The organism is Citrobacter sp. Colony219 (assembly GCF_019382635.1).
In the GTDB taxonomy this organism is placed as follows: Bacteria; Pseudomonadota; Gammaproteobacteria; order Enterobacterales; family Enterobacteriaceae; genus Citrobacter; species Citrobacter youngae.
Genome location: NZ_CP080033.1, coordinates 222,416 through 279,329, shown reverse-complemented (window position 1 = coordinate 279,329; position 56,914 = coordinate 222,416). Strand labels below are relative to the sequence as shown.

The window sequence follows — 56,914 nt, the reverse complement described above, 5'->3', positions numbered from 1 at the left end:
GGGCGGTGGCTATCAATGCGTGATCGGGCTGCGCGGCCATAAACAGCGACTGCTCAAAGCCTGGCAGACACAATGCGATGTTACGCGCACGCCCCATCTCCTGAAGCACATCGTCCAGCGCCCAGGTGTCGCTCTGCTCCCAGCTAATGCTGATATGGGGATAGCGTAGGAATGTTTCCAGATTCCACTCTTCCTGCAATGCCGGGTGGTCTTCACGCAACCAGACGCAGGGGAGATCGGAAAACAGGACCTCGTGGTCGATCGATAACGGTAGCAGACTCAGCAATTCACGCGAGCGCGGGTGACTTTCACGTCCGGTAAAGCCGATATCCACCTCGCCACGGATAATGGCATCCAGCGAATCGTAATCCCAGTTGCGCACTTTGATCGTTGCCTGTGGATAACGTTGGTAGATCTGTTGGGAGAGCGCGTTAAACATGATCATCACCAGCGGCGTCTCAGCCACTAAATCAAACTTCAGCCCACGTGGTGCTTCATGGTGTGGCTTATCGAGCAATTGATTGCCCATCTGCATCCACTCCGCCAGGCTCTGTTCCATGTTGAGCATCAGCGGCGTTGGCGTTAGCCCCAGCGGGGTGTTAACAAACAAGGGATCGTCAAACCAGGCTCTCAGCTTCGACAGCGATTTGCTGACCGCCGACGGCGTGACGTTCATCCGTTTGGCGGTTTTAGTGACGCTGCGTTCCTGCATCAGGAGTTGCAGGCAGAGCAGTAAATTAAGATCGAGACTGCTGAGGGATTTCTTCATGAGTTGGTGTGGGCCGGTTTGGTGCAACAGTGATAATCAGCATGATACTCACTATGCTACAGCCAATCAGAATCCCGATCAGCATATTCAGTGCGTCGAGACCGAGGATGGCAGCCAACCAAATCCATAGAGATGAACCGCAAACCTGGGCAATGCCTAATGCCGAGCTGGCGACGCCTGCGCGCAGCGAGAACGGCCCCAGCGCCTGGCTCATGGCAACGCCGAAACCGACCGAGAATCCGGCGCAGATTAAGGTTAACCCGAACAACGTTACCGCGTGCGTACTGGCAAGGATTAACACGATGCCCGCAGCCAGGAACAAGACCTGTGAAGTCAGCATCAGGATGCGGGGTTTAAAAATACTCAGTGCGAATGGCGTAGAGAAAGAGACCGCCATACTGATGCCTGCGGTCATGGCCATGGTAGTGGCGTACTCGCCGCGGTCGAAGCCCATCACTTCCATCAGCAGCACCGGAGACGTATTCACGAAGGTCAGGATCACCGACACGCTGAGGGTGGTAATGGCCAGACGGCTTAAGAAAAAACGGTTTACCAGCGACTCTGCGCGATGATCGCTCTGCGTAGAGGTCGAGAGCGTCGCTGGGCGCGATTCTCGCAGGATAAACACCGACAGCAGGCAAACGACCACGCCCATGCCCATCATCGTGTAGAACAGGCTCTGCCACGGGTATTTGAGCATGATCAGATGCCCCATCACCGGAGCCAGCACCGGCACGATACAGGTAATACCGTTCAACAACGACAGTACCTTCGCCCGGCGACGATCGTCGAGCGTATCGCGCAGAATAGCGAAAGCCACCACATAACAGCAGCCGGCGCCCACACCCTGAATAAAGCGGCCTGCGAGAAACGGGGTACCGCTCTCGGCAAATGAACACAGCGAGGAGGCGACAATAAAAATGAGGGCACCGACAATGGCGACCGGTTTACGACCCGACTGGTCAGCAATTTTTCCGGCGAACAACATCGCCGTCGCCATTCCCGCCAGATAAACCGAAAACGCGATATGCAACTGCGCCTCGCTGGCCTGTAAATCGGCAGCAATACGGGGCAATCCCACCAGATACATATCAATACCGGCGGGATAGAGGAGAACCAGGGCAAAACTGCAGATTAGAAAGCGTGTCATAGCGACCTCATGAGGAAAGTGGCGCTAAGAATACGGGGAGAGGGTTGCCTGTGCGAGTTGCCATTTGGACAACAGTGATTTCCGCATGGGAAATTGTTGTTGCCGGATGGCGGTGTAAACGCCTTATCCGGCCTACGGGGCCTGTGGGCCCGGTAAGCATCGCGCCACCGGGCAATACAACATTACTTACCAATACAGAAGCTGGAGAAAATCCGTCCCAGCAGATCGTCGGAGGTAAATTCCCCGGTGATCTCACTGAGGTTTTGCTGCGCCAGACGCAACTCCTCTGCCAGCAATTCTCCGGCCCATGCGCCAAGCAGTTGAGCTTTACCCTGCTCGAGATGCTCCGCCGCTTCTGCCAGCGCCTGCAGGTGACGACGACGCGCCAGGAAGCCACCTTCCATATTGGTTTCAAAGCCCATGCTCTGTTTGAGATGGTTACGCAGTACGTCAACACCTTCACCGGTACGTGCGGAGAGACGAACCAGTGAGTGGCCATTTACTTCGCTAAGGCCCAGCGTCTCACCGGTAATATCCGCTTTGTTACGTACCACGGTAATTGGCAGTTTGGCTGGCAGACGGGCAATAAAGTCTGGCCAGATGTCAGCCGGGTCCACGGCGTCGGTGGTGGTGCCATCCACCATAAACAGCACACGGTCGGCTTGTTCGATTTCCTGCCAGGCACGTTCGATACCAATGCGTTCAACTTCATCGCTGGCATCGCGCAGACCAGCAGTGTCGATGATGTGCAGCGGCATACCGTCGATATGAATATGCTCACGCAGCACGTCGCGAGTCGTCCCCGCAATATCGGTCACAATAGCCGCCTCACGGCCAGCCAGCGCGTTCAGCAGGCTCGATTTCCCGGCGTTAGGGCGACCGGCAATGACTACCTTCATCCCTTCGCGCAGCAGGCTGCCCTGACGCGCTTCGGCACGAACGGCATCAAGATCGCTGATAACGCTATTGAGCTGGGCTTCAATCTTGCCGTCAGACAGGAAGTCGATTTCTTCATCCGGGAAGTCGATCGCCGCTTCGACATAGATGCGCAGGTGAGTGAGTGCTTCCACAAGATGATTTACCCGTGCGGAAAATGCACCCTGCAACGAATTCAGCGCCGAGCGAGCGGCTTGCTCCGAGCTGGCATCGATCAGGTCAGCAATTGCCTCGGCCTGGGCTAAATCGAGCTTATCATTGAGAAAAGCTCGCTCGGAGAATTCACCCGGTCTGGCAATGCGCAGCCCGGGAATGGTCAGAATACGTTTGAGCAGCAGGTCAAGAATCACCGGACCTCCGTGGCCCTGAAGCTCTAAAACGTCTTCGCCGGTAAAGGAGTTCGGGCCGGGGAACCACAGGGCAATCCCCTGATCCAGCGTGCTGCCATCCGCGTCTTTAAACGGCAGATAATCGGCGTAACGCGGTTTGGGTAGTTTCCCCAGTACGGTTTCTGCGACCTCACGCGCCTTCAGGCCGGAGATACGCAGGATACCCACGCCACCACGTCCCGGTGGGGTGGCCTGAGCGACGATGGTGTCGTTATGGCTCATGGTTTGTCTCTTCTTAATGCAATAAAAAAGGCGGTCTAATGACCGCCCTTTACTTTATGTTCCGTTTGCCGGATGGCGGCTTCGCCTAATCCGGCCTACACCGAATCAGGAGTTTTTCTTCTCGCGGCTATGCAGGCCACGCTTCTCCAGACCACGGTAAATCAGCTGTTGCTGAATAATGGTTACCAGGTTGCTGACGATATAGTACAGCACCAGACCTGACGGGAACCACAGGAAGAACACGGTGAAGATGACCGGCATAAAGGTCATGATCTTCTGCTGCATCGGGTCGGTCACGGTGGTCGGAGACATCTTCTGAATGAAGAACATCGTCACGCCCATCAGGATCGGCAGAATGTAGTACGGGTCCTGTGCGGACAGGTCATGGATCCACAGCGCGAACGGCGCATGACGCAGCTCAATGGAGCCCATCAGCATGTAGTACAACGCCAGGAAGATTGGCATCTGGATGATCAGCGGGAAGCAGCCGCCCAGCGGGTTAACCTTCTCAGCTTTGTACAGGGCCATCATTTCCTGGCTCTGACGCTGTTTGTCATCGCCCAGACGCTCACGCATTGCCTGAATCTTCGGCTGCAGCATACGCATCTTCGCCATGGAGGTGTACTGCGCTTTGGTCAGCGGGTACATGATGCCACGAACGATAAAGGTGATAACGATGATGGAGAAGCCCCAGTTACCCAGGAAGCTATGGATCCACTTCAGCAGTTTAAACAGCGGCTGAGAAATGAACCACAACCAGCCGTAATCCACGGTCAGATCCAGGTGCGGTGCAACGGCCGCCATTTTATCCTGAATTTCCGGGCCGACCCACAGGGTGCTGGTCATCGCGCCAGTCTGACCAGGCTGTACCAATACCGGCTGTGATTTATAGCCGATAGCGGCAATGCCGTTACCCAGGTTAGCGGTATAGAAGTTGTTGGTGCCGTCGTTACGCGGAACCCATGCCGTGGCGAAATACTGTTGCAGCATTGCAACCCAACCGTCTTTAGCATTGACGTTCAGGTTTTCGTTTTCAGCAATGGTGTCGAATTTGTATTTCTCATACTTCTCATCCGGCGTGGAGTACGCCGCGCCGCGGAAGGTGTGCAGCGCAAAGTTGCTGCTTCCGGTGTCACGATGAGATGGCAGATTGATGGATTGCTTCAGCTGACCAAAGGTGGAGACTTCCAGCGGTTTTTCGCCGGCGTTCTGCACACTGTAGTTAACGTTGACAGCATATTCACCACGCTTGAGTACAAACGTTTTAGTGAATGTGTTACCCGCTGCGTCAGTATAGGTCATCGGGATCTGCAGTTCGTTCTGACCGTCAGCCAGTACAAATGCGTCTTTTTCGACGTTGTACAGCGGACGCGGGCCGTTAGCCGGGTTATCCGGGCCGTCACGACCTGTCAGGCCACTCTGTGCCTGGTAGATGAACTGTGGCGTGGTTTCCAGTAACTGGAACGGTTCGGTAGAACCCAGTTCTTTCGGGTAAGCTGGCAGTGAAGCCTGTTCCACATCACCACCACGGGTGTTGATGGTCAGATCAAGCACGTCAGTTTTAACCGTAATCAGTTTCCCCTGGCCACTGGCCGGTACGCCCTGGTCGGCGGCGCTACCCGCTGCGGTGGTCGTTGTCTGCGTGGTCTGTTGGGCCTGAGGTTGCGGATTTTTATCCTGCTCCCAGGCTTGCCAGATCATGAAAGACACGAACAGCAAAGCGATGACTAAAAGATTGCGTTGCGAATCCATCGTTAGTGTTCTCTGGTATCAAATGGTCCGGGCGGGACGGGATCGTCACCACCAGGGTGTAAAGGGTGGCATTTTAATACGCGTTTCACCGTCAACCAACTGCCTTTTATCACTCCAAACCTGCGCAATGCCTCAATTCCGTAGCTCGAACAGGTTGGAGTGAAACGGCAATGCGGCCCAAGCAGCGGACTGATCAGGCGTTGATAGACCCGAATGAGGGCTATCAGGACCCGCGAGCCAGGCGACAATGGCGACGCCATAATTTTTCCAACGCTTCCGAGAGAGCACGGTTATCGAGGTCAGCAACCCCTTTTTTCGCCACCACCACGAAATCCATTGCTGGAAGCTCGTGCTGACGTAAACGGAAGCTTTCACGCGTCAGACGTTTAATCCGATTACGTTCATGCGCACGTTTAACATTTTTCTTGGCGACGGTAAGACCGATACGGGGATGCCCCAGCGAATTCAGGCGGCCGAGGATGGTGATTTGCGGCGTGCCAGCCCGTTGTGGCTGCTGGAAGACGAATGTGAAATGAGTGGGAGTTAACAAACGTAACTCCCTGGGAAATGCGAGCTTAACCACTCAGGGGCTAGCTTTTATTACTTAGAAACGGTCAGACGAGAACGGCCTTTAGCACGACGACGTGCCAGAACCTGACGACCATTTTTATTTGCCATACGAGCACGGAAGCCGTGAGAACGGTTGCGCTTCAGTACAGACGGTTGAAAAGTGCGTTTCATGGCGATTTCTACCTAAACTTGAATAAATTCACTGACTTTTGCGTATACCCGAACGAATTTCGAACGACTTACGCCACAGTGTGGGTGATTAAAGAGGCCGGATTGTAATAATTGTACACTCCGGAGTCAATTCTCTTTCCTTATATCCCGTTTTTTTTCACGTGGTTTTGTGTAAAAAACAGGCAGCGTTGACGCCGTAAGGCGACCGTTACTCGCTGGGGGTAAGAATTATACGGGCTGGTGGATAAAGCGCAAGGATCGCACGGGATCTTTATTAGATCGTTTAAGCAGTAAAGCATCTTTACTCATTAATTTTTTCAATATGCGCGCGAAAACCTGCAGCACTTCTCCAGGATCGTTTACACTTAGCCGATTCTGGATCATCCTGTGGATAAATCGGGAAGAATCTGTGAGAAACAGAAGATCTCTTTCTCAGTTTACGCTATGATCCGCGGTCCCGATCGTTTCAATGGATCCTGATCGGGTAAAAATTGCAGATAGCAATTCGCACGTCACCCTTTGCATAGGGTCTTGTCGATGTGCGTCAACAATCATGAATGTTTCAGCCTTTGTCATTTATCGACTTTTGTTCGAGTGGAGTCCGCCGTGTCACTTTCGCTTTGGCAGCAGTGTCTTGCCCGATTGCAGGATGAGTTACCAGCCACAGAATTCAGTATGTGGATACGCCCGTTGCAGGCGGAACTGAGCGATAACACGCTGGCTTTGTATGCGCCAAACCGTTTCGTGCTCGATTGGGTAAGGGATAAATACCTTAATAATATTAATGGATTACTCAATAATTTTTGCGGAGCGGATGCCCCACAGCTGCGTTTTGAGGTTGGCACTAAACCCGTTACGCAAACGCTGAAAACGCCGGTCAACAACGTTGTGGCGCCCGCCCACGTGGCTCAGCAAGTGCAACCGCAACGTACCGTACCGGCAGCGCGCCCTGGCTGGGATAACGTCCCGGCTCCGGCTGAACCTACCTATCGCTCTAACGTCAACGTCAAACATACGTTTGATAACTTCGTTGAAGGTAAATCTAACCAACTGGCGCGCGCGGCGGCACGTCAGGTGGCGGACAATCCAGGCGGCGCCTACAATCCGTTATTCCTTTATGGCGGTACGGGTCTGGGTAAAACCCACCTGCTGCACGCTGTCGGTAACGGCATTATGGCGCGTAAGCCGAACGCAAAAGTGGTGTATATGCACTCCGAGCGTTTTGTGCAGGACATGGTTAAAGCCCTGCAAAACAATGCGATCGAAGAGTTTAAACGCTATTACCGTTCCGTTGATGCGCTGCTGATTGACGATATTCAATTCTTTGCTAATAAAGAACGTTCACAGGAAGAATTTTTCCACACCTTTAATGCCCTGCTGGAAGGTAATCAGCAGATCATCCTGACCTCGGATCGCTATCCGAAGGAGATCAACGGCGTTGAAGATCGTCTGAAATCTCGCTTCGGCTGGGGACTGACTGTCGCGATCGAGCCGCCTGAGCTGGAAACACGCGTCGCGATCCTGATGAAAAAGGCTGACGAAAACGACATTCGTCTGCCGGGTGAAGTGGCGTTCTTTATCGCCAAGCGTCTACGCTCTAACGTGCGTGAACTGGAAGGCGCACTGAACCGCGTGATCGCTAACGCCAATTTTACCGGCCGGGCAATTACTATCGATTTCGTGCGTGAAGCGCTGCGCGATTTGCTGGCTTTGCAGGAAAAGCTGGTCACCATCGACAATATTCAAAAGACGGTGGCAGAGTATTACAAAATCAAAATTGCGGATCTGCTTTCTAAGCGTCGATCTCGTTCGGTAGCACGTCCGCGTCAGATGGCGATGGCGCTGGCAAAAGAGCTCACTAACCACAGTCTGCCGGAAATTGGCGATGCGTTTGGTGGGCGCGACCATACTACCGTGCTTCATGCCTGCCGTAAGATTGAGCAGTTGCGTGAAGAAAGCCATGATATTAAAGAAGATTTCTCCAATTTAATCAGAACATTATCTTCGTGACGCTATGAAATTTACCGTTGAACGTGAACATTTATTAAAACCGCTTCAGCAGGTCAGCGGCCCGCTGGGTGGACGTCCTACACTGCCGATCCTCGGAAACTTGCTGCTGCAGGTTGCTGACGGTGCGCTTTCTCTGACCGGTACCGATCTCGAAATGGAGATGGTGGCGCGCGTGGCGCTGATCCAGCCGCATGAACCTGGTGCGACCACCGTTCCGGCGCGTAAATTCTTCGATATTTGCCGCGGGTTGCCGGAAGGCGCAGAAATTGCCGTTCAACTGGAAGGCGACCGTATGCTGGTGCGTTCTGGCCGCAGCCGTTTCTCGCTGTCCACGCTGCCTGCCGCCGACTTCCCGAATCTGGACGACTGGCAGAGCGAAGTCGAATTCACGCTACCGCAGGCGACGATGAAGCGTCTGATTGAAGCCACGCAGTTTTCAATGGCGCATCAGGACGTGCGTTACTATTTAAACGGCATGCTGTTTGAAACCGAAGGGGAAGAGCTGCGTACCGTGGCGACCGACGGTCACCGCCTGGCGGTCTGTTCAATGCCTGTCGGTCAGCCGTTGCCCAGCCATTCGGTGATCGTACCGCGTAAAGGCGTGATTGAACTGATGCGTATGCTCGACGGCGGCGATAACCCGCTGCGCGTGCAGATTGGCAGCAACAACATTCGTGCGCACGTGGGTGATTTCATCTTTACCTCCAAGCTGGTTGACGGTCGTTTCCCGGATTATCGCCGCGTACTGCCGAAGAATCCGGACAAACATCTTGAAGCAGGTTGCGATATCCTCAAACAGGCGTTTGCTCGTGCGGCGATCCTCTCTAACGAGAAATTCCGCGGCGTGCGTCTGTATGTCAGTGAAAACCAGCTGAAAATCACCGCTAATAACCCGGAGCAGGAAGAAGCCGAAGAAATTCTGGATGTCTCCTACCCTGGTACAGAACTGGAAATCGGCTTTAACGTTAGCTACGTACTGGACGTTCTGAACGCGCTGAAGTGCGAAAACGTGCGTATTCTGCTGACCGATTCCGTCTCCAGCGTACAAATTGAAGATGCAGCCAGCCAGAGCGCGGCTTACGTTGTTATGCCAATGAGACTGTAATGTCGCTGACCCGCCTGTTGATCCGCGATTTTCGTAATATCGAAAACGCGGATCTCGCTTTATCTCCCGGCTTTAACTTCCTGGTAGGCGCTAACGGCAGCGGCAAAACCAGCGTGCTGGAAGCTATCTATACGCTCGGCCACGGCCGGGCGTTTCGCAGTTTGCAAATTGGCCGCGTGATTCGCCACGAGCAGGAGTCGTTTGTTTTACACGGGCGTTTGCAGGGTGAAGAACGTGAGACGTCGATTGGCCTGACGAAAGACAAACTGGGTGACAGCAAAGTGCGCATTGACGGCACTGACGGGCACAAGGTCGCGGAACTGGCTCACCTGATGCCGATGCAGCTGATCACGCCCGAGGGGTTTACTTTACTCAATGGCGGCCCCAAATACAGAAGAGCATTCCTTGACTGGGGATGCTTTCACAATGAAGCCGGATTTTTCACCGCCTGGAGCAACCTGAAGCGCCTGCTCAAGCAGCGCAATGCAGCACTGCGCCAGGTAAGTCGTTATGAGCAACTCCGCCCGTGGGATAAAGAACTGATCCCGTTGGCGGAACAAATCAGCACCTGGCGCGCGGAGTACAGCGCCGGTATCGCGCAGGATATGGCGGATACCTGCCAGCAGTTTCTTCCCGAGTTTTCTCTCTCCTTCTCTTTCCAGCGTGGCTGGGAGAAAGAGACAGATTACGCCGAAGTGCTGGAACGCAGTTTTGAACGCGATCGCATGTTGACCTACACCGCGCACGGCCCGCATAAGGCGGATTTCCGCATTCGCGCCGACGGTGCGCCGGTGGAAGATACGTTGTCGCGTGGGCAGCTCAAGCTGCTGATGTGCGCCTTACGTCTGGCGCAAGGGGAGTTCCTGACCCGTGAAAGCGGGCGGCGCTGCCTGTACCTGATAGATGATTTTGCCTCTGAACTGGATGACGCGCGTCGCGGACTGCTGGCCAGCCGCTTAAAAGCCACGCAATCTCAGGTCTTTGTCAGCGCAATCAGCGCTGAACACGTTATAGACATGTCCGATGAAAATTCGAAGATGTTTACCGTGGAAAAGGGTAAAATAACGGATTAACCCAAGATAAAATGAGCGAGAAACGTTGATGTCGAATTCTTATGACTCCTCCAGTATCAAAGTCCTGAAAGGACTGGATGCGGTGCGTAAGCGCCCGGGTATGTATATCGGCGACACGGATGACGGCACCGGTCTGCACCACATGGTATTCGAGGTGGTAGATAACGCTATCGACGAAGCGCTCGCGGGTCACTGTAAAGATATCGTGGTAACGATTCACGCTGACAACTCCGTGTCCGTTACCGATGATGGCCGTGGTATCCCAACCGGTATTCACCCGGAAGAGGGCGTTTCGGCAGCGGAAGTTATCATGACCGTTTTGCACGCGGGCGGTAAATTCGATGATAACTCCTATAAAGTTTCCGGCGGTCTGCACGGCGTAGGTGTTTCCGTCGTTAACGCCCTGTCACAGAAGCTGGAACTGGTGATTCGTCGTGAAGGCAAAGTGCATCAGCAAACTTACGTGCACGGTGTGCCGCAGGCGCCGCTGGCAGTAACTGGCGAAACAGAAATGACGGGGACTCAGGTCCGTTTCTGGCCAAGCCACGAAACCTTTACCAACGTCGTTGAGTTCGAATACGACATTCTGGCGAAGCGTCTGCGCGAGCTGTCATTCCTGAACTCCGGCGTGTCTATTCGTCTGCGCGATAAGCGCGATGGCAAAGAAGATCATTTCCACTACGAAGGCGGCATCAAGGCGTTTGTTGAATATCTCAACAAAAACAAAACGCCGATCCACCCGAATATCTTCTACTTCTCCACTGAAAAAGACGGTATCGGCGTTGAAGTTGCGCTGCAGTGGAACGATGGTTTCCAGGAAAACATCTACTGCTTCACCAACAACATTCCGCAGCGTGACGGCGGTACTCACCTTGCAGGCTTCCGTGCGGCGATGACCCGTACCCTGAACGCCTACATGGACAAAGAAGGCTACAGCAAAAAAGCGAAAGTCAGCGCCACCGGTGACGATGCCCGTGAAGGCCTGATTGCCGTTGTTTCCGTGAAGGTACCGGATCCGAAATTCTCCTCCCAGACCAAAGACAAGCTGGTCTCTTCTGAGGTGAAATCGGCGGTAGAACAGCAGATGAACGAACTGCTGAGCGAATACCTGCTGGAAAACCCGTCTGACGCGAAAATCGTCGTCGGCAAAATTATTGATGCGGCGCGTGCTCGTGAAGCGGCACGTCGTGCGCGTGAAATGACCCGCCGTAAAGGTGCGCTGGACTTAGCGGGTCTGCCGGGCAAACTGGCGGACTGTCAGGAACGCGACCCGGCTCACTCTGAACTGTACCTGGTGGAAGGGGACTCAGCGGGCGGCTCTGCGAAGCAGGGACGTAACCGTAAAAACCAGGCGATTCTGCCGCTGAAGGGTAAAATTCTTAACGTTGAGAAGGCGCGCTTCGACAAGATGCTCTCTTCTCAGGAAGTGGCGACGCTGATCACCGCGCTGGGCTGCGGCATCGGTCGCGACGAGTACAACCCGGACAAACTGCGTTATCACAGCATCATCATCATGACCGATGCGGACGTCGATGGCTCGCACATCCGTACGTTGCTGTTGACCTTCTTCTATCGTCAGATGCCGGAAATCGTTGAGCGCGGCCACGTCTACATTGCGCAGCCGCCGCTGTACAAAGTGAAGAAAGGCAAGCAGGAACAGTACATCAAAGACGATGAAGCGATGGATCAGTACCAGATCTCTATCGCCCTTGATGGTGCCACGCTGCACACCAATGCCCACGCGCCGGCGCTGGCGGGTGATGCGCTGGAAAAACTGGTTTCTGAATACAACGCCACGCAGAAAATGATTGGCCGTATGGAACGCCGTTTCCCGAAAGCGCTGTTGAAAGAACTGGTTTATCAACCGACGCTGGCTGAAGCCGATCTCTCTGATGAAGCGAAAGTCACTGCCTGGGTTTCCCAGCTGGTTAACGTGCTGAATGAAAACGAAATGCACGGCAGCACCTGGAACAGCTTTGTGCGTAAAGACGCTGAACTGAGCCTGTTCGAGCCGGTGATCCGCGTGCGTACCCACGGTGTTGATACCGACTATCCGCTGGATCACGAGTTTGTGACCGGCGGCGAATACCGTCGTATCTGCACGCTGGGTGAGAAACTACGTGGCCTGATCGAAGACGATGCGTTTATCGAACGTGGCGAGCGTCGTCAGCCGGTTGCCAGCTTCGAGCAGGCGCTGGACTGGCTGGTGAAAGAGTCCCGTCGTGGCCTCGCGATTCAGCGCTATAAAGGTCTGGGCGAGATGAACCCGGAACAGCTGTGGGAAACTACCATGGATCCGGAAAGCCGCCGTATGCTGCGCGTTACCGTGAAGGATGCGATTGCTGCTGACCAGTTGTTCACCACGCTGATGGGGGATGCTGTTGAACCGCGTCGTGCATTTATCGAAGAAAACGCCCTGAAAGCGGCGAATATCGATATCTAACATGTACCTCAGGCCTGCTCCTGTAGGCCTGATAAGCGAAGCGCCATCAGGCAGTTCGTCTGCGTTTGCCGGATGGCGGCTCAGGCCCTATCCGCCCTACCATCGATTGTCAAAAGGGGAATCCCGATTCCCCTTTCCATCCCCCTTTTCGTAGCTGTTTTTTGAGCGGAATCGCGTTAGCATGAGGATGGACTCATTTAATCCGGGGAACTCATGGCTATCAAACTTATTGCTATCGACATGGATGGCACACTTCTGCTGCCCGATCACACCATTTCACCAGCGGTCAAAACGGCGATTGCCGCGGCACGCGCGCGAGGTGTGAATGTGGTGCTGACCACGGGGCGCCCGTATGCTGGCGTCCACAGCTATCTGAAAGAACTGCATATGGAACAACCCGGTGACTACTGTATTACCTACAACGGCGCGCTGGTGCAGAAAGCCGGAGATGGAAGCACCGTCGCGCAAACCGCGCTGAGCTATGATGATTACCGCTTCCTGGAACAACTCTCCAGGACGGTCGGCTCGCATTTCCACGCACTCGATCGCAATACTCTGTATACCGCCAACCGTGATATCAGTTACTACACGGTGCATGAGTCTTTTGTCGCGACCATCCCGCTGGTGTTCTGTGAAGCAGAGAAAATGGACCCGGCGACCCAGTTCCTGAAAGTGATGATGATTGATGAACCAGAAATCCTCGATCAAGCCATCTTGCGTATTCCAGCAGAGGTAAAAGAGAAGTACACCGTGCTGAAAAGTGCGCCGTATTTCCTCGAAATTCTGGATAAACGCGTTAATAAAGGCACTGGCGTGAAATCGCTGGCCGATGCGTTAGGAATTAAAGCCGAAGAGGTGATGGCGATTGGCGATCAGGAAAATGATATCGCGATGATCGAATACGCAGGCGTAGGCGTTGCAATGGATAATGCTATTTCGTCGGTGAAAGAAGTGGCTAACTTCGTGACGAAATCCAATCTTGAAGACGGCGTAGCCTGGGCGATTGAGAAATACGTTCTCTCCTGATACACGTATGCCTGGCTTCGGCCAGGCATAAAACATTAAGAATGTTATAAAAATCATGTTTGTATTATCAGATGTGAAATCGCACATTAATCCCCCCACTTAGCACGTAACTTCTATACTCTCCCCCCTTCTTTTATATTCGGGCGATTCCTGCCTGCAACTATGTTTCCTTATGACTAACACACGCATCCGCCTGGTGTTGATGACGTCTTCCTGTTTGGCTTTTCAGGCCTGGGCTGCGACGGATTCTGGCTCAACATTGACACCGCTGTATGACTATCAGGACGATGGTCAGGCTACTTCTTTGCCGACAAAACCCGCGGCTAAACCAACCACAAGCCACTCTGTTTTGCCGTTTTTAGGAGAGGAGGCACGTAAACGAGGCTACGACCTGCCTGAGCCTTTTGGCGTGAATATTAACTACATGAATATCAGGCAAAACATTAATGTAGACAGCATCAATTTCAACGGTCTTTCCCTGCGCGGTCACTCGTTGGATAACGCGTTTAAAATCAACGTCGGCAACACCCGGGAGAGAAGTAAAACCGAAACCTTAAAACTGGATGCCTGGCTGCTGCCCTTTATGAACGTCTATGGTCTGATTGGCTATACCGACGGACACTCTGTTTCGCAGATAGGTGTAGGAATCAAAGGACCACGTAAATACCGTACACCAGCCAATTTGCAGAATCTGGCATTTCAGCTCGACTTTAAAGGCACAACCTACGGTGTAGGAACGACTCTGGTTGGTGGAGTGGGCAACTGGTTTACGGCTTTTGATGCCAACTATACGCAAACACAGTTCGATATCCTTGATGGCAGTATTAATGCCTTTACCATCTCTCCGCGTGTAGGTTATCGCTTTACCACTCCCGGCATGGAGACCCTGCACATGCCATCCGGTAAGTTAAATCTGTGGGTGGGCAGCATGTATCAGGATGTGCAGCAAGAATTTAGCGGCAGCCTGAACGATCTCACGATGCCTTCTGCGGCGCTGCAAAAAATGGTGGATATTGCGAACAAGGATAGCAATGGTCGCTTCGATGTTAAACAACACCTGCAATCCCCCTGGAACGTGCTGGTAGGCGCGCAATATGAGTTGACCCGCAACGTTAATATCACCACCGAAATTGGCTTCGCCGACCGTAATAGCTTCTTTGCTGCGGGAGAGTATCGTTTTTGACGCGCATCGGCCTGCTTCTGTTTTTCTGCCTGTTTGCCGGATACGTTCAGTCGGCGCTGCCGACCCGCAATGAGATTGACGGCTGGCTGAATAAACTGGGCGCCAGCGATAACTTTAACGCCACTAAAGGTATCGACTGGGGAGTGATGCCTGGGCCGTTTTATACCCCAGAACTGGGGCTGGGGATCGGGACGGCGGTAGTGGGGATGTATCGACCCGATCCGAACGATACGGTGAGTCAAAACTCGACGCTGACGTTGAGCGGCTACTTTAGCTCAACGGGGGCCTTTGGCATCACGATGCAAAATTATGCTTTTTTCGCCGACGATCGCTGGCGTTTCTTTCTTAATGGCGCATTAACAGATACCCCAACCTACTACTGGGGGCAGGGTTTTAGCGCCGGAGATAAAGATAGCCAAAAACAGCAATATACCGCTCAGGTCCTGGATTTGCGTCCAACGCTATACCGGCGGTTAGCGCCTAACATCTATCTGGGGGTCGGCTGGTCGCTGAATACCCAGCATGCTGCGCAAATGGACGACAACGATCCGCCGAAAATTGAAACTACGCCGCAGGGGGCATCGGTTCTCAGTTCCGGGAGTAGCGTGGAACTGAGCTGGGACGATCGTGATTTCGTACCCAATCCGCGTAAAGGGCAGTATGCCGATGTGCGCTACACCCGCTTTACTCCTGAGGTGGGGAGCGATACCCGGTTTGATGAATACCAGTTGCATTACAGTCGTTACCACTCGCTGGACGATAAAAACGTGCTGGCATGGGAGGCGGATGGCACGTTTACCCAGGGAGCTGTGCCGTGGAGCATGATGCCGCTGCTCGGTAGCAATCAACGCATGCGCGGTTATTACGAAGGGCGCTATCGGGACAAGAATGTCGTCAGCGGGCAACTTGAGTATCGCCGCAAGCTCGATTGGCGGCACGGCGTGGTCGGTTGGCTGGGTGCAGGGACTATGGGGTCATCATTTAGTGCGCTGGACGACGGACGACTCCTGCCCTCGGCAGGAGTCGGTTATCGCTTTGAATTCAAGCCGCGCGTCAACGTACGCCTGGATTACGGCATCGGCAAAGGCAGCAGCGGTTTCTATTTTCAGGTCGGAGAGGCATTTTGAGCAGGTTGCTGAAAACTATGTCATTACTGGCATCACTTCTCGCAGGCAGCGCTGGGGCGGCACTACCAGTGGCATTAGATCTGGCCCCGCAGGTAACAACGAGAGCGACCACCGCGTGGCCTGCTATGCCGCCACAGCCACTGCCTAAAGGGTTACGTCCTTGCTGTGCATTTGGCTACAACTTGCATGCGGAATTGCTGGGCATGCCGGTACCGTTTTATCAACTGGATAACGTGGTCCCGGCGGGCCACCTTGGATTGCATCAGTACAACGATAGCATGCTGGCCGGGCTGGAAAACCTGACCGGCTTAAGCCGTGAAAATAACGGCATTCTCTACACCGCGCACGGTGGCTTTATTGATACCGCCCACGTGCGTGATACCGCTGATATGACGGTCTATATCTTTAGTCAGCTCCTGCCGAAACTGGGGCAGGCTTTTACGCTCGATCTGGATAGCGAACTGGCCCTGCGTCGGTTAGTGTTTAATGCCTTTACACCACCAACCGATCCTGTCGCGCGTTACACGCTGGCAGCCTGGCTGGCCGCTCATCTGGCGTTTCAGGTCGCGGAGTGGCATGAAATTGCGCAATGGTACGGTTTTGAGTCTGTTCCCGGATTTTCTGAAGGTGTTTCTGCATTTTCGCCAGAGGATCTTTACTCCAATCTGCTTGGTGCCCGCCTGGCGGTGTCGCTGATTCTGGAGGGGCAAACAGTTTCTCAGGGGGTTTACGAGGTGGCGATGGGGACGGCACTTCGCCAGGCACTTGTCCATCTTGGCGCTCAGTCGCCGGAACTCACCCGTTTCCATTTCGATATGCTGGACGGCCGCTGGTGGAACAGTCGGCGTCGGGTGCCGGAAAAGTATCTGGTGCTGCGGCGTAACTATCAGATGGGGGATAATCGTTTGCCGACACGCGTGCCTGGCGAGCGGGCTGTTCTGCAGCGACTGGCGCTGCCGCACCGCTGGCAGGGCGTTGATCTCAATGCTGTCGGAGAGTTGCAACTGTGGCCGGGTACAGCAATGGAGCAGTTACCGCCACCCATTCGTTACTATACGTTCGAGGACTTCCCCGCTTTGGCTGTGAACGCTCAGCAAGCTGATGCGCTTGCGGCCCGCTAAAGGCTTATGGGATACGCGCTGTGCGTGGTAAAAAGGAGCGGTATTTTTCGTCCGGGACACCACCATGAAACAAATCACCTTTGCAGCGCGTAATCATCAGCTTACCAATATCAACACCTGGACACCGGACAGCCAGTGGCTGGTCTTTGATGTGCGTCCTTCCGGTGCATCGTTTACCGGAGAGACGATTGAACGCGTCAATATTCACACCGGTGAGGTGGCGGTGATTTACCGTGCTACGCAAGGCGCACACGTCGGCGTGGTGACCGTTAATCCAAAAGCTGAAAAATATGTGTTCATTCATGGACCAGAAAACCCTGATGAAACATGGTATTACGATTTTCATCATCGACGTGGTGTGATTGCTACGCAGGCAGAGGTGGGGAATCTGGATGCGATGGATATTACTGCGCCGTATACCCCAGGCGCGCTGCGCGGTGGTAGTCATGTGCATGTTTTTAGCCCAAACGGCGAGTTTGTCAGTTTCACCTATAACGATCACGTGCTACATGAGCGCTCACCGGCGCTGGATTTACGCAATGTCGGCGTTGCTGCGCCGTATGGGCCGGTGAATGTATCTGCGCAGCATCCCCGTGAATACAGCGGGAACTCTTGGTGCGTGCTGGTGAGCCAGACGACACCAACGCCAAAACCGGGGAGCGATGAGATTAACCGCGCTTATGAAGAAGGCTGGGTGGGGGATCATACGCTGGCCTTTATCGGCGACACGTTGTCTGTCAGTGGCGAAAAAGTACCGGAACTGTTTATCGTTGATTTGCCACGCCATGAAAGTGGCTGGAAACAGCCTGGCGAGGCACCTCTGGAAGGAACGGAAGCAACAATGCCTGCGCCACCAGCCGGCATCGTTCAGCGCCGTCTGACGTTTACTCATGATCACGCCTTCCCGGGGCTGGTGAATCAACCGCGGCATTGGGTGCGCAGTAATCCAACGGCAGCCGAAATTGCGTTTCTGATGCGTGATGACAACGGTATCGTGCAGTTATGGTTGATTTCCCCACAGGGAGGAGAACCGCGTCAGCTTACCCGCTGTGACACGGATATTCAGTCAGCATTCAACTGGCATCCGTCGGGAAAATGGTTGGGATTTGTACTGCAGAACAGAATCGCTTGTTGTGATGCGCAGACGGGAGAGATTGAATTTTTAACGACCAGCCATGGCAACCCACCTTCAGCAGATGCGATCGTCTTCTCTCCTGATGGCCGACAGGTTGCATGGATGGAAGACGTCGACGGTTTCCGCCAGCTATGGGTGACAGAAACCAGACGTTAACTTAAGGCGCAGGCATTTGAGCTGGGGGGATAACGGCGTTGGTGGCTTGCGTTCTCTCCTCGCTCTTTTCTACGCGAGATCGAACCGAGTTATCTTTGCGAAAGAGATCCCACGGAAGCAGTACCGTATCCAGAACCGCGGTAAAAGGCATATCCAGAATCGCCAGCGACTTTGTTCCCCAGTTTGTATCACTTTCGCTAATCATTGTGGCGCTGGCGCGCGTGCCAGGATATATCCCTTCTTTCCCTCCGGTATGTGACATCACGCTGGAACAGCCGCTGATAAAAACCATCCCGCTGCACATCATCAGTGTTAACACTATTTTTTTTATCATCATTATTTCATCTGCTAATCATCGTGTTTGCAGGGTGAGTTAAAGCGATCCGTTGCGAAAATAACATCACCATCTTGTCGCACTGTGGCGGCAATCGCGATTTAACGATAACGACTGCTCCCCCCAGTGTATGCAATAGACAACAAACTGCAAAAAAAGTCAGAGGAGTACGCTTGAAAAGTTTGTATTAAGACCCATTTTTAGGGTGTAGACAAATGAAGGGCATGCCTGATGGGTGTCCTGGCTACCTGACCTGTCCAAGATGGAAGGTCCAACATTCTCGCTGATTTCAGGAGCTATTGATTATGCGTAACTTTGATTTATCCCCGCTATACCGTTCTGCTATTGGATTTGATCGTCTGTTTAACCTGCTGGAAAACAACCAGGGCCAAAGCAATGGTGGCTACCCTCCGTACAACGTTGAGCTGGTAGACGAAAACCACTACCGCATTGCAATTGCCGTTGCGGGCTTTGCTGAAAGCGAGCTGGAAATTACCGCCCAGGATAATTTGCTGGTAGTGAAAGGCGCGCATGCGGACGAGCAAAAAGAACGTACTTACCTGTACCAGGGTATTGCCGAACGCAACTTCGAACGCAAGTTCCAGTTAGCGGAGAACATCCACGTTCGCGGCGCAAACCTGGTAAACGGTCTGCTGTATATCGAGCTTGAGCGCGTGATTCCTGAAGCGAACAAACCGCGCCGCATCGAAATCAACTAATTTATCTGTCGGGCCGCTTGCGCGGCCCTGCTAAGCACAGGCTTGCCGTCAGGGAGCCGAAAGGTACTTACTCGCTTCTTAGAAGGAGAATATTATGCGTAACTACGATTTATCCCCACTGCTGCGTCAATGGATCGGTTTTGACAAACTGGCCAATGCATTACAAAACGCTGGTGAAAGCCAAAGCTTCCCACCCTATAACATCGAAAAGAGCGATGATAACCACTACCGCATTACCCTTGCGTTAGCCGGTTTCCGTCAGGAAGATTTGGATATTCAACTGGAAGGCACGCGTCTGACCGTAAAAGGTACGCCGCAGCAGCCGGAAAAAGAGACCAAATGGTTGCATCAGGGGCTGGTCACTCAATCATTCAGTCTGAGCTTTACGTTGGCTGAAAATATGGAAGTCTCCGGCGCAAGCTTCACCAATGGCTTACTGCATATTGATTTGACCCGTAATGAACCTGAAACCATTGCTCCACAACGTATCGCCATCAGCGAACGTCCCGCATTAAATAGCTAAATAGCTCCAGGCCTTTGCCCCGCCAGAAATGACGGGGCTTTTTTGTGCTTTACCCCCCATACATTGCGCTTGTACTCTGCGAGAATCCATTTACTTAATGATGTTATTCACAGGGAACAGAAGAATGAGTGATATAGCATTGACGGTCAGCGTTCTGGCATTGGTGGCGGTTGTCGGGTTATGGATCGGCAACATTAAAGTACGGGGCGTTGGTTTTGGCATCGGAGGCGTACTGTTCGGCGGTATCATCGTCGGACACTTTGTCGATCAGGCAGGGATGACCCTGAGCGGCGATATGTTGCATTTTATTCAGGAATTTGGCCTGATACTCTTCGTCTATACCATCGGCATCCAGGTAGGGCCGGGTTTCTTTGCCTCACTGCGTGTTTCGGGACTGCGTCTGAACCTGTTTGCAGTGCTGATCGTGATTATCGGGGGGCTGGTTACCGCGCTTCTGCATAAGATCTTCGCTATTCCGCTGCCTGTGGTGCTGGGGATCTTCTCCGGCGCGGTCACCAATACGCCCGCACTGGGTGCCGGGCAGCAAATTCTGCGCGATCTGGGTACGCCGGGGGATGTGGTCGATCAGATGGGGATGAGCTATGCCATGGCTTATCCTTTCGGTATTTGCGGCATTTTGCTCACAATGTGGCTGATGCGCCTCATTTTCCGCGTGAACGTTGAGTCCGAAGCTCAGCAGCATGAATCAACGCTGACCAACGGTCATACGCTGATTCAGACGATGAACATTCGTGTTGAAAACCCGAACCTCAATAATATGGCGATTCAGGATGTCCCCATTCTGAACAGCGACAAAATCATCTGTTCACGCCTGAAGCGAGATGAAACGTTAATGGTGCCGTCGCCGGGTACGATTATCCAGATGGGCGATCTGCTTCACCTGGTCGGACAGCCTGGCGATCTGCATAATGCGAAGGTGGTGATTGGGCAGGAAGTGGACACTTCGCTGTCAACGCGGGGTACGGATTTGCGTGTTGAACGTGTCGTTGTGACCAACGAACAGGTGCTTGGCAAGCGGATCCGTGACCTGCACTTTAAAGAACGTTACGACGTGGTGATTTCCCGTCTGAACCGCGCGGGCGTTGAGCTGGTCGCCAGCAGCGATGCCAGCCTGCAATTTGGCGATATCCTCAATCTGGTGGGGCGTCCTTCGTCGATTGATGCCGTTGCCAATGTTGTGGGTAACGCACAGCAAAAACTGCAGCAGGTGCAGATGTTGCCGGTGTTTATTGGGATCGGGCTGGGGGTGTTGTTGGGTTCAATCCCGCTGTTTATCCCCGGTTTCCCGGTGGCATTAAAACTGGGGCTGGCCGGTGGACCACTGATTATGGCGCTGATTTTGGGGCGTATTGGCAGTATCGGTAAGCTGTACTGGTTTATGCCTCCCAGCGCGAACCTGGCGTTGCGAGAGTTGGGTATCGTACTGTTTCTCGCGGTGGTTGGTCTGAAGTCAGGCGGTGATTTTGTTCATACCCTGACGCAGGGCGACGGTCTGAGCTGGGTGGGCTACGGTATTTTTATCACCGCAATCCCGCTGATTACCGTCGGTCTGCTGGCGCGCCTTCTCACCAAAATGAACTACCTGACGCTGTGTGGCATGTTGGCCGGCTCAATGACCGATCCTCCTGCGCTGGCGTTTGCGAACAACCTGCATGCCACCAGCGGGGCGGCAGCGCTCTCCTACGCCACCGTTTATCCGCTGGTCATGTTCCTGAGGATTATCACCCCACAACTGCTGGCGGTGCTCTTCTGGGGATTAGGTTAAAACTGACCTATCCAGTCAGCATATCCAGGAATGCCTGATGCGCTGCGCTTATCCGACCTACATCGTTCACTGTAGGCCGGATAAGGCGCCAGTCGCCATCCGGCATTTCAAAGCACATCTCTCTTTTCCATTGTCTCATCACATTACACTCCCTTTCGTTTGCGAATCAGGTTCATACTCTTTCACTGTTCCGGTATAACGACCAGACTACAATATTGAAGGAGTCGCCATGAAGATTTCCCGCCTTGGAGAAGCGCCGGATTACCGCTTCTCACTGGCAAATGAGCGTACGTTTCTGGCGTGGATCCGCACTGCGCTGGGTTTTCTGGCGGCGGGCGTTGGTCTTGATCAACTGGCCCCGGACTTTGCTACGCCAGTCATCCGTGAGGCACTTGCCTTGCTGCTGTGTCTGTTTGCGGGTGGTCTGGCGATCTACGGTTATCTGCGCTGGTTGCGAAATGAAAAGGCGATGCGTCTGAAAGAGGACATGCCGTACACCAACAGCCTGCTGATTATCAGCGTCATGCTGACGCTTGTGGCGGTGATTGTTATGGCGCTGGTGCTGTATGCCGGGTAGTCGTAAGGCCCGTCGCCAGTCCGATCCTGGTCTACAACCGGAACGGACATCGCTGGCCTGGTTTCGCACGTTGCTAGGCTATGGCGCACTGATGGCGCTGGCGATTAAGCATAACTGGCATCAGGCGGGAGCGTTATTCTGGGTTTCAATAGCGGTGCTGGCAATTGTGGCGATTATTCTCTGGCGCTACACCCGCAGCCGTAACCTGATGGATGTTACGCATAGCGATTTTTCTGAATCTCGTGCGGTGCGTGACAAATTTATGATCTCCCTCGCGGTGTTATCCCTTGCAATACTGTTTGCTGTAACACACGTTCGCCAACTTATCGTATATATCGGGAATTTTGCATGACAGTATGTGAGGACATGGATGTTAGTGAGGGTATTTTAAAGGTGGTGATTGATCACCAGAAGAGTTTGCAACCTATTGAACTGTACCGTGATTTACGACAAGGCGATGTTCGTCTCGTACAGTTTATCCCTCTGATTAAGCGCGATGAAGCAGGCAACCTGACGGCTGAATCTGTCACACCAGAAGGGTGGGGGCAGTTTTTAAATACGATATTTGATATCTGGGTTCGTGAAGATATTAATCGGGTATCTATTCAGCTTTTTGATAAAACTCTGCGTCGATGGTGTGGTCTGGCGGTTCAAATTGAACGGCAATCGACCTCACAGCAGAGCGTGCGTTGTCGGTCATGTTCCTTATCGCAATTTTACCGTGGTGATTGCCCGGTGCATGGGGATACTCACGGGGAAAATGTGCTGTGTGCGGGATATCAGGCCTTCTTTGAACACTCATCACCCCATATGCGCGTCATGCGCGATCTGATTAAACAGCATCGCTCACCGATGGAGCTGATGGCGATGCTGCGTTGAGATCAGAGGGGGTTAGCGCCCTTTCGCCAGGTATTGCGCCATCTCGGTTTCCGGCACCATGCCGCCGCCGGTCGCCCACACCAGGTGCGTGGCGTTATTGAGCTGATCCGCGCTCAATCCTTGCATCTGCTGGTAATCCGTGGAGGCGCAAACGTGCTGAGGACCAGCCATGCCCGCCAGCGCCGATGGCTCAAGGCGAATACCTTCTTCCTGCGCCAACCAGCCCAGCATGTCGTACATCGTTTGATCGTCCAGCGTATACAGTCCGTCGAGCAGGCGTTCCATCGCCCGGCCAACAAAGCCCGAGGCGCGACCGACTGCCAGCCCATCTGCCGCTGTCAGATTATCGATGCCGATATCCTGCACGGAAATGGTATCGTGCAGCCCGGTGTAAATCCCCAGCAGCATGCACGGGGAGTGGGTTGGTTCTGCGAAAAAGCAGTGTACGTTATCGCCAAACGCCAGCTTCAGACCAAATGCCACCCCGCCAGGGCCGCCGCCGACGCCGCACGGCAGGTAGACAAACAGCGGATGATCGGCATCCACCACGCGCCCCTGCTGCGCAAACTGCGCCTTCAGACGCTGTCCGGCCACCGCATAGCCTAGGAACAGCGTGCGGGAATTTTCATCATCGATAAAGAAACAGTTTGGATCGGACTGCGCCGCCTTACGACCTTGTTCAACCGCCACGCCGTAATCTTCTTCGTACTCCACCACCGTCACGCCGTGGCTGCGCAGCCTGGATTTTTTCCACGCGCGGGCATCGGCAGACATATGGACCGTAACGTTAAAGCCGATCCGGGCGCTCATGATGCCAATCGACATGCCCAGGTTGCCGGTGGAACCGACTGCGATGCTGTACTGGCTGAAAAATTGTTTAAATTCAGGCGAAAGCAGAATGCTGTAATCATCTTCTGTCGTCAGCAGACCGGCTTCCAGCGCCAGTTTTTCAGCGTGGGTCAGGACTTCATAAATGCCGCCACGCGCTTTGATTGAGCCAGAAATTGGCAGGTGGCTGTCTTTTTTCAGCAGCAGTTCGCCGTGGATAGGCTGCCCGAACTCTTTTTCCAGCCGTTTTTGCATGGCCGGGATGGTGGCCAGCTCAGATTCGATAATGCCCCCGGTGGCGGCAGTTTCCGGGAAGGCCTGCGCCAGATACGGTGCGAAGCGCGTCAGACGCGCGTGGGCATCCTCAACGTCGTGTGCTGTCAGGCCAACATAGGGTAAACCTTCTGCAAGAGAGGTGGTGCCAGGGTTAAACCAGGTTGTCTCTTTCAGAGCCACCAGATCTTCCACTAAAGGATGCTGGGCGATAAGTGTTTGAATGTTTTCCATAGTCAGTCTCTTCGCGCTTAGATAATAAAGGAAAGCAGGAATGTGCAAGCCAGTGCAATAACGGACGCGATAAATGTCGCGGTCGTATAGTATTTGAACGTTTCATTCAGGGTGGCGCCGCAATACTGCTTCACCAGCCAGAACAGGGAATCAGTGACGATCGTGCAGCCAATAGCGCCGGAACCGATGGCAATGGCGATGATCTCCGGGCTAACGTTGGGGTACAGCGGTAGCATCGGGGCAACGATTGCCGTCGCGCCCATCATCGCAACGGTAGCTGAGCCTACCGCCGCATGCAGAATCAGTGCGACCAGCCATGCCAGCAGAATCGGGTGCATGTGCATATTCGAGAGGATCAGCGCGAGGGTATCCGCCAGCCCACTGCTCTTGAGGATAGCGTTGAATGCGCCGCCTGCACCGATAATCAGCAGAATGTTAGCAATCGAGCCAAAACCGTTTTCGGTGTGGGTCAGCAATGCCCCCATACCAATGTGCTGACGCAGACCGAGAATGTAATAGGCCACGAAAACGGCAATAAACATCGCGGTGATCGGGTTACCGATAAACTCCAGCAGCGTATACAGCGTACCGCCTTTCGCCATGTTCAGTTCCGCGACGGTTTTGACCAGCATCAGGCCAATTGGCAGCAGCACGGTAAACAGCGTGGCGCTCAGCGACGGCAACGTACTTTCATCGCGTACCTTGAGATCGGAAAACTCAGCCGGTACCGGTTTAAATGGCAGACGGTTGCCGAGGAATTTCAGATACAACGGCCCGCCGATTAGCGATGCCATCAAGCCCACCAGTAAGCCGTAGACAATCACGGTGCCAATATCCGCGCCCAGCTTGTTCGACACGAACAGGGCGGCCGGATGCGGAGGTACGACGCAGTGTACCGCCATCAGCGCCGTACACAGCGGAATCGCCAGCTTCAGTAATGAGGTATTGGTTTTTTTAGCAATCGAAAAGGCCAGTGGAATCAACAGCACCACGCCCACTTCAACGAACAGTGTGATCCCGCAAATCAGCCCGACCAGCACCATAATGACGTCGGCGGAAAGCCAGCGGCAGCGCTGCAGCGTCAGACCGATGCGTTCGGCTGCGCCGGACACTTCCATCATTTTGCCCAAAATGGTCCCAAGGCCAATAACCGCCGCGAGGAAGCCCAGCGTACCGCCGATGCCGCTCTCAATGGCATTGACCATATCCAGCGGCCCCATCCCCATCATCGTACCCACGAAGAAACTGGCTAACAGCAGCGCCAGAAACGGGTGGAATTTGAACTTCACGATGGTCAAAACGATTAACACGATGCTTATCAGCAGCGTGCTCACAACCCAGATTTGAGAGTGCATAGCTCACCTTGCCCTGTGATTAATATAGGGTTATTGGACAAAAATAAGGCACCGTCTGACAAACGATATAAATCTCCTTTCACATGAGCCAGATTGCATCAAATGAGTGATTTACGTCTAATTACGCTGCATTTATGCGATATGATTCACCTTGATTCATCTTTGTGCTGATTTTTACAGCGAACTTTTTTACACTCCGGCGCATGAATCAGGAGGACTGGAGGTGAGTTTGGATCCCTTACGCGAGGGCAGAAACCGGCTGCTCAATGGCTGGCAGCTGTCAAAGCTGTATACCTTTGAAGTGGCGGCCCGGCATCAGTCGTTTGCGCTGGCGGCAGATGAGCTGTCGTTAAGCCCCAGCGCCGTCAGCCATCGCATTAATCAGCTGGAAGATGAGCTGGGCATTCAGCTGTTTGTCCGTTCACACCGTAAAGTGGAACTCACCCACGAGGGTAAGCGGGTGTTCTGGGCGCTGAAATCGTCGCTGGATACGCTGAATCAGGAAATCCTCGATATTAAAAACCAGGAGCTGTCCGGGACGCTTACCGTCTACTCACGGCCTTCTATCGCCCAGTGCTGGCTGGTTCCGGCGCTCGGTGACTTTACCCGTCGCTACCCGTCAATTTCACTGACCATCCTGACCGGCAACGACAACGTCAATTTACAGCGTGCCGGGGTCGATTTGGCTATCTATTTTGACGATGCGCCCTCCGCGCAGCTTACGCACCACTTCCTGATGGATGAAGAGATCCTGCCGGTATGCAGCCCGGACTACGCTCGCCGCCATGACCTTACCGGTTCGCTGGTGAATTTGCCGCACTGCACCTTGCTGCATGACAGACAGGCATGGAGTAACGACTCAGGAACCGATGAATGGCACAGTTGGGCGCAGCATTTTGCCGTGAATTTGCCGACATCATCGGGTATCGGCTTTGATCGTTCTGATTTAGCGGTAATTGCCGCCATGAACCATATCGGCGTGGCGATGGGCCGAAAGCGGCTGGTGCAGAAACGTCTCGACAGCGGGGAACTGGTCGCGCCTTTCGGTGATATGGCGCTGAAATGCCATCAACACTATTACATCACCACGCTGCCCGGCAGGCAGTGGCCAAAAATCGAGGCATTTATTGGCTGGCTGCAGGAGCAGGTTAAATAAGCGGGCCGCGAATATTTTTTACGCTTTCTCTCTACACGGAAAGTGAAAAAGCATGCTAAATACGTGATATCACTCCTGATGATTTGCGTAAGGACGACCGTGTTAAAGCCGATAGTTTCCCTTTTACTGTTAGCCAGCGCCACCGTGTATGCCGCGCCCCCTGTGCTGACGGCGGCGCTGTATGCGCAGCAGCTTGGCGTTGGGATGGACGTAGACTGGGCTCGCACCGATCGCGGTATCCGCGAGTTCGATCCGCTGGTGGTACGGGATTTCAAGGCGAAGGGGATCTCTCATGTGCGTATTCGTGTGGCTGGTGAGCCAACAGAAGCCAGGCTCATCCATTTGCGCAAGCTGGTAGAGGCTTGCGAGCAATACGGCGTGATCCCGATCATTGCCTATCAGGCTGACGAATATAAAAAAGACCCCAGCGCCGGTAACGAAAAAGAGGTGGTTAACTGGTGGGTGGCAGTGGCGCATTACTTTGGTCAAGGCTCGCCGTTGCTGGGTTTCGACCTGATATATGAGCCTGCCGATAAGCTTAATCACAATCAGACTTCGCTCAATCGGGTGTACGACAAAACGATTCGCACAATCCACGCCATTTCGCCGCAGCGGATGATTTTCATTGCTCCGCGACTGCGCGCGGCACCGGAAGATTTGCCTAATCTGAAATTACCGCCGCAAAGTCAGAATACCGTTCTGGCTGAATGGCATATCTTCCCGTGGGGGCCGCTAAAAAATAACGGTAAGTATCCCTGGACGTCGGGGACTGCGGCAGAAAAAGCCGCCATTCGCGCCCGTATTAATACGGCCATTCACTGGCAACAGAAAACGGGTCATCTCAGTTGGGTGGGGGGCTGGTCGCCGGGAGAGACCATCAAAAACGCGCCTTCTGCCGCGCAAACTGCATTTGCACGGTTTATGGCATGTGAACTGCGCAAGGCGAAAATCCCCTATGCTATCAATGCGGATATGCAGTTCTATGATGGCGAAGAAGGGGCCTGGCGTCCGGCGCTGGAGCCGTTGCTGACGACGATGATCGCGCCAGAATGCGAAAAGCCCGGCGATAAGCCGGGCCATCATACGCTTAAACCGCCTGTCCCTGATGCGACACGCGTGATGCCAGCGGAAGCCAGCAAACAAAAATCAACAGCCCCATAAGGGTCATCAGCAGGCCCAGACTGGCTTGCCCGGTCTGCGGCAGCATGGCAGAAAACCATGCCAGCACGCCGGAACCAATGTTCTGTAATCCCCCAACCAGCGCGCCAGCCGTGCCTGCCAGGAACGGGAAAGGCTCCATTGCACCGCTGGTTGCCAGCGGAAACAACATTCCGGCACCGAAGAAAAACAGCGCGGCAGGAACCAGCAGTGTCCAGACGTTCATCACGTCAAACAGCCCCGGGATCCACATCATTAAACCCGCTACCAGACAGCAGGTCACCGACTGCCACATTAGCGTCGAGAAACGCTTATTCGGGCGACCGGCGAACCATGCGCCGAAAAACGCCGCCGGAATAGGCAGGATAAACAGGATACTGACCACCATGCTGCTTAGACCGAGCCGTGCGCCCAATAATACTCCGGAGCAGGCCTCAAAGACCGCAACGCCCGCCAGACCGCCGATCAACATCAGCACGTAACAGGTGAAAGCGCTATTACCAAACAGGGTTTTGTAGCTGGCAATAAGTCGTGAACGCGGCGCACCCGCAGGCCGTGTTTCCGGCATCCAGCGCGCCATGCTAAACGTCACACCCGCACACAGAATCAGCAGGAAAATATAGCAGGCGCGCCAGTTCCACACTGTATCCAGCATGCCGCCAATCAGCGGAGCTAACAGCGGACTGACCAGAATCCCCATGTTTAACAGGCTATTGGCGTGGCGCAGTTGTGTGCCTTCGTACAAATCGCGCGGTAAGGTTCGCGCCATCACACCGCCGACGCCCGTTCCCATCCCCTGGATTGCGCTGGCGATAATCAGTACCGTCAGGCTATGGGTGGTAATGGCGACCAGCGTGGCCAGCATAAAAATAGACATCCCGGCGAGGATCACCGGGCGGCGCCCTACGCGGTCTGAAAGGGGACCGTAAACCAGTTGCGACACGCCGTAGGTCAGCAGGTAGGCAGCCATTACGCTTTGCACCGCGCCTTCGCGAACGTTCAGTTCACGCGCCATATCAGCAATCGCGGGGATATAAATGGTTTGCGCCATCTGACCTACCGCCACCAGTAATACCAACATCAACAACAAATTGACGCTTCTATGCCTTTTCATTTCGCTGATTACTTTTAAAAAAGAGAAAAAAGAAGAATAAGGTGCTGCACTTTCCCGTAAATGCGCGTGGAATCTACCACAACAGAAAAAGAAGGCCAGATAGTGGGCTGGAATGTTTATGTGCTGGACGGCAGGAAATGTAAACAAAATCCGGCAACAAATGTTGCCGGATTGCATCGGGTTTACAACGACATCATGATAAGCGGAGTAAAACTGCGCCGGCGGCAATACCTCCGGCTGCGATAAGACGTATTCCGGCAACCTTTTCTTTCAGCAGCAGCCACGCGAGCAGTGCGCCAAACAGAATGGATGTTTCACGCAGCGCCGCGACCACCGCCAGCGGGGCCTGAGTCATCGCCCACAGTGCCAGGCCGTAAGACCCCATCGTACCAATCCCGCCAAGAATACCTTTTTTCCACTGCTGTACCAGATAACGTGACGCTTCCCGGCGTCGGGCGATCATCGCCCAACCCAGAAGGCAGGAGCCGTTCAGAAAGAAGGTCCACAGCGTGTAGCCCAGCGCGGTTTCTGAAAGCCGAACACCGGTGCCATCAACCAGCGTATAACTGGCGATAAAACAGGCATTAATGAGTGCCAGGATAATCCCACGTTGCGAGCCGCAGCGTCCGTTAAATGCCATCCCGAGAATAGCCAGACAGATGGTGGCAATCCCCACCCAGGCGAGTAGCGAGAGGCTATCGCCAAGAAACAGGACGCTGATAATCGCGACCAGCAGCGGCGCTGTGCCGCGCATCAGAGGATAGGTCTGGCTCATATCCGAAACCTGATAGGTTTTAGCGACCAGGACGGTATAGACCACCTGTAATGCGGTTGAGACAGCTAAAAACGGCAGGCTGGCGGCAGAGGGTTGCGGCGCAAAGGGTAAACAAATCAGCGCCATAATCGCAGCGGTTCCGCTGACGCTTATAGCCGAGTACAACTTGTCGTTTCCCGCTTTTACGATGGCATTCCAGCTGGCATGCAGCAGTGCGGCGAACAGCAAAATGCAGAAAACAGAAAGCGTCATGGCGGAATTCTTCCCTGAGGATGTCATAAAAACGTAACACATTGGCACGACACAAGCACCAGGGAGAAGGTGAAAGGGGAGCGGAGTGTTACCCGCCCCCCTTAGGTGCGACTTGAATCTGAATTACTTAACGTATTTCAGAACGGCATCAAGGAGTTGCAGTGCTGCAACAATGAGTTTGAGGATAAGAATAGCGATATCCACGAGGCTCATACGCTCTCCTTTTGGTACAAGGAGCACGGTGCTGGCGTACCTCGCCGCTGCCTGTTGCCAGCACCTTTGTTGACGTAACACAGTGTGCTCACTTAGGGGGTTAAGGCGCTGACGGCACCACCCGTTTCAGCCAGGACTTTGATGCGCCGGTAAAACAGCGGCCCCCTCGCGCACTGCGAACATTTACAGTATAGATAAATACTGTATGTATGAACAGTATTTTATGGACAAAATCCGCAAAGCGATCCATACTCAGAAACGTCAAAATCCGTGCCTTAAATTGCGCGTTCGTTCCCGATCGCGTATACTTCTTGCGTTGACGTAACACAGTGTGTTCTGCGGTTACCAGCCGCAAACCCTGAAAAAAACCTCGCCCCGGCGGGGTTTTTTGTTTTTACATTGCGTACAGATAAACGTGATCTTTGGCGCATTTTTGCGCAGATGAAAAATTTTCCATTGTCACGCTGAAAAACCTGTGTTTGTATAAATCCTGTTAACCAACAAACAGACAAGGCCCCTAATGAACCCTTCCATGCTGACTGCGACCCTACTAAAAACTGCGCCATCTCGCGCAGCGGTCGTCGTGCGTGTGGTGGTGGTCGTCGGCAATGCGCCGTAGGGTCCGGAACAACACACGATTCCAAAACCCCGCCGGCGCAAACCGGGCGGGGTTTTTCGTTTCAGAGACCTGCCCGGAGCAAAGGCCCAGAATAAAAGGACTGGAGCATGGCAAGTTCGGGCATAACATCCAAGCGTACGCGTTTTACGGGCGCAGAATTCATCGTTCATTTCCTGGAACGTCAGGGAATTAAAGTGGTCACCGGTATTCCTGGCGGCTCAATTCTCCCCGTCTACGACGCCTTGAGCCAAAGCACGAAAATCCGTCATATCCTGGCGCGCCACGAGCAGGGTGCGGGGTTTATCGCCCAGGGGATGGCACGAACCGAGGGTAAACCCGCCGTCTGTATGGCCTGTAGCGGACCGGGCGCAACCAACCTGGTGACCGCTATTGCCGATGCGCGCCTGGATTCCATCCCGTTGGTGTGTATCACTGGTCAGGTTCCGGCCTCGATGATCGGCACCGACGCTTTCCAGGAAGTTGACACCTACGGCATCTCTATCCCCATCACCAAACACAATTATCTGGTTCGCCATATCAATGAATTACCGCAGGTCATGAGCGATGCCTTCCGCATTGCGCAGTCAGGACGCCCAGGCCCGGTGTGGATAGACATACCTAAGGACATTCAAACAGCCGTATTTGAAATTGAAGAGATGCCGGAGCCTGCAGAAAAAGCCCCTGCGCCAACCTTTAGCGCGGACAGCGTTCGCGATGCTGCCGCCATGATTAATGCGGCACAACGCCCGGTGTTGTACCTCGGCGGCGGCGTGATTAACGCGCCGGAGCGCGTTCGTGAGCTGGCCGAAAAAGCAAAACTGCCTACCACCATGACGTTGATGGCGCTGGGCATGCTGCCAAAAGCGCATCCGCTGTCGTTAGGCATGTTGGGTATGCATGGCGCGCGCAGCACCAACTTTATTCTGCAAGAGGCTGATTTACTGATTGTTCTTGGCGCACGTTTTGATGACCGGGCGATTGGTAAAACCGAACAGTTCTGCCCGAATGCCAAAATCATCCACGTGGATATTGACCGCGCGGAGCTGGGTAAAATCAAACAGCCGCACGTGGCCATTCAGGCAGATGTCGATGAGGTGCTGGAACAGCTGATCCCATTGATTGAGGCACAACCGCGGGACGCGTGGCATCAGATGGTGGCCGATTTACAACGCGAATTCCCTTGTACTATTCCACAGGAAAGCGATCCGCTCAGCCATTATGGGCTGATTAACGCCGTTGCCGCCTGCGTGGACGACAGCGCCATTATCACCACCGACGTCGGCCAGCACCAGATGTGGGCGGCACAGGCTTACCCGCTGAACCGTCCGCGCCAGTGGCTGACCTCCGGCGGTCTGGGAACCATGGGCTTTGGCCTGCCTGCGGCGATTGGTGCGGCGCTGGCGAACCCGGACAAGAAAGTGTTGTGCTTCTCCGGCGACGGCAGCCTGATGATGAATATTCAGGAAATGGCGACTGCCAGCGAAAATCAGCTGGATATTAAAATTATCCTGATGAATAACGAAGCACTGGGTCTGGTGTATCAGCAGCAGAGCCTGTTCTATAAGCAAGGCGTGTTTGCTGCGACCTATCCGGGGATGATTAACTTTATGCAGATTGCCGCTGGTTTTGGTCTCGAAACCTGTGATCTGAATAACGAAGCGGACCCACAGGCGGCGCTGCAGGAGATAATCAATCGTCCAGGACCCGCGCTGATCCACGTACGTATTGATGCAGAAGAAAAAGTGTATCCGATGGTACCGCCGGGTGCGGCAAACACTGAAATGGTGGGGGAATAAGCCATGCAACAGCAGACTCATGACAACGTAATCCTGGAACTCACCGTACGCAACCACCCGGGTGTAATGACCCACGTTTGTGGGCTGTTTGCCCGCCGTGCGTTCAACGTGGAAGGTATCCTCTGTCTACCGATTCAGGACAGTGATAAGAGCCGTATCTGGCTATTGGTGAATGATGACCAGCGTCTGGAGCAGATGATAAGCCAGATCGACAAACTGGAAGATGTGGTGAAAGTGGCCCGCAATCAGTCCGATCCGTCGATGTTTAACAAAATCACCGTGTTCTTTGAGTGATTCGCTCAAGGCTTGAACACCAAAGCACTTATCGTTAAGGTAAGCGCTTTTGCAGGATGGCGGTATTAATGCCTTATCCGGCCTACAACGGCACCTGCCCGTAGGCCTGATAAGCGCAGCGCCATCAGGCATGTCTTAGCGCCAGGATGAACCCATGATTACCGTTGCCCTTATTGACGACCACCTTATCGTCCGCTCCGGCTTTGCCCAACTGCTGGGGCTGGAACCTGATTTGCAGGTGGTGGCTGAGTTTGGCTCAGGCAGTGAGGCGCTGGCGGGATTACCGGGGCGCGGCGTGCAGGTCTGTATCTGTGATATCTCGATGCCAGATATCTCCGGTCTTGAACTGTTAAGCCAGTTGCCAAAAGGAATGGCGATTATCATGCTCTCCGTCCACGACAGCCCGGCGCTGGTGGAGCAGGCGCTCAACGCGGGCGCGCGTGGTTTCCTTTCTAAACGCTGTAGCCCGGATGAGCTGATCGCAGCGGTGCATACCGTGGCGACCGGCGGCTGTTACCTGACGCCGGACATCGCCGTCAAACTGGCGGCCGGGCGTCAGGACCCGCTCACCAAACGTGAACGTCAGGTGGCAGAAAAACTGGCGCAAGGGATGGCAGTCAAAGAGATTGCGGCTGAACTGGGCTTGTCACCAAAAACGGTACACGTGCACCGCGCCAACCTGATGGAAAAGTTGGGCGTAAGCAACGATGTTGAACTGGCTCGGCGGATGTTTGACGGCTGGCAATGAACACGTTCTTTTCCCGGTTAGTCACCATTGTTGCCTGCTTTTTTATCTTCTCTGCCGCATGGTTTTGCCTGTGGAGCATCAGCCTGCATCTGGTTGAACGCCCGGAGCTGGCAGTGCTGCTGTTTCCATTCGGCCTGCGCCTGGGCTTAATGCTGCAATGTCCGCGCGGCTACTGGCCGGTACTGTTGGGTGCGGAATGGCTGCTTCTGTTCTGGCTGGCGCAGGAAGTGGCGCTGTCCCATCTGCCGCTTTTGGTGATCGGTAGCTTTCTCACCTTACTTCCCGTCGCACTGACCTCACGTTTCCGCCATCAGCGTGACTGGCGCACATTGTTATTACAGGGGGCAGCGCTGACCGCAGCGGCACTGTTGCAATCGCTACCATGGCTTGGGCAAGGTGAAGAGGCGTGGACCGTGCTGCTGCTGACGCTCACCGGTGGGCTGACGCTGGCGCCGATCTGCCTGGTATTCTGGCACTATCTGACCAGCACCACCTGGCTGCCGCTGGGACCGGCGGTGGTTTCTCAACCTGTGAACTGGCGCGGACGACATCTGGTCTGGTACCTGCTGTTGTTCAGTGTCAGCCTGTGGTTGCAGTTGGGTCTGCCGAATGAATTGTCGCGCTTTACGCCGTTTTGCCTCGCGCTACCGATTATTGCACTTGCCTGGCACTATGGCTGGCAGGGGGCGCTGATCGCAACGCTAATGAATGCCATCGCGCTGATTGCCAGCCAGACCTGGCACGACCATCCCGTCGACTTGCTGCTCTCCTTGCTGGCGCAGAGCCTGACCGGGTTGCTGCTCGGCGCGGGTATTCAGCGCCTGCGTGAACTCAACCAGTCGCTGCAAAACGAGCTGGCACGTAATCATCGGCTGGCCGAGCGTTTGTTGGAAACCGAAGAAAGCGTGCGCCGCGACGTGGCGCGTGAACTGCACGATGATATCGGCCAGACCATCACCGCCATTCGTACCCAGGCGGGTATTGTCCAGCGCCTGGCGCCGGAAAACGCAGGGGTGAAGCGTAGCGGGGCACACATCGAACAACTTTCTCTCGGCGTGTACGATTCGGTGCGTCGCCTGTTAGGCCGCCTGCGACCGCGCCAGTTAGATGATTTAACGCTGGAGCAGGCTATCCGTTCGTTGATGCGGGAAATGGAGCTGGAAAGTCGCGGTATCGTCAGCCATCTCGACTGGCGAATTGACGAATCTGCACTCAGTGAAAGCCAGCGGGTGACGCTGTTTCGCGTCTGCCAGGAGGGACTGAACAATATTGTTAAGCATGCTAATGCCAGCGCGGTGACGCTCCAGGGCTGGTTACAGGATGAGCGGTTGATGCTGGTGATTGAGGACGATGGCAGCGGCCTGCCGCCGGGTTCGAATAAGCAGGGATTTGGCCTCACCGGGATGCGTGAGCGCATTACGGCCCTCGGCGGTAAGCTTTCGATATCCTGTACGCACGGTACGCGGGTCAGCGTCTCTTTGCCTCAGCGTTATGTGTAAGGAATGGCAATGTTTCAGTTTCTAAAAGCCCCGGCTAATGCGCCACTCATTACCAATAAAAGTGAGGTAGATGCCCGTTATCGCTACTGGCGGCGGCATATTCTGACCACCATCTGGCTTGGCTACGCGCTGTTCTATTTCACGCGCAAAAGCTTCAACGCTGCGGTGCCGGATATCCTCACCAGCGGTGTGCTGACCCGCAGCGACATTGGCCTGTTGGCAACGCTGTTTTACATCACTTACGGCCTGTCGAAGTTTGTCTCTGGTATCGTCAGCGATCGTTCCAACGCCCGCTATTTTATGGGCATTGGTTTGATTGCCACCGGCGTGGTAAACATCCTGTTCGGTTTCTCGACCTCGCTTTGGGCCTTTGCGCTACTGTGGGCACTGAATGCGTTTTTCCAGGGCTGGGGTTCGCCGGTCTGCGCGCGTTTATTGACCGCGTGGTATTCGCGTACCGAGCGCGGCGGCTGGTGGGCGCTGTGGAATACCGCGCACAACGTCGGCGGGGCGCTGATACCTATCGTGATGGCGGCGACGGCGCTGCATTATGGCTGGCGTGCAGGAATGATGATTGCCGGAATACTGGCGATTGTGGTCGGATTTTTCCTGTGCTGGCGGTTGCGCGACAGGCCGCAGGCGATTGGCTTACCTCCGGTTGGCGACTGGCGACATGATGAGTTAGAAATTGCCCAGCAGCAGGAGGGCGCAGGCTTAACCCGCAAAGAAATTCTCACTCGCTATGTGTTGCTGAATCCCTACATCTGGCTGCTGTCGTTGTGTTATGTGCTGGTGTACGTGGTACGTGCGGCGATCAATGACTGGGGTAATCTGTACATGTCAGAAACGCTGGGGGTCGATCTGGTGACCGCCAACACCGCGGTGACCATGTTTGAACTGGGCGGGTTTATTGGGGCTCTGGTGGCGGGTTGGGGGTCAGATAAGCTGTTCAACGGCAATCGTGGGCCAATGAACCTGATTTTTGCCGCCGGGATTTTGCTTTCCGTCGGTTCGCTGTGGCTGATGCCGTTCGCCAGCTACGTGATGCAGGCAGCGTGCTTCTTCACCACCGGATTTTTCGTCTTTGGCCCGCAAATGCTGATTGGTATGGCGGCGGCGGAGTGCTCGCACAAAGAGGCGGCTGGGGCGGCGACCGGGTTTGTCGGGCTGTTCGCTTACCTGGGCGCTTCGCTCTCCGGTTGGCCGCTGGCGAAGGTAATGGAAGTCTGGCACTGGACCGGATTCTTTGTGGTTATCGCCATCGCGGCGGGGATCTCCGCGCTGTTGCTGTTGCCGTTTTTGAATGCCCAGGCGCCGCGTGAGCCTGGTGAAGCGTGATGTACCTCACCTTTTTGCCCCGAGTGGGGTAAAACTAAGAAATTTTCCCGGTTTCACCTGGACGCTGTCTCAGGCGTGATCCCCGGCTGATTTTTACAATGCCTGCTATTCGCAGGTATAAAAATTAGCTCGGAGAGTCCTATGCTGGCCTTCTTAAACCAGGTGCGCAAGCCAACCCTGGATCTGCCGCTCGATGTGCGGCGCAAAATGTGGTTCAAACCGTTCATGCAGTCTTATCTGGTAGTTTTCATCGGCTACCTGACCATGTACCTGATCCGCAAAAACTTCAACATCGCGCAGAATGACATGATCTCCACCTACGGGCTGAGCATGACGCAGCTGGGGATGATTGGCCTGGGCTTTTCCATCACCTACGGCGTGGGTAAAACGCTGGTTTCTTATTACGCGGATGGCAAAAACACCAAGCAGTTCCTGCCGTTTATGTTGATCCTCTCTGCTATCTGTATGCTCGGTTTTAGCGCCAGCATGGGGGCGGGTTCGACCAGCCTGTTTCTGATGATCGCCTTTTACGCGCTGAGCGGCTTCTTCCAGAGTACCGGCGGCTCGTGTAGTTATTCCACCATCACCAAATGGACGCCGCGTCGTAAGCGTGGATCGTATCTCGGTATGTGGAACATCTCCCACAACCTCGGCGGTGCCGGTGCGGCGGGTGTGGCGTTGTTTGGCGCCAACTACCTGTTCGACGGTCACGTCATCGGTATGTTTATCTTCCCGTCGATTATCGCCCTGATTGTTGGCTTTATCGGCCTGCGCTATGGCAGCGACTCCCCGGAATCGTATGGCCTCGGTAAAGCCGAAGAGTTGTTCGGTGAGGAGATCAGCGAAGAAGACAAAGAGACCGAAGAAAACGAGATGACCAAATGGCAGATCTTTGTTGAGTACGTGCTGAAAAACAAAGTGATCTGGCTGCTGTGTTTCTCCAACATCTTCCTGTACGTGGTGCGTATCGGTATTGACCAGTGGTCCACCGTCTACGCTTTCCAGGAGCTGAAGCTCTCCAAAGAAGTGGCGATTCAGGGCTTTACTCTCTTTGAAGTGGGCGCGCTGGTCGGCACGCTGCTGTGGGGCTGGCTCTCTGACCTGGCGAATGGTCGCCGGGCGCTGGTGGCCTGCGTGGCGCTGGCATTAATCATTGCGACACTGGGCGTTTATCAGCACGCCAGCAACCAGTATGTTTATCTGGCGTCGCTGTTTGCGCTGGGCTTCCTGGTGTTTGGTCCGCAGCTGTTGATTGGTGTGGCGGCAGTCGGATTTGTGCCGAAAAAAGCGATCGGCGCAGCCGATGGGATTAAAGGGACATTCGCCTATCTGATTGGTGACAGTTTCGCCAAGCTTGGCCTGGGGATGATTGCCGATGGTACGCCGGTCTTCGGCCTCACCGGCTGGGCAGGAACCTTCGCCGCGCTGGACACCGCCGCCATCGGTTGTATCTGCCTGATGGCCATCGTGGCCGTGTTTGAAGAACGTAAAATTCGTCGCGAGAAAAAGATTCAACAATTGAAAGTCGCTTAAGTTAAGTGTGCATTGGTAACTTTTGCCCGCCTTAATGGCGGGCTTTTTTATGCCTCATTATGCTGACAGTAGCTGTTATAAGCCTCAACAAATAGCTTCGCATTTGTTGCAGTTTGGTGGACGGATTGCCCAATGCGATAAAGATCGCTGCCTAATCCGGCACTGTAACAACCTGCATTCAGGTAATGAGACAGCTTGTCAGGGCGAATTCCGCCTACGGCATATAAAGGTGTTTGAGGAGGTAAAACCGCTTTTAATGCCCGGATGTAATTCGGTCCCAGTTCTCCCGCAGGGAAAATTTTCAGTCCATCTGCGCCGTGCCTGAGTGCAAGAAATGCTTCGCTGGCTGTGTGGCAACCGATGCAGGTTTTCATTTGGGCCGCTTTGGCGGCATCAATTAATTCCGGATCGGTGTTGGGTGTAAGGATAAATGCGCATCCAAGTGAAGAGAGAGTGCTGATATCCGCGACATTAGTAACCGTCCCTGCACCGATTTTTATCGTCTGGCCATAATGCTCCACGGCCAAAGCAATACTGCTTTTCCAGTCTGGAGAATTCAGCGGTATTTCTATTGTGCTGAAGCCAGCTGTGATCAGCGCGTCAATATGAGCCAGCACCTCATCAGGCTTCACTCCGCGCAGAATGGCGACCAAAGGGTTACGGCTATTCATGTAAAAGTCTCCTGATACCATTAATAAATGCTTTTTCACCATTGCACAGACGACAGCGATAACCGAAATGATGAAACAAACTTTGATAGCGGCTGAGCAAATCTTCATTGCCTACCAAAACGACTTCTTCCCCGGTGTTAATGGCGTAATGCTGTAGCATTTGCGCGATTTCGTGGCCAATCAGTAATCCTGAGAGAGATTCGTATAGCGTGTCGGGTGGCAAGGAATGGCTGAGTATTCGAGCTCTGAGGTCAAATACGCTGCGGGATAAACACGTTTCATTCCAGCCACGTTCGGCTCCGTCTAAAAAAGCCTGAATGTTCGTGTTTTGTTCCCCGGCATTTTTTCCCACTATGGAATAGTGGGAGAGCAAATGAAAAAACTCGCCGGTCATGATAGTTTGAAAATCGCAGACGATACCCTCTTGCACCTGAACCCATTTGCTGTGTGTCCCAGGGAAGACGTACCAGAGGTCATCAGTCAGGGCGCCAAAAAGTTGCGTTTCCTCTCCACGCATGACGTTGTAGGTTTTTGGTCCGGCAATTTGCAGACCCGGTACGATGAAAGTGGGAAAAGGACCCGCATCCTCAACCGCTGTCAGATGCTGCGATAATGCGCTTAACGGGGTTGGGCAACGCAAATAGTGGCTATCTACCCAACCGATATTACTGCCCACCATACCGCTCATTATGACGGTTGTATCTTTGCTTAATGGCTGCGGACACAAACTTAGCAGTGTTAGCCAGGTATCTTTGAATGCGTCAGGATTATGCTTGAGTACACCATTCTGATCGGCGTGTTGCCAGACACATTGATTCTGTTGATAGACCCAAATGCGCAGGTTGCTGGAGCCCCAATCCACGGCAATAAAATTCTCTGAATTGAACATACATCATTCCTGATACGAAAAGATGGCCCTAAGCGGGCCATATTCAGGGGATTACTCGTCGGCAATAACCATTTTTTTATCAAAATTGATCAGCAGCGAGCAGATGAGATAACCCACAGCAGCCAGTGCAAAGAACATCATGGCGGCGTAATAATTTCCGGTGGATTGCACCAGGAAACCGATAAAAATTGGCAGGATAGCGGCGAATAAGTTACTGGTGAAGTTCATGGTCCCACAGATGGTACCCGCAACAGATTGCGCGCCTAGCAGCCCTGGTATTGACCAGTAAACACTGGCCCACCGCAATGGGAAAAGGGCAATGGTGAGCAGGGTTATCGCAACGGCTGGTGTAGAACTTTGTGCGCAAAGGAAAATACCAACGCCAGCGGTAGTGGCAGAAATAGCCAACATTGTATGCATCACACGGCTTGTTTTTGCCCCTTTGCTGCGCCATTTATCCATAATGTAGCCGCCGGTCAGTTGGCCGACAAAACACAGCAAGAAGATCAGCGCCATTGCTCCACCCATCGATTTGATATCGAAACCGTAGGTGGCCTGAAAGTAGAGCGGCAGCCAGGTCATCAGGCCGTAGAACACAAAGCTGTAGCAAACCCAACCACCGATGAGCGCAATCACATTCCGTTGTTTTAGATAAGGTTTGATGTCGGCCAGACGGTATTTCTTGCTGCTGGTTTCAGCACCGTTTGCAGCGGTAATATGGTCCAGTTCTGCTTTATTAATGCTGGGATGTTCTGATGGATAAGTGCGGATGTACCACCAGGCCAGTAAGCCGACCACCATTGTTCCCACACCTGCCACCACAAATGCCATACGCCAGGAGTCGAAAAAAGCAATAAGTCCTGCGATGATCACCGCCCCTAATGCCGTCCCCAACGGCGCGCCGCCATCAAGTAGCATCGAACCACGCCCGCGTTCTGTTGGTGTTAACCATGTCCCCATTAACTTTGCGCCAGCGGGCATAATTGGAGATTCAGTAACGCCTAACCCCAGTCGAGAAAGTGAGAGAGTAAAAATGGAGTGGCACAGCGCCGCGACTGCCTGAAATGCTCCCCATAAGATAGTGGCAAGCGCTATGATATTTCTCGCTTTAAATTTATCAGCAATAACTCCACTGGGAATTTGCATCAAAGCATAAGCCCAGAAAAAGGCACTATGAATAACCCCAACAACGCGTGTGTCAGTAATGCCAAATTCATCCGTAATATATGGCATGGCAATGGAAAGAGATGTGCGGTCAATATAATTAATGGCGCCTAATAAAAGCATGATGATAAATATCCGCCATCTTACAGTTGTTGCCTTTAATTTTTCTTCTTCAGTATTTGCATTAACAAGAGACATAAGGGCTCCTTGCCATACTCATAATAATATGAGTATGGCGGTACGAGGTATTATTATATTGTGAAGTGTTACATTATGGAGCCAATAGTCCATGGGACGAATTCTTGACTGCCATAGCCAAATTCCTCACTCTTTGTTTTTTTACCGGATGCCATCTCAAGAATCATCTGGTAAATACGTTCACCGACTTCTGCAATTGTTTCTTCCCCCTCTACAATAGTTCCGCAATTTATATCCATATCCTCCTGCTGACGTTCCCAAAGTGCGTTATTGGTAGCCAGCTTCAGACTTGGGGTTGGTTTGGATCCAAACGCCGAACCGCGGCCTGTTGTGAAGCAGAGAAGATTTGCCCCACCGGCGATTTGCCCCGTGACGGCAATAGGGTCATACCCTGGTGTATCCATAAAGACAAAACCTTTCGCGGTAACTGGTTCCGCGTACTCATACACTTCTGTCAGATTTGTTGTGCCTGCTTTAGCAATACCACCGAGTGATTTTTCCAGTATTGTCGTCAGCCCTCCGACTTTGTTACCCGCAGAGGGATTATTGTTCATTTCACTTCCAGTGCGGCGACAGTATTCTTCCCACCAGTGAATACGGGCGATAAGTTTTTCCCCGACTTCACGGGAAACGGCGCGGCGAGTAAGAAGATGCTCAGCGCCATAAATTTCGGAGGTTTCAGATAATATCGCTGTTCCACCTTGTTGGATCAACTTATCTGCCGCATAACCCAGCGCTGGATTGGCTGAAATCCCGGAATAACTGTCGGAACCGCCACATTCCAATGCGAGAATGATTTCTGATACAGGGATTGGTTGACGTGTTACCCGGTTAGCAACAGGCAGCATTTGGTTAACCAGGTTAATTCCTTTTTCAATGGCATGACGTGTGCCGCCCACCTCCTGAATGGTATAGCTGTGCATCATTGGGCCATCAGCTAACCCATGGGCGTTCATCATATCTTTAATTTGGCTGGATTCGCATCCCAGCCCAACGATGATTACTCCGGCAAAGTTTGCATGGGTGGCATAACCAGCCATCGTACGTCTCATGACATCCATTGATTCACTTTTAGATCCGATGGCACAGCCAAAACTTTGTGGCAACGACACTACGCCATCAACATTTGGGTAGTCTGCAAGACCATGCAGACGAAAGTGATCCTCAATCGCTCTGACGACCGTAGCACTACAGTTTACGGAGCTTAAAATGCCGATGTAGTTGCGTGTAGCAGCGCGGCCGTCAGCCCGGCGGATACCCAAAAAAGTATCCTGTTGAGGAACCGAGGAGGGAGAATGGCAGTCTTCACCCCAGGCATAATCTCGTTCAAAATCGCCCATGCCTAAATTATGCATGTGGACGTGTTCGCCGGGCTTAATTGGCTGAGTTGCGAAGCCAATAATCTGCCCATAACGTTTGACCGCATCACCTACGTTACACGCATGCAGGGCGATTTTATGCCCTGCTGGAATTTCACTTAGCACCGTAATTTGTTCTTCTTCAAGCCAGGTGCCCACGGGGACCGTCTGTCTTGCGATAACCACATCATCTTTGGGATTCAATTTTAGTACAGGGTTGATGTTCATTATCATTGCTCTCATGCTGGTTTACACCGAAATACGGGATAAAATATTTTTAACCTGCGCTATTTTTTCTTCATTCAACGGTAATGCTGGAGGGACAACTGCGGTTGATATGTCCACACCACTTAATTTTATGGCTGTCTTTATAACGCCAAAGAACGGTTGTTCTAATGCATATAAAGGTGATAATCCTGACAGTTGTTGTTGAAGTGCTTTAGCCGTGGCGAGATCGTTCTGCTGAACAGCCTGATAAATTCCGCGCGTAATATTAGGTGCAAAGTTAAATGTTGCCGGAATTCCACCATGCCCCCCCAACATTAATGTATCAAGTAAATATTCGTCATAGCCGCTGAAAATGATAAAATCTGGGCGGAAACAGTGAACCTGATTGATGATTTCCCTGGTGTGGCTAATATTATCAATAGTGTCTTTAATTCCGACGATATTGGGTACTTCGCGGGCAAGGCGAGTGATGACGTTTAAACCAATATCCTGGCCGGTTAGTTCTGGAAAGTTATATAGGAAGACTGGAACGTTTAACGCTTCAGCAATTCGTTTGTAATGCGTAAAGCGGGCTTCTTCGCTGAGTTTTGCATAATAAGGATTGACTACCAGTACTCCTTGCGCGCCCGCTTTTTCGGCATGCTTTCCAAGCTGGATAGTTTCTGCTGTGCTAGCGCAGGCGATACCGATAAGTACGGGGGCCCTGCCGGCAACATGCTGCAGACTAAATTCTGCAATCTGTTTTCTTTGTTCAGACGAGAAATGTGAAAATTCGCCGCCGCTGCCCAGAATTAGCATTCCGTCGGCACCATTGCTAATCACATGATCAATCATTACCGCCATTCCTGCGCGATCCAATTCACCGTTATCGTCAACGATGGTCGGTACTGGCGGGAAGATGCCCTTAAAAACGTTCAACATGCTCACTCCTTGTTGTTCTGTATATGGAACTTATGTTCTGTATGCTGAAGTTAGTACAGCAAATATCCAAATCGTTCGTCAATGCTTTTTGCAGAACAAATGAACAACTGTGAGGTGGATCGGGTTTGCGGATGTAAGATTTAGGCAACAGAGCGCAGTTTGCATATGTGCAAAAAAGCCGCATACCTGGGAAAAGTGATTGCGGTATACTGTGCAGAGTCTATGAATAAAAAAGATTAATTGCGCATGAACCAAGACATCACGACTTCTGTTCCCGCTCTGGATAAGACGGTAAAAATCTGTAATTACCTTTTTAATTCTCCTGGAGCAACATTCAGTCAGATCCAGCAGGATCTGGCATTGCCAAAAAGCAGCACGTCTTCTCTGCTAAATGCGCTGGTTGAGCATCATCTTTTGCGTCTGGAAAAGGGGCGTTTCTTTTTAGGATTGAAGCTGTACGAATGGGGAAATCGTTCATTGGAGCAGTTTGATATCCGTAATGCAGCGCTTCCTGTTTTGGAAAAACTGCGTCAACAAACGGACCTGACCTGTCACTTGGGCATATTGGATGAAGTCGCGCCAATTTATCTTATGAAGCTGGAAAACACCCAGCCGATTGGCATTCGTACCTGGGTCGGTAAAAAATTGCCGATGCACAGTTCCGGTGTAGGGAAAGCGCTGTGTGCCTGGCTGCCGCAGGATAAAATCGACGAACTGTTGCCGGATGAAGACCTGCCGAAATATACCGATACCACCATTACCAGCAAAAAAGCGTTGATGAAGGAATTTGCCAGAATCCGCGCGCAAGGCTGGGTATTTGATAATGCGGAAGACTCTCCTGGTATCTATTGCATTGCCGCACCGGTATTTAACCGTAATAAAGATGTGATTGCAGCAATCAGCATCAGTGGCGTTGAACTACAAATGCCAAAAGATTGTATTCCACAATATTCTCAGTGGGTGCGCGAAGCCTGCCAGTCACTCTCGGCAAAATTAGTTTAAGTATGCAGGTGTCGTAGTTAATGATCTGGATAATGCTGGCCACCCTGGTGGTTGTTTTTGTGGTGGGATTTCGGGTGCTGACGTCCGGTTCACGACGCGCAATTCGCCGTTTGAGCGAGCGACTGAATATCGATGTCGTGCCGGTAGAGTCGATGATCGATCAGATGGGAAAAGTACAGGGTGAGGCGTTTTTACAGTACCTACACCGCCCGGATGAATCGCATCTGCAAAATGCTGCCCAGGTGTTGTTGATCTGGCAAATCGTGATTGTCGACGGCAGTGAGCAGAACCTGTTGCAATGGCACCGTTGGCTGCAAAAAGCCCGGCTGGCTGCACCTATTACCGATGCGCAGGTACGTTTGGCGCTCGGTTTTCTGCGTGAGATGGAGCCGGATATGCAGGAACTTAATGCGTTCCAGATGCGCTATAACGCCTTTTTCCAACCCGAGGATGGCGTGCATTGGTTGCATTGATAGTCATGCCTGATGGCGTTACGGTTCTCAGGTCGACAAAAGGGCCCTGCCGTAGATGGAATAAGCCACATCGCCATTCAGCGGTGAAAGTTGTTGAAACGTTAAATAGGTCACAAATTTAATGTTACACTGCGTAACTTTTCTACAATAACCCCACGCAGGTAACAAAATGAGTGAAGCTGTTGAACAAAAATCCCGCGCTGAGGCAAATTCCCGACCTAACTGGTCGGCGGTATTTGCCGTGGCGTTCTGCGTTGCCTGCCTGATAACTGTTGAGTTTCTGCCCGTTAGCCTGTTAACGCCGATGGCGCAGGATCTGGGTATTTCGGAAGGTGTTGCCGGGCAATCGGTGACCGTGACGGCATTTGTCGCCATGTTCGCCAGCCTCTTTGTGACGCAAATTATTCAGGCGACCGATCGTCGCTACGTGGTGATCCTGTTTTCGGTGCTGCTGACGCTTTCCTGTCTGCTGGTTTCCTTTGCCAACTCTTTTTCGCTGCTGCTCATTGGCCGTGCCTGCCTCGGTCTGGCGCTCGGTGGATTCTGGGCAATGTCGGCGTCGCTGACCATGCGTCTGGTTCCTGCACGTACGGTGCCGAAGGCGCTGTCGGTTATTTTTGGCGCAGTCTCCATCGCGCTGGTGATTGCCGCGCCGCTGGGGAGCTTTTTGGGCGGTATTATCGGCTGGCGTAATGTGTTTAATGCGGCGGCGGTGATGGGCGTGCTGTGCACAATTTGGGTGGTGAGAGCGTTGCCTTCGCTGCCTGGCGAGCCTTCGCATCAGAAACAAAACATGTTCAGCCTGTTGCAGCGACCGGGGGTGATGGCCGGGATGATCGCCATCTTTATGTCCTTTGCCGGACAGTTCGCCTTCTTTACCTATATTCGCCCGATCTATATGAATCTGGCGGGCTTTGACGTTGATGGCCTGACGCTGGTGCTGCTGAGCTTCGGTATTGCCAGCTTTGTTGGTACGTCGCTTTCGTCGATGATTTTGAAGCGTTCGGTCAAACTGGCGTTAGCCGGTGCGCCACTGGTGCTGGCGCTCAGTGCACTGGTCCTGATTCTGTGGGGCAGTGACAAAGTGGTGGCGGCGGGTATTGCGATTATCTGGGGACTGTTGTTTGCGCTGGTACCGGTCGGCTGGTCGACGTGGATCACGCGCTCGCTTGCCGATCAGGCAGAAAAAGCCGGATCGGTGCAGGTCGCCGTGATCCAGCTTGCCAATACCTGTGGGGCTGCGGTGGGAGGCTATGCGCTCGATACTCTCGGACTGCTGTCGCCCCTGATGCTTTCCGGCAGCCTGATGCTGCTGACGGCGCTTCTGGTGGCAGCAAAAGTTCGCATAAAGGGTATGCAATAAACTAAAGCTCGGTATGCCGGATCGCTATCCGGCATCCTGGTTATTTTTAATCAAAACCATTATTTTCAGCAGCATGGGCAAACCATTCGCCGCTCTTTTTCACCGTACGTTTTTGCGTTGCTAAATCTAACTGAACAAAACCGTAGCGGTTTTTATATCCGTTGAGCCAGGACCAGTTATCAATAAAAGTCCACATATGGTAGCCAAGACAATTACAACCTTCGCTGATGCCTTTATGTAGCCATTTAAGATGCTCAGAAACAAATTCAATGCGGTAGCTGTCGTTGATCTGGTCATGCTCAACGAAACGCTGCTCATTTTCCACACCCATACCGTTTTCAGAAATAAAGCAGCGCGGGTTGCCGTAATTATCACGAAGATTAGTAATAATATCGTAAATACCTGGCTCATAAATTTCCCAGCCACGGTACGGGTTCATTTTCCGCCCCGGCATTTCGTAATAATCAAACAGCCACTCCGGCATAAACGGCGCGTTTGGATTGACGGCAGTATCACGACATTTCACGCGGCGCGGCTGATAATAATTGATACCGAGCAGGTCGATTTTCCCCTCGGCGATGAGCTGACTGTCGCCCGGCTGGCATACCGGTAACTGATCGTACTCTTTCAGCAGTTTGACCAGATCCGCCGGATATTCCCCTTTTAGTACCGGATCAAGAAAGCTGCGGTTAAACAGCAGATCCGCATGGTGCGCGGCTTTTACATCCGCCGGGTGCTGCGAGCGTGGATAAGAGGGCGTCAGATTCAGGATCACACCGATTTCACCGCCGTAGTTTCCGGCGCGATACGCCCGCACCGCCGTGGAATGCGCCAGTACAGTGTGATACGCCACGGTGGCCGCACGTTTGAAATCCACCACGTTTGGGTAATGGAAGTCATACAGATAGCCGCCTTCTACCGGGACAATCGGCTCGTTAAAGGTGAACCAGTGCTTCACCCGGTTGCCGAACAATGTAAAACACGTCTGTGCGTAGCGGCCAAACGCCTCAACCACGTCACGGTTTTCCCAGCCGCCTTTCTCCTGCATCACCATTGGCATGTCAAAGTGGAACAGGGTGATAAATGGCGTAATGCCTTGCGCCAGCAGCTCGTCGATGACGTTGTTATAGAAATCGACGGCCTCAGGATTCACCTCGCCAGTACCGTCCGGAATCAGTCGTGACCAACTGATTGAGGTGCGGAAGCTGTTGTGTTTCAGCTGCTTGAGCAGTGCGATGTCCTGTTTCCAGTGCTGATAAAACGTGGATGTGTTCGCCGGACCAACCCCCTGGTGGAAACGCCCTGGCTGGCGGTCGAACCACACGTCCCATGTTGTCTGGCTTTTGCCGCCATTCAGGCTATCCCCTTCGGTTTGCAGCGCCGAGCAGGCACTGCCCCACCAGAAGTTTTCTGGAAAACGGTATCGCATTATCTTGCTCCTTGATGTATTTCACTTCCCTACACAATAGGCGATTTTGCTAAACAGAAACCGGTTACAGCGCTCGTTTTTCAATACGATAGTTACAAATCCGGGCATTCAACTTTGCCCAACGCTTCCCAGTAGTTGTTCTGGTTATTTCTTTGTATTGCCAGAATAGCCTCGCGGATATGCTGCTGATTACGTGTATCAGACATAATCGTTTTTTCCCACACGTCATCGGAGGGGGATCCCTGTGGGGTGCAAATCTTGCGTAAATCCTTTAATACGGTGTTTTTTTCATGAACAGACTGTAGAGAGCCGTAAGCCGAATCGGCCTGCGCTAAACCCGGCAGCGTGAAAAGAATGGCAATAAGCGGTAAAGCGGCTCGTTTCATGATAATAATCCTTGTTGTCGATGCGCATCATCTCAAGAGTAAGTGTAGACGGCATGCGCCTCACTCATCAGCCTGTGTTAATTTCTAAACAAATAATCAGCCAGAAGTTGTAGTTTTTCAGGAGGATAGGATGCAAATACAGATTACAGATACCATTACCGAAGACGATCAAAATGCCCTGCTTGCCGGATTGCGCGCCTACAACCGTCAGTTCCTGAGAACCACCAACTTTGGCGACCTGGCGGTGTACTGGCGCGATGAACGCAATGAAATTCTGGGCGGGTTGATTGGCAAAATCAAAGGCGAATGGCTGTGCATTGATTTCCTGTGGATGCATGATTCGCTGCGCAAAGGCGGTTATGGCACAAAATTGATGCAGGCTGCCGAGCAGACAGCGCGTGAGAGAGGATGCCTGCATGCGCTGGTGGACACGATGAGTTTCCAGGCGCTGCCGTTTTATCAGAAAAACGGCTATCAGCTGCAAATGACCCTCGATAACTTTCCGGAAACCGGCTCAGCGCGGCATTATTTGTCGAAAACGTTTTGATGACCGGAAGGTCTGGACGCCTCCTCACTGTCTTGCGTAGCAGAATAGTGTATGTTCTGAACAATCATTTATTTCTTAAGCGGTAAAGAGATGAGACGGATTGAGATAATACTGGGGGAGCTGGAACGGCTGACGCGAGGACTGAATCTTGCCCATCTGGCGCAGGAAACGGCGTTCACAGCGGAAGCTATCGGCTTTAACCTCGGACTGGCGCGCAACTCGGTCAGTAAAGATCTCAATCAGCTCTGGAACGACGGCCTGGCGATTAAAAGCCGCGGACGCCCTGTCTTCTTTCTGCATCGTCAGGCGATTGAAACGCTGCTGGGGCGCAAACTGGATGAGTCCGAGCGCGAAGTGCAAACCGTTGCCGACCTGTTACCTGTTCAGGAAAACCAGGCGACAGAGGATCCCTTTTCTGGCCTGATTGGTTACGATCGCAGCCTGCGCGACGCGGTGGAAAAAGGCCGCGCGGCGGTGCTGTATCCCCACGGGCTGCACGTTCTGCTGACTGGTCCCTCCGGCGTCGGCAAAACCTTTTTTGCCGAACTGATGCACCGTTTCGCCTGCGAACGCGCAGTGGGAACGTCGCCGCCGCTGGTTTACTTTAACTGCGCGGAATACGCCCATAACCCGGAACTGCTTTCTTCGCACCTGTTTGGTCATCGACAGGGGGCATTTACCGGCGCAAACGAAAATAAACCCGGCCTGGTCGAGCAGGCCGACGGCGGTTATCTGCTGCTCGATGAAGTGCATCGCCTGCCGTATGAAGGTCAGGAAAAGCTATTTTCTATTCTCGACAAAGGTGAGTATCGCCCGCTGGGCTCAAGCGCCGTGGCGCGGTCAATCTCGGTTCGCCTGATATGTGCGACCACCGAACCGGTAAGTTCGGCGTTGCTGCGCACTTTCCAGCGACGTATTCAGGTATGTATCGATTTGCCCGGCATCCGCCAGCGTTCGGTGGAAGAGCAGGTTGAACTGATCGTTGGCTTCTTACAGCGTGAGAGCCGCAAAATCGAGCGTACGATAAGCATCGACCGTACCTTGCTGCTCTGGCTGTTGAACAAGCCGCTGGAAGGCAATATTGGTCAGCTCAAGAGCGATATTCAGTTTCTCTGCGCCCAGGCCTGGGCTTCGGGAATGACGGAGCACAGCGATACGCTACAGTTGGATAAACGTCTGACAGAGATCCCCTTTAACGCCACGCCGGAACAACGTCTGCTGGTTGGCGCACTGTTCGAAGGCAAAGAGCATTTAAGCATCGATGCCCGCACGCTGCCGGCGCTGAAAAATTCGCTGGCCACCGGAGCCGAAATTGAAGAGAGCGATCTTTTCTACAGCTTCCTGACCCGCGAATATATCAACCTGCGTAACAGCAACGTGCCGCCAGCCGAAACGCTGGCAATCCTCAAAAACAAGCTCAGTTCGATATTTGAATATGGTCTCTATAGCCGCGACAGCGTGGCGCATCCTCCGCGCTATGGCGATCAGATTGAAGAGCGAGTCACGCTGTTGATCGGCTGTGTTGAGCAGGTGCTTGGTTTTACGCTGCCGGAAAATCTGGTTAACCCGCTGCGCAAACACTTCCTGGCGCTGATTGGCTATGTGCAGCGCGGCCTTATTCCGCAACTTTATTCTTCCAGCCTGATCCTCGATCGCTGCAAAGATGAATATGATAACGCCACGCTGCTATGCCGGAAAATCAATGAACTACTGCATATTCAATGTCCGGCGACGGAAGTGGTCTGGCTGTGCCTGTTCCTCAAAGAGTGTCGCCATTACCGCCAACGGATTGACGCCAGTCCGGACTGCGGGGTGATTTTGATTGCCCACGGTGCGACGACCGCCACAAGTCAGGCGCAGTACGTGAATCGCGTGCTGGAGCGCGAGGTGTTCAGCGCTATCGATATGCCTTTCGAGCAGTCGGTGCATGACACGCTGGAAGCTTTGACACAGATGATCCAGACCCGGCAATATCGCCGGTTGATCCTGATGGTGGATATTGGCTCGCTGGTCCATTTTGGCAGTACGATCAGCAAATTATTTCAGATAGACGTTCTGCTGATGCCCAATATTACGCTCACCAGCCTGCTGGAAATCGGGCTGGATTTAAGCTACGAAACCAGCGACTTGCCGCAGCTGGCGGCGTTGATGCAGAGCAAAAATATTCCCTGTCAGCTCTGTACGCCGCAGCAGGAAAACAGCGGTAAAGTGCTGGTTATCTCCTGCATCACCGGGATGGGAACGGCAGAAAAAATCAAAAAGGTGCTGGAAGAGAGCTTCGGTGAGTTGATGTCGCAGGATACGCGGATGGTGATCCTCGATTACAACGAAGTTCGCAGCCTGGAGCGCGTGCAGCAGGCGATTAACGCCAGTGAACGCCTGGCGGGAATAGTGGGCACTTTCCAGCCAGGACTGCCGGATATTCCGTTTATCTCGCTCGAGGAGCTGTTCTCTGAACAAGGCCCCGAGCTGGTGCTCAGCCTGCTGACGCCAGATCTCTCCAGCAGCGAACGCCGTCTGGAGATGGAGCGCAGCGCGATGCGCTTTATCAGCGCGTTGACTATGGAGAGCATCATTAACCATATTTCGGTGCTCAACCCGCAGCGTATTCTCAAAGAGATGGAAGGCGTGCTGAACCATCTGACCACCGCGCTTTCGCTCAAACCGAGCCGTCAGGTGACACTGCGCTTCCTGATCCACTGCTGTTGTATGGTCGAGCGTATCGTGATTAACCGCAAACCGTTACAGATGGCGCTGGAGAACAAGCCGGATCTGGATAATCGCGCGTTTAGTGTCATTAAATCCGCTTTCCTGCCGATCGAAGAGGCCTATGCCATTCGGTTATCGGACGCGGAATATTTTTATATCTACGAACTGCTGTATAGCTAATCCCTTTACTGGCGCGGCTTTCTGCCCCGCCAGCACTCCTCTCTTCCCTGCGTGACACAAATTCTGGCACAGCCTTTGCTCTGTTTACCTATGTCTATGTAATCGAGCCAGGAGGCCATTTTGACTACCACTGAATCCTTGCCCCAGATCCTGCTGCTGACCCATGGCGGCTGGGGGCAACAGCTTTGCAACAGCCTGCGCATGGTGATGGGTGAAATCAAAGGCGTGACGGAAATTGCGCTGATGCCCGTTGATACGCTCGGCGAGTTTTACCAGCGCGTTGAAGCCGTGGTGAAAACCATGCCGGAAGGTTCACTGATCCTGACTGATTTTATTGGCGGCACCACCTCTAACGTGGCGGCGCGGCTGAGTGCCGATTACCCGGTGGCAGTGATTTCCGGGCTCAATGCCTCTTTGCTGCTGGAGGCGCTCGACAAACGCGAGCATGGCCAGTTGACCACCTGCGTGGCTGAACTGGTCGACGCCGGGCGTAGCAGTTGCCTGGACGTTGTCGCCCACGTGCGTCAATTACAACAATCACAATAAGGAATAAACATCATGGCAAACATCGTCTTATGTCGTATCGATAGCCGTCTGATTCATGGACAAGTGGTGACTAAATGGGTTGGGCAATCTCAGGCAAACCGGATTGCGGTGGTTAGCGATGAGCTGGATGCCGATCCGTTTATGAAAAACATCTACCTGATGGCCGCGCCGCCAAACATCAAAGTGGATTGTTTCGGTAACCAAAGTTTTGCTGCCGCCTGGAAAGAAAACCAGCTTGGTGACGGCAAAGTGCTGGTGCTGTTCCCTTCTCTGGCGGCGGTTCAGGAAGCGGTCCAGTTGGGGTTTGACGTCACTACCATTCAGGTCGGTGGACTGGGCGGCGGGCCAAACCGCAAAGCGGTATTCCAGAACATTACGCTGGATGAAAAAGACGTCGGCATTCTGAGCGACCTGAAAAATCGTGGGATTCAGGTGTTCTTCCAGACTATCCCGGAAGATAAGCCTCAGTCGCTGGACGATATCCTGAAAAAATTCTAATTCTTTGATAACAGGGTACTTAACTATGGATACTTTAGTCTTTGCAAGCCTGATGGGGTTGTATTACTGGTTTGCCCGATTACGCCTTGGCTACACCTTCTCCGCCATGCTGCTACAGCCCGTCGTGATTGCCGTATTCGTTGGCCTGCTGTTAGGCAACATGGAAACGGCGATGATCATCGGTGCAGGCATGCAGCTGGTTTATCTCGGCGTGACCTCTACGCCAGGCGGTAACGTCCCGTCGGATCCTGCGCTGGCTGCCTGTATTTCAATTCCTATCGCCGTGAAGGCCGGAATGGACCCGAACCTGGCTATCGCGCTGGCGATCCCGTTTGGCGTCATCGGCGTGTTCCTCGACCAGTTGCGCCGCACGTTAAACGCAGCGTGGGTGCATATGGCCGACAAACATGCGGAAACGGCCAACATGGCGGGCATTATGCGCTGTGCATTCCTCTACCCGGCGTTGCTTGGCCTTGTACTGCGTTTCCCGGTGGTTTTCGCCGCCAACTATTTTGGTCAGGACGTGGTGGAAAGCTTCCTCAAGCTGATGCCGCACTGGCTGACGCACTCCTTTGAAATTATGGGCGGCATTCTGCCAGCGCTGGGCTTTGCCATCACCATTATGGTGATCGGTAAAAAGAGCCTGCTGCCGTGGTTTATCGGCGGTTTCTTTGCGGTGCTGTACCTGAAGGTAGACATCATGGCGATGGCAATCTTTGGTACCTGCGTGGCCTTCCTGATTAAAGGTCTGGCGAAAAATGAAGGAGCAGCATGATGAGCAGCGACGTAATGCAACATGAACTGGTGGAGCGTGCGCGTGAAAGCGGTACGCTGACCAAAGCCGATATCACCAAGGCCTGGTTTATCTACTGGCTGGGCGCGGAAGTTTCCAGCTCCTATGAGCGTTTGCAAAGCCTGATTTTCTGCGCCTCGATGACGCCGATCATCAAAAAGCTCTACCCGCAAAAAGAGGAACAGGTAGAAGCGCTGAAACGCCATCTGAACTTCTTCAACTCAGAGCAGACGTTCGGGGCGGTAATTCAGGGGATCTCCATTGCGATGGAGGAGCAAAAAACGCGCGGTGAGCCGATCAGCGACGCCTCCATCACCGGGATAAAAACGGGCTTGATGGGGCCGCTGGCGGGGATGGGGGACTCGATCATCTGGGCCGCAGTGATGCCGCTGTTAATTGCTATTTTCATCCCATTCGCCGCCAATGGCAGCGCGATGGGCGGAATTGTACCGTTAATCCTCTACCCGGCCATTACGCTGGCAATCAGCTATGGCATGGTGCACAAAGGCTATACGCTGGGACGTGACTCGATAATTGGTCTGCTGCAGGGAGGGCGAATTAAGGAACTGATCTACGGCGCGAACGTGTTGGGCCTGATCATGATGGGCGCGCTGTCGGCAAGCTACGTCAAGATCACCACGCCGTTAAAACTCAGCGCCCTGAAAGGCTCTGAAGTGGTGGTCCAGCAAATCCTCGACTCTATTGCCCCCGGCCTGCTGCCGCTGGCGGCGGTGTTCGCCATCTACTTCTATCTGGTGAAGAAAGGACCGCGTTACACCACGATTTTGCTGTCGATTGTCGCGCTCAGCGTGGTCTGTTCGCTGCTGGGAGTGTTGTAAGCCATGACACAGAATATCTATCAACAACTGGGGCTAAAACAGGTGATTAACGCCTGCGGCAAAATGACGATTCTGGGCGTTTCCAGCGTCGCGCCGGAAGTGATGCAGGCCACCGCGCGGGCAGCTTCGGCCTTTGTTGAAATTGACCGGCTGGTGGACCGTACCGGTGAATTGGTTTCCCGCTACACCGGCGCGGAGGACAGCTATGTTACTTCGTGCGCCTCGGCGGGTATTGCGATTGCCGTTGCCGCGGCCATTACCCGCGGTGACCAGGCGCGAGTCACGTTGATGCCGGATAGCGCGGGTATGGCTAATGAAGTGGTCATGCTGCGCGGGCATAACGTTGACTACGGTGCGCCCATCACCAGCGCGATCCGCTTAGGGGGTGGACGCGTGGTGGAGGTTGGCTCAAGTAATCTGGCGGCCTGCTGGCAGCTGGAGAGCGCGATTACCGATAACACCGCCGCGCTGCTGTATGTGAAATCGCACCACTGTGTGCAGAAAGGCATGTTGAGTATTGCGGATTTTGTACAGGTTGCGCAGGTTCACAACCTGCCGCTGATTGTCGATGCCGCCGCCGAGGAAGACTTACACGCCTGGGTGGCGAGCGGGGCGGATATGGTGGTCTACAGCGGGGCAAAAGCCTTTAACGCGCCGACCTCCGGGTTTATCACCGGAAAGAAAAAGTGGATTGCCGCGTGTAAAGCGCAGCACCACGGAATTGCCCGGGCGATGAAGATCGGCAAAGAGAATATGGTCGGGCTGGTGTATGCCCTGGAAAACTATCATCAGGGGCAAACCGTGGTCACCGCCGAAGAGCTTCGCCCCGTGGCGCAGGCGATTTCAGCGATTCGCGGACTGAAGGCGGATATTGAGCAGGACGAAGCCGGGCGCGCCATCTGGCGGATTCGTATTCGGGTGAATGCACAAGAGCTGGGGATGGATGCTTACGCCGTAGAAGCGCAGCTGCGAGAGGGTGATATCGCGATTTACGCGCGTCGTTATAACCTTCATCAGGGCGTCTTTAGTCTCGATCCGCGTACGGTCGCAGAAGGGGAAATGGCGCTGATCGTGGCGCGACTAAAGGAGATTGCAGAGCATGCAGCGCATTAATTTTTATCGCAATAAAGTGGCTATTAACGTGCTGGCGAAGGATATCGCCAACGCCCGGGAAATCTATGACGCTGCCGAAGGTCACGCGGTGATCGGCATCCTTTCCGCACAGTTTGCCTCGGTTGAGGAAGGGGTTAAGGAAGTAAAACGCTGGATGGCCGACGTGCCGTCGATTTCCGTGGGGTTGGGGGCCGGTGACCCGGCGCAGTATTATAAAGCGGCGATGATTGCCTCACGGGTCCATCCGGCACACGTCAACCAGACCTTTACCGGTTGTGGTTTTGCGGCAGGCGCGCTGGCCGCAACGGGCGGTGAGCAGACCCATATCAACGCGTTAGTCAGTCCGACTGGAATGCCTGGAGAGGTGTTGATCTCCACCGGCGTCAGCAGCAGCCAGGGCACGCCAGCCCGCGTTTCCTGCGATGCCGCAGTGCGCATGATGCTGGACTCTGGCGCGCATGCCGCGAAGTTCTTCCCGATGGGCGGTGAGAAATCGTTGCCTGAGCTGTACGCGCTGGCGACGACCGCGGCGCGCAACGGCATGACGTTGATTGAGCCGACTGGCGGTATAGATCTCGATAACTTCGGCATTATCCTACAATCCTGTCTGGAAGCAGGAGTACCGCGCGTCATGCCGCATGTTTATAGCTCGATTATCGACTCGCAAACCGGCAATACCCGACCAGAAGATGTCGCCAGGTTGATGGAGATAGTCAAAACCCTGGTGTGATGCCGCCATCGTTGGAGAGCGAAAAGAGAATGCCCGGAGGTGCTCACGCCTACCGGGCATTTTTGCGAACATCATTCATGGAAAATGAATGCATTGCAGCAGCATCTATTTATCCTCGAAAACGCCTCGCAAAGGGGTCATTTCCCTGATGTCGTCTGTAGCACTGGCGAGTAATGTCCCGTCATCTTGTTCTTCTGGTGACGGATCGCCATGCAAAAACCAACAACCTCTACGCCGCATGATGCGGTATTTAAAAAGTTCCTGGGCCATCCAGATACGGCACGGGATTTTCTTGATACCTATCTTCCGGCGTCATTACATGAGCTTTGCGATCTGGACACACTGAAGCTGGAACCCGGGAGTTTTATTGAAGAAGATTTGCGAGCGTGTTATTCCGATGTGCTGTGGTCGCTGAAAACGACATCGGGTAAAGGCTATATCTATGCGTTGATTGAGCACCAAAGCTCGCCAGATGCTCATATGGCATTCAGGATGATGCGTTATGCCATTGCTGCGATGCAGAAGCATCTTGATGC

At 53.4% G+C, this 56,914-nt stretch carries 56 protein-coding genes and 1 other annotated feature (1 of these 57 only partly in view); of the genes, 36 read left to right on the top strand and 20 right to left on the bottom strand.

Annotated features, from left to right (window positions below):
* From yidZ to rpmH, 7 genes are all read right to left on the bottom strand, one after another.
* Window positions 1–769 carry the 5' portion of an HTH-type transcriptional regulator YidZ gene (gene yidZ / locus JTI85_RS01190; RefSeq protein ID WP_101742130.1) on the bottom strand. The gene continues 191 nt to the left of window position 1, outside the view, so only the first 769 of its 960 coding nucleotides appear in the window; its start codon is at window positions 767–769; its stop codon lies beyond the left edge, outside the window.
* Window positions 738–1,919: an MFS transporter gene (locus tag JTI85_RS01185; RefSeq protein ID WP_101742129.1), complete on the bottom strand. Its 1,182-nt coding sequence runs from the start codon at window positions 1,917–1,919 to the stop codon at window positions 738–740. The genes yidZ and JTI85_RS01185 overlap by 32 nt, the downstream gene beginning before the upstream one ends.
* A 182-nt stretch (window positions 1,920–2,101) precedes the next feature.
* Window positions 2,102–3,466 carry a tRNA uridine-5-carboxymethylaminomethyl(34) synthesis GTPase MnmE gene (gene mnmE / locus JTI85_RS01180; protein ID WP_003844431.1) on the bottom strand — a complete coding sequence of 455 codons (1,365 nt, stop codon included), beginning with the start codon at window positions 3,464–3,466 and terminating at the stop codon, window positions 2,102–2,104.
* 105 nt (window positions 3,467–3,571) lie between these two features.
* Window positions 3,572–5,218 carry a membrane protein insertase YidC gene (gene yidC / locus JTI85_RS01175; RefSeq protein WP_003023844.1) on the bottom strand — a complete coding sequence of 549 codons (1,647 nt, stop codon included), beginning with the start codon at window positions 5,216–5,218 and terminating at the stop codon, window positions 3,572–3,574.
* A 2-nt stretch (window positions 5,219–5,220) separates the two neighbouring features.
* Entirely contained in the window at window positions 5,221–5,478 is a 258-nt protein-coding gene (yidD, locus tag JTI85_RS01170; protein WP_003023846.1) for a membrane protein insertion efficiency factor YidD, read from the bottom strand.
* Window positions 5,442–5,801, bottom strand: a complete 360-nt coding sequence (rnpA, locus tag JTI85_RS01165; RefSeq protein ID WP_003844432.1) for a ribonuclease P protein component — start codon at window positions 5,799–5,801, stop codon at window positions 5,442–5,444. The genes yidD and rnpA overlap by 37 nt, the downstream gene beginning before the upstream one ends.
* A 17-nt stretch (window positions 5,802–5,818) precedes the next feature.
* Window positions 5,819–5,959, bottom strand: coding sequence for a 50S ribosomal protein L34 (gene rpmH / locus JTI85_RS01160; RefSeq protein ID WP_003023858.1), 141 nt, complete (start codon window positions 5,957–5,959; stop codon window positions 5,819–5,821).
* A gap of 606 nt (window positions 5,960–6,565) precedes the next feature.
* On the opposite strand from rpmH, the gene dnaA reads away from it, so the two are divergent.
* The 9 genes from dnaA (at window position 6,566) to JTI85_RS01115 (ending at window position 18,338) form a co-directional block, all read left to right on the top strand.
* Window positions 6,566–7,969 (top strand): chromosomal replication initiator protein DnaA, encoded by a 1,404-nt coding sequence (gene dnaA / locus JTI85_RS01155; protein WP_061066893.1) that lies wholly within the window; start codon window positions 6,566–6,568, stop codon window positions 7,967–7,969.
* A gap of 4 nt (window positions 7,970–7,973) precedes the next feature.
* Window positions 7,974–9,074 carry a DNA polymerase III subunit beta gene (gene dnaN, locus JTI85_RS01150; protein WP_005121477.1) on the top strand — a complete coding sequence of 367 codons (1,101 nt, stop codon included), beginning with the start codon at window positions 7,974–7,976 and terminating at the stop codon, window positions 9,072–9,074.
* Entirely contained in the window at window positions 9,074–10,147 is a 1,074-nt protein-coding gene (gene recF, locus JTI85_RS01145) for a DNA replication/repair protein RecF (RefSeq protein ID WP_003023865.1), read from the top strand. The genes dnaN and recF overlap by 1 nt, the downstream gene beginning before the upstream one ends.
* A 28-nt stretch (window positions 10,148–10,175) precedes the next feature.
* Window positions 10,176–12,590: a DNA topoisomerase (ATP-hydrolyzing) subunit B gene (gene gyrB, locus JTI85_RS01140; RefSeq protein WP_137376872.1), complete on the top strand. Its 2,415-nt coding sequence runs from the start codon at window positions 10,176–10,178 to the stop codon at window positions 12,588–12,590.
* Between the two features lie 213 nt (window positions 12,591–12,803).
* Window positions 12,804–13,616 (top strand): sugar-phosphatase, encoded by an 813-nt coding sequence (gene yidA / locus JTI85_RS01135; RefSeq protein WP_219352016.1) that lies wholly within the window; start codon window positions 12,804–12,806, stop codon window positions 13,614–13,616.
* A 172-nt stretch (window positions 13,617–13,788) separates the two neighbouring features.
* Window positions 13,789–14,799, top strand: coding sequence for a hypothetical protein (locus JTI85_RS01130; protein ID WP_075551444.1), 1,011 nt, complete (start codon window positions 13,789–13,791; stop codon window positions 14,797–14,799).
* Window positions 14,800–14,804: 5 nt separating this feature from the next.
* Window positions 14,805–15,926 (top strand): BamA/TamA family outer membrane protein, encoded by a 1,122-nt coding sequence (locus tag JTI85_RS01125; protein WP_255575586.1) that lies wholly within the window; start codon window positions 14,805–14,807, stop codon window positions 15,924–15,926.
* Window positions 15,923–17,047, top strand: coding sequence for a DUF4056 domain-containing protein (locus JTI85_RS01120; RefSeq protein WP_370629222.1), 1,125 nt, complete (start codon window positions 15,923–15,925; stop codon window positions 17,045–17,047). Before JTI85_RS01125 ends, JTI85_RS01120 begins: the two co-directional genes overlap by 4 nt.
* 64 nt (window positions 17,048–17,111) lie before the next feature.
* On the top strand, window positions 17,112–18,338 hold the full coding sequence (locus JTI85_RS01115) for a DUF3748 domain-containing protein (RefSeq protein WP_219352014.1): 1,227 nt from the start codon (window positions 17,112–17,114) through the stop codon (window positions 18,336–18,338).
* A 1-nt stretch (window position 18,339) separates the two neighbouring features.
* Here the strand turns inward: JTI85_RS01115 and JTI85_RS01110 are convergent, their stop codons facing one another.
* The gene (locus JTI85_RS01110) at window positions 18,340–18,672 is read right to left on the bottom strand and encodes a YceK/YidQ family lipoprotein (protein WP_162873168.1); all 333 of its coding nucleotides are present in this window, start codon (window positions 18,670–18,672) and stop codon (window positions 18,340–18,342) included.
* Between the two features lie 239 nt (window positions 18,673–18,911).
* Window positions 18,912–18,984 (top strand) — a sequence feature (ROSE (Repression Of Heat Shock gene Expression) occurs in the 5'-region of heat shock genes and acts as an RNA thermometer to modulate expression.).
* Between JTI85_RS01110 and ibpA the strand changes: the two genes are divergently transcribed.
* From ibpA to JTI85_RS01080, 6 genes are all read left to right on the top strand, one after another.
* On the top strand, window positions 18,978–19,391 hold the full coding sequence (ibpA, locus tag JTI85_RS01105) for a small heat shock chaperone IbpA (RefSeq protein WP_040231504.1): 414 nt from the start codon (window positions 18,978–18,980) through the stop codon (window positions 19,389–19,391). Its footprint overlaps the feature before it by 7 nt.
* 94 nt (window positions 19,392–19,485) lie before the next feature.
* Window positions 19,486–19,914 (top strand): small heat shock chaperone IbpB, encoded by a 429-nt coding sequence (gene ibpB / locus JTI85_RS01100; RefSeq protein ID WP_005121488.1) that lies wholly within the window; start codon window positions 19,486–19,488, stop codon window positions 19,912–19,914.
* A 124-nt stretch (window positions 19,915–20,038) separates the two neighbouring features.
* On the top strand, window positions 20,039–21,700 hold the full coding sequence (locus JTI85_RS01095) for a putative transporter (protein WP_048213765.1): 1,662 nt from the start codon (window positions 20,039–20,041) through the stop codon (window positions 21,698–21,700).
* 229 nt (window positions 21,701–21,929) lie between these two features.
* Window positions 21,930–22,277, top strand: a complete 348-nt coding sequence (locus JTI85_RS01090; protein ID WP_005121491.1) for a YidH family protein — start codon at window positions 21,930–21,932, stop codon at window positions 22,275–22,277.
* Window positions 22,267–22,629, top strand: coding sequence for a DUF202 domain-containing protein (locus tag JTI85_RS01085; protein ID WP_048213764.1), 363 nt, complete (start codon window positions 22,267–22,269; stop codon window positions 22,627–22,629). Before JTI85_RS01090 ends, JTI85_RS01085 begins: the two co-directional genes overlap by 11 nt.
* Entirely contained in the window at window positions 22,626–23,156 is a 531-nt protein-coding gene (locus tag JTI85_RS01080; protein WP_048213763.1) for a radical SAM protein, read from the top strand. Before JTI85_RS01085 ends, JTI85_RS01080 begins: the two co-directional genes overlap by 4 nt.
* A 12-nt stretch (window positions 23,157–23,168) precedes the next feature.
* On the opposite strand, the gene dsdA is transcribed toward JTI85_RS01080, so the two are convergent.
* Both dsdA and dsdX read right to left on the bottom strand, forming a co-directional pair.
* On the bottom strand, window positions 23,169–24,491 hold the full coding sequence (gene dsdA / locus JTI85_RS01075; RefSeq protein WP_219352013.1) for a D-serine ammonia-lyase: 1,323 nt from the start codon (window positions 24,489–24,491) through the stop codon (window positions 23,169–23,171).
* Between the two features lie 17 nt (window positions 24,492–24,508).
* Window positions 24,509–25,846 carry a D-serine transporter DsdX gene (dsdX, locus tag JTI85_RS01070; protein WP_199963723.1) on the bottom strand — a complete coding sequence of 446 codons (1,338 nt, stop codon included), beginning with the start codon at window positions 25,844–25,846 and terminating at the stop codon, window positions 24,509–24,511.
* Between the two features lie 229 nt (window positions 25,847–26,075).
* On the opposite strand from dsdX, the gene dsdC reads away from it, so the two are divergent.
* Together dsdC and JTI85_RS01060 are read left to right on the top strand one after the other, a co-directional pair.
* Window positions 26,076–27,002: a DNA-binding transcriptional regulator DsdC gene (dsdC, locus tag JTI85_RS01065; RefSeq protein ID WP_061068784.1), complete on the top strand. Its 927-nt coding sequence runs from the start codon at window positions 26,076–26,078 to the stop codon at window positions 27,000–27,002.
* 78 nt (window positions 27,003–27,080) lie between these two features.
* A complete protein-coding gene (locus JTI85_RS01060; protein ID WP_048213760.1) occupies window positions 27,081–28,163 on the top strand; it encodes a cellulase family glycosylhydrolase in 1,083 nt (360 codons plus the stop codon).
* Here JTI85_RS01060 and emrD read toward each other — a convergent pair.
* The 3 genes from emrD to tisB form a co-directional block, all read right to left on the bottom strand.
* A complete protein-coding gene (gene emrD, locus JTI85_RS01055) occupies window positions 28,090–29,274 on the bottom strand; it encodes a multidrug efflux MFS transporter EmrD (protein WP_219352012.1) in 1,185 nt (394 codons plus the stop codon). The two genes, JTI85_RS01060 and emrD, sit on opposite strands and share 74 nt — an antisense overlap.
* Before the next feature lie 193 nt (window positions 29,275–29,467).
* Complete coding sequence (locus tag JTI85_RS01050; protein ID WP_219352011.1) at window positions 29,468–30,301, bottom strand: DMT family transporter; 834 nt, start codon at window positions 30,299–30,301, stop codon at window positions 29,468–29,470.
* Window positions 30,302–30,424: 123 nt separating this feature from the next.
* On the bottom strand, window positions 30,425–30,514 hold the full coding sequence (tisB, locus tag JTI85_RS01045) for a type I toxin-antitoxin system toxin TisB (RefSeq protein WP_003023909.1): 90 nt from the start codon (window positions 30,512–30,514) through the stop codon (window positions 30,425–30,427).
* Window positions 30,515–31,034: 520 nt separating this feature from the next.
* Between tisB and ivbL the strand changes: the two genes are divergently transcribed.
* The 7 genes from ivbL (at window position 31,035) to uhpT (ending at window position 38,341) form a co-directional block, all read left to right on the top strand.
* Window positions 31,035–31,133 carry an ilvB operon leader peptide IvbL gene (ivbL, locus tag JTI85_RS01040; protein ID WP_003827118.1) on the top strand — a complete coding sequence of 33 codons (99 nt, stop codon included), beginning with the start codon at window positions 31,035–31,037 and terminating at the stop codon, window positions 31,131–31,133.
* Window positions 31,134–31,240: 107 nt separating this feature from the next.
* Window positions 31,241–32,929, top strand: coding sequence for an acetolactate synthase large subunit (ilvB, locus tag JTI85_RS01035; protein WP_048213757.1), 1,689 nt, complete (start codon window positions 31,241–31,243; stop codon window positions 32,927–32,929).
* A 3-nt stretch (window positions 32,930–32,932) separates the two neighbouring features.
* Window positions 32,933–33,223, top strand: coding sequence for an acetolactate synthase small subunit (ilvN, locus tag JTI85_RS01030; protein ID WP_003023914.1), 291 nt, complete (start codon window positions 32,933–32,935; stop codon window positions 33,221–33,223).
* 154 nt (window positions 33,224–33,377) lie between these two features.
* The gene (gene uhpA, locus JTI85_RS01025; protein ID WP_003023923.1) at window positions 33,378–33,971 is read left to right on the top strand and encodes a transcriptional regulator UhpA; all 594 of its coding nucleotides are present in this window, start codon (window positions 33,378–33,380) and stop codon (window positions 33,969–33,971) included.
* Window positions 33,968–35,470 (top strand): signal transduction histidine-protein kinase/phosphatase UhpB, encoded by a 1,503-nt coding sequence (uhpB, locus tag JTI85_RS01020; RefSeq protein ID WP_219352010.1) that lies wholly within the window; start codon window positions 33,968–33,970, stop codon window positions 35,468–35,470. Before uhpA ends, uhpB begins: the two co-directional genes overlap by 4 nt.
* A gap of 9 nt (window positions 35,471–35,479) precedes the next feature.
* The gene (locus tag JTI85_RS01015) at window positions 35,480–36,808 is read left to right on the top strand and encodes an MFS transporter (protein WP_061066885.1); all 1,329 of its coding nucleotides are present in this window, start codon (window positions 35,480–35,482) and stop codon (window positions 36,806–36,808) included.
* A 141-nt stretch (window positions 36,809–36,949) separates the two neighbouring features.
* A complete protein-coding gene (gene uhpT, locus JTI85_RS01010; RefSeq protein ID WP_115642655.1) occupies window positions 36,950–38,341 on the top strand; it encodes a hexose-6-phosphate:phosphate antiporter in 1,392 nt (463 codons plus the stop codon).
* A 47-nt stretch (window positions 38,342–38,388) separates the two neighbouring features.
* Here uhpT and JTI85_RS01005 read toward each other — a convergent pair whose 3' ends face one another.
* From JTI85_RS01005 to JTI85_RS00985, 5 genes are all read right to left on the bottom strand, one after another.
* Window positions 38,389–39,012, bottom strand: a complete 624-nt coding sequence (locus JTI85_RS01005) for a 2-dehydro-3-deoxy-6-phosphogalactonate aldolase (protein WP_219352009.1) — start codon at window positions 39,010–39,012, stop codon at window positions 38,389–38,391.
* Window positions 39,005–39,901 (bottom strand): 2-dehydro-3-deoxygalactonokinase, encoded by an 897-nt coding sequence (locus tag JTI85_RS01000; RefSeq protein ID WP_061066883.1) that lies wholly within the window; start codon window positions 39,899–39,901, stop codon window positions 39,005–39,007. The genes JTI85_RS01005 and JTI85_RS01000 overlap by 8 nt, the downstream gene beginning before the upstream one ends.
* A gap of 51 nt (window positions 39,902–39,952) precedes the next feature.
* Complete coding sequence (locus JTI85_RS00995; protein ID WP_005121510.1) at window positions 39,953–41,263, bottom strand: MFS transporter; 1,311 nt, start codon at window positions 41,261–41,263, stop codon at window positions 39,953–39,955.
* A gap of 68 nt (window positions 41,264–41,331) precedes the next feature.
* A complete protein-coding gene (locus JTI85_RS00990) occupies window positions 41,332–42,849 on the bottom strand; it encodes a UxaA family hydrolase (RefSeq protein ID WP_061066882.1) in 1,518 nt (505 codons plus the stop codon).
* A gap of 21 nt (window positions 42,850–42,870) precedes the next feature.
* Window positions 42,871–43,770, bottom strand: coding sequence for a dihydrodipicolinate synthase family protein (locus tag JTI85_RS00985; protein WP_219352008.1), 900 nt, complete (start codon window positions 43,768–43,770; stop codon window positions 42,871–42,873).
* Window positions 43,771–44,016: 246 nt separating this feature from the next.
* On the opposite strand from JTI85_RS00985, the gene JTI85_RS00980 reads away from it, so the two are divergent.
* From JTI85_RS00980 to nepI, 3 genes are all read left to right on the top strand, one after another.
* Window positions 44,017–44,772 (top strand): IclR family transcriptional regulator, encoded by a 756-nt coding sequence (locus JTI85_RS00980; protein WP_005121514.1) that lies wholly within the window; start codon window positions 44,017–44,019, stop codon window positions 44,770–44,772.
* Window positions 44,773–44,792: 20 nt separating this feature from the next.
* Window positions 44,793–45,245, top strand: a complete 453-nt coding sequence (locus tag JTI85_RS00975) for a DUF1198 family protein (RefSeq protein WP_003827141.1) — start codon at window positions 44,793–44,795, stop codon at window positions 45,243–45,245.
* A 169-nt stretch (window positions 45,246–45,414) separates the two neighbouring features.
* Window positions 45,415–46,608: a purine ribonucleoside efflux pump NepI gene (gene nepI / locus JTI85_RS00970; protein WP_199954679.1), complete on the top strand. Its 1,194-nt coding sequence runs from the start codon at window positions 45,415–45,417 to the stop codon at window positions 46,606–46,608.
* Between the two features lie 46 nt (window positions 46,609–46,654).
* Here nepI and JTI85_RS00965 read toward each other — a convergent pair whose 3' ends face one another.
* Complete coding sequence (locus JTI85_RS00965) at window positions 46,655–48,037, bottom strand: glycoside hydrolase family 1 protein (RefSeq protein ID WP_219352007.1); 1,383 nt, start codon at window positions 48,035–48,037, stop codon at window positions 46,655–46,657.
* A gap of 92 nt (window positions 48,038–48,129) precedes the next feature.
* Window positions 48,130–48,423, bottom strand: coding sequence for a YicS family protein (locus tag JTI85_RS00960; RefSeq protein WP_003840665.1), 294 nt, complete (start codon window positions 48,421–48,423; stop codon window positions 48,130–48,132).
* A 130-nt stretch (window positions 48,424–48,553) separates the two neighbouring features.
* On the opposite strand from JTI85_RS00960, the gene JTI85_RS00955 reads away from it, so the two are divergent.
* The 9 genes from JTI85_RS00955 to JTI85_RS00915 form a co-directional block, all read left to right on the top strand.
* Window positions 48,554–48,970, top strand: coding sequence for a GNAT family N-acetyltransferase (locus tag JTI85_RS00955; RefSeq protein WP_003844473.1), 417 nt, complete (start codon window positions 48,554–48,556; stop codon window positions 48,968–48,970).
* 90 nt (window positions 48,971–49,060) lie between these two features.
* On the top strand, window positions 49,061–51,859 hold the full coding sequence (dagR, locus tag JTI85_RS00950; RefSeq protein ID WP_219352006.1) for a transcriptional regulator DagR: 2,799 nt from the start codon (window positions 49,061–49,063) through the stop codon (window positions 51,857–51,859).
* Window positions 51,860–51,979: 120 nt separating this feature from the next.
* Complete coding sequence (locus JTI85_RS00945; RefSeq protein ID WP_003023957.1) at window positions 51,980–52,405, top strand: PTS sugar transporter subunit IIA; 426 nt, start codon at window positions 51,980–51,982, stop codon at window positions 52,403–52,405.
* 12 nt (window positions 52,406–52,417) lie between these two features.
* Entirely contained in the window at window positions 52,418–52,903 is a 486-nt protein-coding gene (locus JTI85_RS00940; protein ID WP_003023959.1) for a PTS system mannose/fructose/N-acetylgalactosamine-transporter subunit IIB, read from the top strand.
* A 25-nt stretch (window positions 52,904–52,928) separates the two neighbouring features.
* Complete coding sequence (locus tag JTI85_RS00935; protein ID WP_003023960.1) at window positions 52,929–53,678, top strand: PTS sugar transporter subunit IIC; 750 nt, start codon at window positions 52,929–52,931, stop codon at window positions 53,676–53,678.
* The gene (locus tag JTI85_RS00930) at window positions 53,675–54,535 is read left to right on the top strand and encodes a PTS system mannose/fructose/sorbose family transporter subunit IID (RefSeq protein ID WP_005121522.1); all 861 of its coding nucleotides are present in this window, start codon (window positions 53,675–53,677) and stop codon (window positions 54,533–54,535) included. The genes JTI85_RS00935 and JTI85_RS00930 overlap by 4 nt, the downstream gene beginning before the upstream one ends.
* A 3-nt stretch (window positions 54,536–54,538) precedes the next feature.
* Window positions 54,539–55,648 (top strand): D-glucosaminate-6-phosphate ammonia lyase, encoded by a 1,110-nt coding sequence (dgaE, locus tag JTI85_RS00925; RefSeq protein WP_116360322.1) that lies wholly within the window; start codon window positions 54,539–54,541, stop codon window positions 55,646–55,648.
* The gene (locus JTI85_RS00920) at window positions 55,635–56,378 is read left to right on the top strand and encodes a 2-dehydro-3-deoxy-phosphogluconate aldolase (protein ID WP_137364199.1); all 744 of its coding nucleotides are present in this window, start codon (window positions 55,635–55,637) and stop codon (window positions 56,376–56,378) included. The genes dgaE and JTI85_RS00920 overlap by 14 nt, the downstream gene beginning before the upstream one ends.
* Window positions 56,379–56,588: 210 nt before the next feature.
* On the top strand, window positions 56,589–56,914 hold a 326-nt coding region (locus tag JTI85_RS00915; protein ID WP_219352550.1), incomplete at its 3' end, for an Rpn family recombination-promoting nuclease/putative transposase.

Bases quoted from the DNA above. Each gene is read 5' to 3' on its own strand.
- JTI85_RS01185 (WP_101742129.1), bottom strand. From the start codon at position 1,919: ATGACACGCTTTCTAATCTGCAGTTTTGCCCTGGTTCTCCTCTATCCC.
- mnmE (WP_003844431.1), bottom strand. From the start codon at position 3,466: ATGAGCCATAACGACACCATCGTCGCTCAGGCCACCCCACCGGGACGT.
- yidC (WP_003023844.1), bottom strand. From the start codon at position 5,218: ATGGATTCGCAACGCAATCTTTTAGTCATCGCTTTGCTGTTCGTGTCT.
- yidD (WP_003023846.1), bottom strand. From the start codon at position 5,478: ATGGCGTCGCCATTGTCGCCTGGCTCGCGGGTCCTGATAGCCCTCATT.
- rpmH (WP_003023858.1), bottom strand. From the start codon at position 5,959: ATGAAACGCACTTTTCAACCGTCTGTACTGAAGCGCAACCGTTCTCAC.
- dnaN (WP_005121477.1), top strand. From the start codon at position 7,974: ATGAAATTTACCGTTGAACGTGAACATTTATTAAAACCGCTTCAGCAG.
- recF (WP_003023865.1), top strand. From the start codon at position 9,074: ATGTCGCTGACCCGCCTGTTGATCCGCGATTTTCGTAATATCGAAAAC.
- gyrB (WP_137376872.1), top strand. From the start codon at position 10,176: ATGTCGAATTCTTATGACTCCTCCAGTATCAAAGTCCTGAAAGGACTG.
- yidA (WP_219352016.1), top strand. From the start codon at position 12,804: ATGGCTATCAAACTTATTGCTATCGACATGGATGGCACACTTCTGCTG.
- JTI85_RS01130 (WP_075551444.1), top strand. From the start codon at position 13,789: ATGACTAACACACGCATCCGCCTGGTGTTGATGACGTCTTCCTGTTTG.
- JTI85_RS01115 (WP_219352014.1), top strand. From the start codon at position 17,112: ATGAAACAAATCACCTTTGCAGCGCGTAATCATCAGCTTACCAATATC.
- JTI85_RS01110 (WP_162873168.1), bottom strand. From the start codon at position 18,672: ATGATAAAAAAAATAGTGTTAACACTGATGATGTGCAGCGGGATGGTT.
- ibpA (WP_040231504.1), top strand. From the start codon at position 18,978: ATGCGTAACTTTGATTTATCCCCGCTATACCGTTCTGCTATTGGATTT.
- ibpB (WP_005121488.1), top strand. From the start codon at position 19,486: ATGCGTAACTACGATTTATCCCCACTGCTGCGTCAATGGATCGGTTTT.
- JTI85_RS01095 (WP_048213765.1), top strand. From the start codon at position 20,039: ATGAGTGATATAGCATTGACGGTCAGCGTTCTGGCATTGGTGGCGGTT.
- JTI85_RS01090 (WP_005121491.1), top strand. From the start codon at position 21,930: ATGAAGATTTCCCGCCTTGGAGAAGCGCCGGATTACCGCTTCTCACTG.
- JTI85_RS01085 (WP_048213764.1), top strand. From the start codon at position 22,267: ATGCCGGGTAGTCGTAAGGCCCGTCGCCAGTCCGATCCTGGTCTACAA.
- JTI85_RS01080 (WP_048213763.1), top strand. From the start codon at position 22,626: ATGACAGTATGTGAGGACATGGATGTTAGTGAGGGTATTTTAAAGGTG.
- dsdA (WP_219352013.1), bottom strand. From the start codon at position 24,491: ATGGAAAACATTCAAACACTTATCGCCCAGCATCCTTTAGTGGAAGAT.
- dsdX (WP_199963723.1), bottom strand. From the start codon at position 25,846: ATGCACTCTCAAATCTGGGTTGTGAGCACGCTGCTGATAAGCATCGTG.
- JTI85_RS01060 (WP_048213760.1), top strand. From the start codon at position 27,081: ATGATTTGCGTAAGGACGACCGTGTTAAAGCCGATAGTTTCCCTTTTA.
- emrD (WP_219352012.1), bottom strand. From the start codon at position 29,274: ATGAAAAGGCATAGAAGCGTCAATTTGTTGTTGATGTTGGTATTACTG.
- JTI85_RS01050 (WP_219352011.1), bottom strand. From the start codon at position 30,301: ATGACGCTTTCTGTTTTCTGCATTTTGCTGTTCGCCGCACTGCTGCAT.
- tisB (WP_003023909.1), bottom strand. From the start codon at position 30,514: ATGAGCCTCGTGGATATCGCTATTCTTATCCTCAAACTCATTGTTGCA.
- ivbL (WP_003827118.1), top strand. From the start codon at position 31,035: ATGAACCCTTCCATGCTGACTGCGACCCTACTAAAAACTGCGCCATCT.
- ilvB (WP_048213757.1), top strand. From the start codon at position 31,241: ATGGCAAGTTCGGGCATAACATCCAAGCGTACGCGTTTTACGGGCGCA.
- ilvN (WP_003023914.1), top strand. From the start codon at position 32,933: ATGCAACAGCAGACTCATGACAACGTAATCCTGGAACTCACCGTACGC.
- uhpA (WP_003023923.1), top strand. From the start codon at position 33,378: ATGATTACCGTTGCCCTTATTGACGACCACCTTATCGTCCGCTCCGGC.
- uhpB (WP_219352010.1), top strand. From the start codon at position 33,968: ATGAACACGTTCTTTTCCCGGTTAGTCACCATTGTTGCCTGCTTTTTT.
- JTI85_RS01015 (WP_061066885.1), top strand. From the start codon at position 35,480: ATGTTTCAGTTTCTAAAAGCCCCGGCTAATGCGCCACTCATTACCAAT.
- uhpT (WP_115642655.1), top strand. From the start codon at position 36,950: ATGCTGGCCTTCTTAAACCAGGTGCGCAAGCCAACCCTGGATCTGCCG.
- JTI85_RS01005 (WP_219352009.1), bottom strand. From the start codon at position 39,012: ATGAATAGCCGTAACCCTTTGGTCGCCATTCTGCGCGGAGTGAAGCCT.
- JTI85_RS01000 (WP_061066883.1), bottom strand. From the start codon at position 39,901: ATGTTCAATTCAGAGAATTTTATTGCCGTGGATTGGGGCTCCAGCAAC.
- JTI85_RS00995 (WP_005121510.1), bottom strand. From the start codon at position 41,263: ATGTCTCTTGTTAATGCAAATACTGAAGAAGAAAAATTAAAGGCAACA.
- JTI85_RS00990 (WP_061066882.1), bottom strand. From the start codon at position 42,849: ATGAACATCAACCCTGTACTAAAATTGAATCCCAAAGATGATGTGGTT.
- JTI85_RS00985 (WP_219352008.1), bottom strand. From the start codon at position 43,770: ATGTTGAACGTTTTTAAGGGCATCTTCCCGCCAGTACCGACCATCGTT.
- JTI85_RS00980 (WP_005121514.1), top strand. From the start codon at position 44,017: ATGAACCAAGACATCACGACTTCTGTTCCCGCTCTGGATAAGACGGTA.
- JTI85_RS00975 (WP_003827141.1), top strand. From the start codon at position 44,793: ATGATCTGGATAATGCTGGCCACCCTGGTGGTTGTTTTTGTGGTGGGA.
- nepI (WP_199954679.1), top strand. From the start codon at position 45,415: ATGAGTGAAGCTGTTGAACAAAAATCCCGCGCTGAGGCAAATTCCCGA.
- JTI85_RS00965 (WP_219352007.1), bottom strand. From the start codon at position 48,037: ATGCGATACCGTTTTCCAGAAAACTTCTGGTGGGGCAGTGCCTGCTCG.
- JTI85_RS00960 (WP_003840665.1), bottom strand. From the start codon at position 48,423: ATGAAACGAGCCGCTTTACCGCTTATTGCCATTCTTTTCACGCTGCCG.
- JTI85_RS00955 (WP_003844473.1), top strand. From the start codon at position 48,554: ATGCAAATACAGATTACAGATACCATTACCGAAGACGATCAAAATGCC.
- dagR (WP_219352006.1), top strand. From the start codon at position 49,061: ATGAGACGGATTGAGATAATACTGGGGGAGCTGGAACGGCTGACGCGA.
- JTI85_RS00940 (WP_003023959.1), top strand. From the start codon at position 52,418: ATGGCAAACATCGTCTTATGTCGTATCGATAGCCGTCTGATTCATGGA.
- JTI85_RS00935 (WP_003023960.1), top strand. From the start codon at position 52,929: ATGGATACTTTAGTCTTTGCAAGCCTGATGGGGTTGTATTACTGGTTT.
- JTI85_RS00930 (WP_005121522.1), top strand. From the start codon at position 53,675: ATGATGAGCAGCGACGTAATGCAACATGAACTGGTGGAGCGTGCGCGT.
- dgaE (WP_116360322.1), top strand. From the start codon at position 54,539: ATGACACAGAATATCTATCAACAACTGGGGCTAAAACAGGTGATTAAC.
- JTI85_RS00920 (WP_137364199.1), top strand. From the start codon at position 55,635: ATGCAGCGCATTAATTTTTATCGCAATAAAGTGGCTATTAACGTGCTG.